43 protein-coding genes (1 of these 43 running past the window's edge) are annotated in these 57,671 nt (G+C 40.9%); 36 read left to right on the top strand and 7 right to left on the bottom strand.

All coding sequences use genetic code 11. The features are described 5' to 3' along the window. The 3 genes from ORQ98_RS19165 to etfB all read left to right on the top strand — a co-directional run. A protein-coding gene (locus ORQ98_RS19165; RefSeq protein WP_274690426.1) for a (Fe-S)-binding protein crosses the window boundary here: on the top strand, window positions 1-1,580 show its 3' portion. Its footprint begins 316 nt before the window's first position; only the last 1,580 of its 1,896 coding nucleotides appear in the window; its start codon lies beyond the left edge, outside the window; its stop codon occupies window positions 1,578-1,580. A gap of 217 nt (window positions 1,581-1,797) precedes the next feature. Then, entirely contained in the window at window positions 1,798-3,051 is a 1,254-nt protein-coding gene (gene etfA, locus ORQ98_RS19160; RefSeq protein ID WP_274690425.1) for an electron transfer flavoprotein subunit alpha, read from the top strand. Then, window positions 3,041-3,847 (top strand): electron transfer flavoprotein subunit beta, encoded by an 807-nt coding sequence (gene etfB / locus ORQ98_RS19155; protein ID WP_274690424.1) that lies wholly within the window; start codon window positions 3,041-3,043, stop codon window positions 3,845-3,847. Before etfA ends, etfB begins: the two co-directional genes overlap by 11 nt. On the opposite strand, the gene ORQ98_RS19150 is transcribed toward etfB, so the two are convergent. Next, on the bottom strand, window positions 3,848-5,134 hold the full coding sequence (locus tag ORQ98_RS19150; protein WP_274690423.1) for a hypothetical protein: 1,287 nt from the start codon (window positions 5,132-5,134) through the stop codon (window positions 3,848-3,850). An 887-nt stretch (window positions 5,135-6,021) separates the two neighbouring features. Here ORQ98_RS19150 and ORQ98_RS19145 point away from each other — a divergent pair. The 12 genes from ORQ98_RS19145 to ORQ98_RS19090 all read left to right on the top strand — a co-directional run bounded on the left by ORQ98_RS19145 (window position 6,022) and on the right by ORQ98_RS19090 (window position 23,428). Then, window positions 6,022-6,618 carry a GspH/FimT family pseudopilin gene (locus ORQ98_RS19145; RefSeq protein WP_274690422.1) on the top strand — a complete coding sequence of 199 codons (597 nt, stop codon included), beginning with the start codon at window positions 6,022-6,024 and terminating at the stop codon, window positions 6,616-6,618. Then, window positions 6,618-7,172, top strand: coding sequence for a type IV pilus modification protein PilV (pilV, locus tag ORQ98_RS19140; RefSeq protein WP_274690421.1), 555 nt, complete (start codon window positions 6,618-6,620; stop codon window positions 7,170-7,172). Before ORQ98_RS19145 ends, pilV begins: the two co-directional genes overlap by 1 nt. A gap of 12 nt (window positions 7,173-7,184) precedes the next feature. Then, window positions 7,185-8,024: a PilW family protein gene (locus ORQ98_RS19135; RefSeq protein ID WP_274690420.1), complete on the top strand. Its 840-nt coding sequence runs from the start codon at window positions 7,185-7,187 to the stop codon at window positions 8,022-8,024. 10 nt (window positions 8,025-8,034) lie between these two features. Then, window positions 8,035-8,562, top strand: coding sequence for a pilus assembly PilX family protein (locus ORQ98_RS19130; protein WP_274690419.1), 528 nt, complete (start codon window positions 8,035-8,037; stop codon window positions 8,560-8,562). Between the two features lie 17 nt (window positions 8,563-8,579). Beyond that, a complete protein-coding gene (locus ORQ98_RS19125) occupies window positions 8,580-13,529 on the top strand; it encodes a pilus assembly protein (RefSeq protein ID WP_274690418.1) in 4,950 nt (1,649 codons plus the stop codon). A gap of 12 nt (window positions 13,530-13,541) precedes the next feature. Continuing rightward, the gene (locus ORQ98_RS19120) at window positions 13,542-14,003 is read left to right on the top strand and encodes a type IV pilin protein (protein ID WP_274690417.1); all 462 of its coding nucleotides are present in this window, start codon (window positions 13,542-13,544) and stop codon (window positions 14,001-14,003) included. A gap of 538 nt (window positions 14,004-14,541) precedes the next feature. After that, window positions 14,542-14,946, top strand: a complete 405-nt coding sequence (locus ORQ98_RS19115) for a hypothetical protein (RefSeq protein ID WP_274690416.1) — start codon at window positions 14,542-14,544, stop codon at window positions 14,944-14,946. A 32-nt stretch (window positions 14,947-14,978) separates the two neighbouring features. Then, the gene (locus tag ORQ98_RS19110) at window positions 14,979-15,395 is read left to right on the top strand and encodes a hypothetical protein (protein WP_274690415.1); all 417 of its coding nucleotides are present in this window, start codon (window positions 14,979-14,981) and stop codon (window positions 15,393-15,395) included. Continuing rightward, window positions 15,395-15,727, top strand: coding sequence for a hypothetical protein (locus tag ORQ98_RS19105; RefSeq protein ID WP_274690414.1), 333 nt, complete (start codon window positions 15,395-15,397; stop codon window positions 15,725-15,727). The genes ORQ98_RS19110 and ORQ98_RS19105 overlap by 1 nt, the downstream gene beginning before the upstream one ends. Then, window positions 15,696-18,410: a calcium-binding protein gene (locus ORQ98_RS19100; RefSeq protein ID WP_274690413.1), complete on the top strand. Its 2,715-nt coding sequence runs from the start codon at window positions 15,696-15,698 to the stop codon at window positions 18,408-18,410. The genes ORQ98_RS19105 and ORQ98_RS19100 overlap by 32 nt, the downstream gene beginning before the upstream one ends. A gap of 98 nt (window positions 18,411-18,508) precedes the next feature. Beyond that, entirely contained in the window at window positions 18,509-22,849 is a 4,341-nt protein-coding gene (locus ORQ98_RS19095) for a calcium-binding protein (protein ID WP_274690412.1), read from the top strand. A gap of 141 nt (window positions 22,850-22,990) precedes the next feature. Beyond that, complete coding sequence (locus ORQ98_RS19090; protein ID WP_274690411.1) at window positions 22,991-23,428, top strand: type II toxin-antitoxin system VapC family toxin; 438 nt, start codon at window positions 22,991-22,993, stop codon at window positions 23,426-23,428. 51 nt (window positions 23,429-23,479) lie between these two features. Here ORQ98_RS19090 and ORQ98_RS19085 read toward each other — a convergent pair whose 3' ends face one another. The 3 genes from ORQ98_RS19085 to ORQ98_RS19075 form a co-directional block, all read right to left on the bottom strand. Next, window positions 23,480-23,812 carry a glutaredoxin family protein gene (locus tag ORQ98_RS19085; protein ID WP_274690410.1) on the bottom strand — a complete coding sequence of 111 codons (333 nt, stop codon included), beginning with the start codon at window positions 23,810-23,812 and terminating at the stop codon, window positions 23,480-23,482. 121 nt (window positions 23,813-23,933) lie between these two features. Then, window positions 23,934-24,569, bottom strand: a complete 636-nt coding sequence (locus tag ORQ98_RS19080) for a glutathione S-transferase family protein (RefSeq protein ID WP_274690409.1) — start codon at window positions 24,567-24,569, stop codon at window positions 23,934-23,936. 34 nt (window positions 24,570-24,603) lie between these two features. After that, the gene (locus ORQ98_RS19075) at window positions 24,604-24,936 is read right to left on the bottom strand and encodes an ArsR/SmtB family transcription factor (RefSeq protein WP_274690408.1); all 333 of its coding nucleotides are present in this window, start codon (window positions 24,934-24,936) and stop codon (window positions 24,604-24,606) included. 294 nt (window positions 24,937-25,230) lie between these two features. Here ORQ98_RS19075 and hmpA point away from each other — a divergent pair, with 294 nt between their 5' ends. The 3 genes from hmpA (at window position 25,231) to ORQ98_RS19060 (ending at window position 29,348) form a co-directional block, all read left to right on the top strand. After that, window positions 25,231-26,439: an NO-inducible flavohemoprotein gene (gene hmpA / locus ORQ98_RS19070; RefSeq protein ID WP_274690407.1), complete on the top strand. Its 1,209-nt coding sequence runs from the start codon at window positions 25,231-25,233 to the stop codon at window positions 26,437-26,439. A 174-nt stretch (window positions 26,440-26,613) separates the two neighbouring features. Further along, window positions 26,614-27,723, top strand: a complete 1,110-nt coding sequence (locus tag ORQ98_RS19065) for a hypothetical protein (RefSeq protein ID WP_274690406.1) — start codon at window positions 26,614-26,616, stop codon at window positions 27,721-27,723. 251 nt (window positions 27,724-27,974) lie between these two features. Then, entirely contained in the window at window positions 27,975-29,348 is a 1,374-nt protein-coding gene (locus ORQ98_RS19060; protein WP_274690405.1) for a multicopper oxidase family protein, read from the top strand. A 171-nt stretch (window positions 29,349-29,519) separates the two neighbouring features. Here ORQ98_RS19060 and ORQ98_RS19055 read toward each other — a convergent pair whose 3' ends face one another. Beyond that, window positions 29,520-31,496 (bottom strand): M4 family metallopeptidase, encoded by a 1,977-nt coding sequence (locus tag ORQ98_RS19055; protein ID WP_274690404.1) that lies wholly within the window; start codon window positions 31,494-31,496, stop codon window positions 29,520-29,522. Window positions 31,497-32,477: 981 nt separating this feature from the next. Here ORQ98_RS19055 and mnmG point away from each other — a divergent pair. The 16 genes from mnmG to ORQ98_RS18975 all read left to right on the top strand — a co-directional run bounded on the left by mnmG (window position 32,478) and on the right by ORQ98_RS18975 (window position 49,942). Then, entirely contained in the window at window positions 32,478-34,397 is a 1,920-nt protein-coding gene (gene mnmG / locus ORQ98_RS19050; RefSeq protein ID WP_274690403.1) for a tRNA uridine-5-carboxymethylaminomethyl(34) synthesis enzyme MnmG, read from the top strand. A 69-nt stretch (window positions 34,398-34,466) separates the two neighbouring features. Beyond that, window positions 34,467-35,072, top strand: a complete 606-nt coding sequence (gene rsmG, locus ORQ98_RS19045; RefSeq protein ID WP_274690402.1) for a 16S rRNA (guanine(527)-N(7))-methyltransferase RsmG — start codon at window positions 34,467-34,469, stop codon at window positions 35,070-35,072. A 35-nt stretch (window positions 35,073-35,107) separates the two neighbouring features. Further along, window positions 35,108-35,890, top strand: coding sequence for a ParA family protein (locus tag ORQ98_RS19040; RefSeq protein ID WP_274690401.1), 783 nt, complete (start codon window positions 35,108-35,110; stop codon window positions 35,888-35,890). A 78-nt stretch (window positions 35,891-35,968) separates the two neighbouring features. Then, window positions 35,969-36,850, top strand: coding sequence for a ParB/RepB/Spo0J family partition protein (locus ORQ98_RS19035; protein WP_274690400.1), 882 nt, complete (start codon window positions 35,969-35,971; stop codon window positions 36,848-36,850). Window positions 36,851-37,303: 453 nt separating this feature from the next. Then, entirely contained in the window at window positions 37,304-37,699 is a 396-nt protein-coding gene (locus tag ORQ98_RS19030) for a F0F1 ATP synthase subunit I (RefSeq protein WP_274690399.1), read from the top strand. A gap of 153 nt (window positions 37,700-37,852) precedes the next feature. Further along, complete coding sequence (gene atpB, locus ORQ98_RS19025) at window positions 37,853-38,713, top strand: F0F1 ATP synthase subunit A (RefSeq protein ID WP_274690398.1); 861 nt, start codon at window positions 37,853-37,855, stop codon at window positions 38,711-38,713. Window positions 38,714-38,777: 64 nt separating this feature from the next. Then, window positions 38,778-39,035 (top strand): F0F1 ATP synthase subunit C, encoded by a 258-nt coding sequence (gene atpE / locus ORQ98_RS19020; protein ID WP_274690397.1) that lies wholly within the window; start codon window positions 38,778-38,780, stop codon window positions 39,033-39,035. A 77-nt stretch (window positions 39,036-39,112) separates the two neighbouring features. Then, window positions 39,113-39,583 carry a F0F1 ATP synthase subunit B gene (locus ORQ98_RS19015; protein ID WP_274690396.1) on the top strand — a complete coding sequence of 157 codons (471 nt, stop codon included), beginning with the start codon at window positions 39,113-39,115 and terminating at the stop codon, window positions 39,581-39,583. A 17-nt stretch (window positions 39,584-39,600) separates the two neighbouring features. Next, window positions 39,601-40,134: a F0F1 ATP synthase subunit delta gene (locus ORQ98_RS19010; protein WP_274690395.1), complete on the top strand. Its 534-nt coding sequence runs from the start codon at window positions 39,601-39,603 to the stop codon at window positions 40,132-40,134. A gap of 17 nt (window positions 40,135-40,151) precedes the next feature. Next, entirely contained in the window at window positions 40,152-41,696 is a 1,545-nt protein-coding gene (atpA, locus tag ORQ98_RS19005) for a F0F1 ATP synthase subunit alpha (RefSeq protein ID WP_274690394.1), read from the top strand. 195 nt (window positions 41,697-41,891) lie between these two features. Further along, a complete protein-coding gene (atpG, locus tag ORQ98_RS19000; RefSeq protein WP_274690393.1) occupies window positions 41,892-42,752 on the top strand; it encodes a F0F1 ATP synthase subunit gamma in 861 nt (286 codons plus the stop codon). Between the two features lie 40 nt (window positions 42,753-42,792). Further along, a complete protein-coding gene (atpD, locus tag ORQ98_RS18995) occupies window positions 42,793-44,172 on the top strand; it encodes a F0F1 ATP synthase subunit beta (RefSeq protein ID WP_274690392.1) in 1,380 nt (459 codons plus the stop codon). Between the two features lie 165 nt (window positions 44,173-44,337). Further along, window positions 44,338-44,763 carry a F0F1 ATP synthase subunit epsilon gene (locus ORQ98_RS18990; RefSeq protein WP_274690391.1) on the top strand — a complete coding sequence of 142 codons (426 nt, stop codon included), beginning with the start codon at window positions 44,338-44,340 and terminating at the stop codon, window positions 44,761-44,763. 158 nt (window positions 44,764-44,921) lie between these two features. Further along, window positions 44,922-46,289 carry a bifunctional UDP-N-acetylglucosamine diphosphorylase/glucosamine-1-phosphate N-acetyltransferase GlmU gene (gene glmU, locus ORQ98_RS18985; RefSeq protein WP_274690390.1) on the top strand — a complete coding sequence of 456 codons (1,368 nt, stop codon included), beginning with the start codon at window positions 44,922-44,924 and terminating at the stop codon, window positions 46,287-46,289. Between the two features lie 312 nt (window positions 46,290-46,601). Continuing rightward, window positions 46,602-48,434, top strand: coding sequence for a glutamine--fructose-6-phosphate transaminase (isomerizing) (glmS, locus tag ORQ98_RS18980; protein WP_274690389.1), 1,833 nt, complete (start codon window positions 46,602-46,604; stop codon window positions 48,432-48,434). A gap of 590 nt (window positions 48,435-49,024) precedes the next feature. Beyond that, the gene (locus ORQ98_RS18975; protein WP_274690388.1) at window positions 49,025-49,942 is read left to right on the top strand and encodes a GAF domain-containing protein; all 918 of its coding nucleotides are present in this window, start codon (window positions 49,025-49,027) and stop codon (window positions 49,940-49,942) included. A gap of 56 nt (window positions 49,943-49,998) precedes the next feature. On the opposite strand, the gene ORQ98_RS18970 is transcribed toward ORQ98_RS18975, so the two are convergent. After that, on the bottom strand, window positions 49,999-50,703 hold the full coding sequence (locus ORQ98_RS18970) for a glutathione S-transferase family protein (protein WP_274690387.1): 705 nt from the start codon (window positions 50,701-50,703) through the stop codon (window positions 49,999-50,001). A 484-nt stretch (window positions 50,704-51,187) separates the two neighbouring features. Between ORQ98_RS18970 and ORQ98_RS18965 the strand changes: the two genes are divergently transcribed. Beyond that, entirely contained in the window at window positions 51,188-52,558 is a 1,371-nt protein-coding gene (locus tag ORQ98_RS18965; RefSeq protein WP_274690386.1) for a YjiH family protein, read from the top strand. Window positions 52,559-52,587: 29 nt separating this feature from the next. On the opposite strand, the gene ORQ98_RS18960 is transcribed toward ORQ98_RS18965, so the two are convergent. Beyond that, window positions 52,588-55,458, bottom strand: a complete 2,871-nt coding sequence (locus tag ORQ98_RS18960) for an AMP-binding protein (RefSeq protein ID WP_274690385.1) — start codon at window positions 55,456-55,458, stop codon at window positions 52,588-52,590. A 707-nt stretch (window positions 55,459-56,165) separates the two neighbouring features. Here ORQ98_RS18960 and ORQ98_RS18955 point away from each other — a divergent pair. Beyond that, window positions 56,166-57,623: a SpvB/TcaC N-terminal domain-containing protein gene (locus ORQ98_RS18955; protein ID WP_274690384.1), complete on the top strand. Its 1,458-nt coding sequence runs from the start codon at window positions 56,166-56,168 to the stop codon at window positions 57,621-57,623. The last annotated feature ends 48 nt before the right edge of the window (window positions 57,624-57,671 follow it).

Here is a 57,671-nt window from a genome sequence, read left to right as displayed (position 1 = left end):
TGCTGGTCGGCGCTTTTTTTGTTTATAAACGCCGCAAGAACCCTCCTGCCAGGCTTTCAAAAGGGCCTTGGATGCGCTTACCCAAAAGTCTGTTCACTTTTGCTATCACCTTTATTTTAATGTCACTGCCCGCTGCTGGAATTTTGCCAGAAAATTTTGGTGGCTGGCTGTTAGCCACTATTTTATTAGCGGGTGTAGTGTATGGGGTTGCTGAAATGTTTTTTGGCATGACCTGGGGTGGACCAATGAAGCACGCGTTTGCAGGCGCTTTACACCTAGCCTTTCACCGTCGTGCCGAACGGTTTGGTGGTGGTCGCTCCACAGCTTTAAAGCCAGTTCAGCTTGAAGAAAATAAATTAGGTGTCGAACAACCAGCAGATTTTAAATGGAATCAGCTATTGGGTTTTGATGCCTGCGTGCAATGTGGCCGTTGTGAAGCCATGTGTCCTGCTTTTGCTGCTGGCCAACCGCTTAACCCCAAAAAGTTGATTCAGGATATGGTGGTTGGTTTAGCGGGTGGCACTGATGCTAAATATGCGGGTAGTCCTTATCCTGGTATTGAGGTTGGAAAACATCAAGGGGCTCCGTTACAACCCATTGTTAATGGTTTGGTTGAAGCAGATACATTATGGTCCTGCACCACCTGTCGTGCTTGTGTAGAAGAGTGCCCAATGATGATTGAGCATGTAGATGCTATTGTGGATATGCGCCGCTTTTTAACATTAGAGCAAGGCCAAACCCCAGAAAAAGGCGTCGAAGTCATCGAAAACCTGATTGCCACTGATAACCCTAATGGCTTTGACCCAGGCCACCGAGTTAACTGGGCCACTGATCTTAACTTACCGTTAATGGCTGATGTACAGGAAGCTGATGTCTTATTCTGGATTGGCGATGGCGCCTATGATATGCGTACCCAACGCACCTTACGTGCCGTAGTTAAATTACTACGCGCCGCAAAAGTTGACTTCGCTATTTTAGGTAATGAAGAACGAGACAGTGGTGATGTCGCAAGACGGTTAGGTGATGAAGCAACATTCCAGGCTTTGGCCAAACATAATATTGCGACGCTAAAAAAATATCAGTTTAAGCAGATAGTAACGGCTGATCCACACTCTTATCACTGCTTGAAAAATGAATATAAAGATTTTGGAGCTGATTTCGAGGTTTATCATCACACCACATTTTTAGCAGAGCAAGCCAAGCAAGGTACCCTAAAACTCGGCGAACTCAATTTAGGCACCGTCACTTATCATGACCCCTGTTATTTGGGCCGCTATAACGGTGAATATGAAGCGCCACGGGAATTATTAAAAGCACTTGGCCTGGAAGTAACCGAAATGGAGCGCTCAGGTTTTCGTTCCCGTTGCTGTGGTGGTGGCGGTGCAGCACCAATTACGGATATCCCTGGAAAACAACGGATTCCCGATATGCGGATGGAAGATGTTAAAGCTACCAATGCCGACGTAGTTGCGGTGGCATGCCCGCAATGTGCATTAATGTTGGAAGGGGTGGTAGAACCTCGCCCAGAAGTGCGGGATATCGCTGAAATGCTGGCCGAAGCAGTGGAAACAATTCATTGATACATATGCACCCTTGCCCAAAGAGGCTGTTGCAATAAGGTATGACACAACCCAACCTCCCCCTTTGAAAAAGGGGGATTGAGGGGGATTTCATGAAGGCTACTCAAAATCCCCCCTGGCCCCCCTTTTTCAAAGGGGGGAAGTAGATTATGCGACAGTTTCAAAGGGAGAGGGAGCTAAAAGCAGTTATTGAAACACCCTTTAAAGGGGGTAATTTATGAGTAATATAATACGACGAGACCCGCGTATTGAACGCATTATTCGAAATCGCCTGCACCCAATGCATGCTAATTTTGCGACTGGACTAGTACGTGGCCCTACAGGATTAATTCGGAAAAACCCTCATCAGGTCGGCTTTATTGGTCCTAATGGAATAAAACGTATTGATCGCAGTGCCACTGGTGTTTCTGCCGCTCAATTTGCTAGCCGCAGTCAAACTAAAGGTGCAGAACAACAAGAAGTGCGTAAGCCATTTGTTGTTGAAGAGCCTGCATTTTATATTACCGTTGTTTTAGATTTAGTCGGTGGCCGCTTAACCAGTCATGATAAAGATATACTCGGCCAGGCCCATTTATTAGCTACCGAATCTGATGAAACTGCGTCTAATGAAAAAGGTGCTGTACTTGCTATTGCTTTTGGTGAGCTAAAAGACGACAGTCTGAAATTTGCAGGTATTGATCGCCTATTACATTTTGCTGACGAAGAATTCCAACTATTTAACCCCGAATTAAAATTAACAGCTTTAACCGCTGTTGAAGTTAGTTATCAACCTAAACATTGGTTATTGCCTGATAGCATTCATGGTGGAGGCGACTTAGGTCGGCGCTTAGCTGCTCGGTTAAATGAGCGCCCTGCTACTCAAGTTTGGAAATTTGAGCAAGATAAAATCACTTGTCGTGCAAGTGGTGGCACTCAAGATATCGAGCGATCAATTCCAAGAATTATGCTGCTGGCTGAAGAAGTCGCCTACCCAGTAATGGAAACTGAGCACCAGGCAACGCCTCTCGAATTACCAGAGATTCCAGCAGTACTTACACAAATGGAAGACCTGGGTCAACAAGCGGTAGACCCAAGTGAAATTCCATTAGGTGAAGCGGAGTTTATTCTTTCTGGTGGTAATGGAGTGACTGACTGGGAGCTATTCCATCAAGCCTCGACCACATTAGGTGCTACAGAAGGTGCAAGCCGTGTAGCTGTAGATAATGGTGATATGCCAAGGTTCCGTCAGGTAGGTGCTACTGGAACTTGGGTTAGCGCACGGGTTTATATTGCCGTGGGTATTTCTGGCGCTATTCAACACTTGCAGGGTATTGGTCAATGCGAAAAAGTGATTGCCATTAACCTAGATAAAGACTGCGATATGATTAAACGAGCTGATTTAAGTATTATTGCTGATAGCTCCGCAGTGCTTGAAGAATTAATTAAGCTGGTTGATGCCAGTAAGCAAGAGGCTACCGCCAATGCAGCCTAATACCCAACAAAAATCTAATAGTAGTCATATTGCTAAAATCACAACGTTGGTTTCCATTGGTTTGCACCCAAAATCACAGCGAGGCCGTAGAGCTGATCAGGATGCAAAAGCTCTGGAATTAGCGTTAAATTTAGCCCCAGAGCAGTTGGAAGTACTCCATGCGGGCAACCCTAAAGAGTCTGTATTGCGCCAGTACTTAGGGATGGGGGTAGATCAATTAACCGTATTGGATCAGCCCCATGAAGCAGATGCTATCCCAGCTCTGATTGACTATTTAACTGAAAATCATGCTGATATTATTTTCACTGGTATTAAAGCTGAGCAAGGTGAATCATCTGGTATGACGCCCTATCTCATTGCCGAACAGCTTAAATTACCCATAGTGCCCAATATTGCAGCGATAAAAAGTATCAATGGTCGTACAGCGGAGATACTACAAGCGCTACCTAGAGGACAACGCCGCTTAATTAAAGTACAAATGCCTTTTGTCGCCAGTATCGATACTGCTGCAGCTGCTCCTCGTCAAAGTGCTTTTGGAAAAGCTAAAAGGGGAGCCATCAATGACGTAGATGCCATCATTAACATTGATGAGGTCCGCGCCAGTTGGAATGCACAACCCGCTAAAAAGCGCCCCAAACGGTTAAAAGTCATGAAAGCCAAAACCGCTGCCGACCGTTTTAAAGCAGCCACTGCCAGTAGTAAAAACGAAGGTGGTAGTGTAATAGAAAACAAATCACCGGCCGAAGCAGCCAAAGCAATTTATGATTTATTAGTGGCAGAGAAGGTAGTTAAGTAATTATTTATTTTTAAGATCCAAATACATCTTATTCAACAAGTGATACTCCTGGGTCATTCTTTTAATTTTTTGAATGGCCTCTTCATAGGCTTCCTTATAATGTCCATCCATGGAAGTACCAGTTACCGCTGTTTGCTTTAATTTTTGTAATAAAGCATTTTTTTCATTCTTTAGCTGTTGAATTTCCTGCTCTTTTCTGCTCATATCCATGGAGTAACGCTCAAAAAGCTGAGCAAGCGCATCGTTGGCCGCTTGATCTTCTTCAACCTCTTCAACAGGAATACCTTTTTCTAGCTTGTTGTTTTTTTCTTCAAGCTTTTCAATTTCCTCTTTATAGTCCAAAATTTCACGCCTCAACTGCTTTATCAGCTTTTGAGATTGTTCCAACAGCTCTTCTAATTCCTTTTGATATATATCATCCTCGCCCTCTCCTAGTTTATCCTTTTTCAGTTTTCCAATCATAGCTTCATTTAATTTAATAATATGTTCTAGATTAGAGATTTGATCCTGATAGCTATTGATCTTTTGATTGGACTGTTGGATTGCCAGCTCTGCATAGGCATTTTCAAGCCCTTCTCCCTGCTCCACTGACTCAGTTTTAGCAGACTGTTCACTAGCTGCTGTAGGAATCTCTATTACTTCTGCTTCTGGCGCTATTGACTTGAAATAATGGATTATTTTTTGATTCAACCGCTCTTGATATTCGGCTTTTTCTAATCTGCCACGAATTGTTTCTAACTCATAATGAATCAAAGATTTACGCAAGCAAATTACATCAGTAATAGACAATTGATTCGCGTTAAAACACGCTAGCTGAACCTTATCAAACTGCTTTTCATATTCAATAAGCATTTCCAGCTGTTCTTTCAGATAGACTTCATAAGTAGGCGCCTTAATACTTAAGGCTTTTTGAAAACCTTTTTGTAACTTCTCAAATAAACTGTTATATCCCTTAGATGACTCCTTATCTCTATCTTCAGGTTCTTTATGTTTTAACGCAGCGGTTTCAATGGTTAATACCTGTTTTCTAAGTGAGTTAATCTGTCGCTTATTAATAGGGTCAATCAACCACTCCTGAGGTACCGTTTCACCACTTTCATCAAGCTCCTCTTGCATATCATCCAAAATTGCTTGTAATGAGCTAATGACTTTGCGGTTATCAAAAAGCTTTTTTTTGATAATGGAAATCCGGTGTTGTTTAATAAGCAACCAAACCAGAACGACTGCAAGTAAGCTTGCAAGAACAGCGTAATTGGCTAATACAACTAAAACAAGCCGATCTGTCATTAGTTACAACCTAAACCACTGTAACAGCTATAGAACCTTTCAAGGGCTATACGTTTAGTGTAGTGGGTTTTTAGGCTCTATCAGCCTCAAAGGGCAATGTATACCCTTCACGAATGATTTTTATGCTTTGTTGTGACTACCAAGGATGGTGGGAATGCAGTTTATGCAGGAGCAATTAACTGCCTTCACACCTCACCCCAATCACCTATTATTTATAGGCTCATGGGGCTTCACTGCTCGACGGCCACCCCTAAAAACCCTACGTTTTGGGTATATAAGCAGCTATTAAGAAATGAAATTACTAAACTACAAACTATATAAAGTAGCGATAAAACAAACACCTACTGTTTCCTGACCCCCAAGCTTCTCACCCTACAAGTACTAACATGCAAAGACGATCAAAAACCAGTCAATAACCCACTATTCGTCAAGCATTAATACGACGAGTGGAAATATTTCGAGACAAGTGGCACAAAGTGACAAATAAAAGAAAGTTATAATGCAGTCAGTTTATATAAACGCGTTGACTATTTAACATGCAACGTAATGTGTACATAACTGGTGCGTAACTTTTTTACTAAAGGCTTCATATTAAGTACTTTCTCCCCCTTAGGGGGCAAAGTTACTTCCCCCCTTTGAAAAAGGGGGGCTAGGGGGGATTTTATTTGATCATAAGTAGACGGTCAGCTTGTTTAAAGTACTTTGAATTGGCTGAATGAAATCCCCCTCAATCCCCCTTTTTCAAAGGGGGAGGTTAGATTGTGCCATTATTTCAATCCTCTTTCCCTCCGAGGTCACTAGCTACTACTTAGTGACCGGTAGCTTATAAAAGTGTTAACCGGGGCAGGAAAACGGTGGAAAAAGTTAGATAAGGGGTCGTTTAAAACGTGATCAAAAAAACAACAGGTTTTACCTTAATTGAGTTAATGGTAACCATTGCCGTGTTAGCCATTATCGCGGGTATTGGCATACCTTCAATGAGTAATTTCATTGACAACAACCGTATGAACTCAGCAAAGGACCGATTAGCCGCCGCTATTAGTCTTGCCCGCTCCGATGCCATCACCAACAACACCATAACCTTTATTTGTGGCTTGAAAACAGCAGACGCTAGTGAATGCAGCGACACAGGTGAATGGAAATTCGGCTGGATGGTATTTTCAGATAAGAATGGCAACAATAAATACGACAAAAAGACTGATAAAGATGAAGGAGAGCTCGTTAGAGTAGATCGGTTATCCGACAACAGCATTCAATACGCTATTCATCAAGAAGCAGCAGCAAAAACAGTCAAAGCCATTTATTATCGCCCTAATGGACTGGCTGGTGCAAAAATAGGAAGTGATAGTGCTTTATTAGCCAAGTCACTCACTATTTCCATTTGTAAAAGCAGTTTTAAAACCGCCCTGTCACTAGGCATGATCGGCTCTGCCATGACTAAAAAAGATCAAGCAAAAGATTGCGTCGAAGAGAAAAAGAACTAATGAATAAAAAACTAAAATTTTCCCAGCAAGGGGTTGGGATGATTGAAGTGCTAATCACACTGCTAGTGATGACCATTGGTTTATTAGGCATTGCCGGTTTAATGCTATACGGCATTAAAACCAGTCACTCTAATTATTTCCGCACCCAAGCGATGATGGCCACTCAAGACTTAATTGGTCGTATGCGAGCTAATACCCAAGGTGTTTGGGATGGTAATTATGAACTTAAAAAAACGACAACAGTTTCAGATAAAACAGATACATGTTCAGGAGAAGATAAAAGTTGCACCCCTGCTCAGTTAGCTAAATGGGATTTAGCTCAATGGTCAGGCTTGGTAGGTATGGCAAATGGACAAAGAGGCATTTCAACCATTGGCTTACCGAATGCCAGTGCCACTGTTGCAAAAGACGATAAAGACAAGGGTAGATATACGATTACTGTTACCTGGAAAGATATTCAGGCAAAAGAAGGTGGTGAGCCAGATAAATATGAAACAATCGTGGATTTTTGTCGAAATACTGTAAAAGACGATAAACATAACAGCTGCATTTAAGAGCATTAAATAATGAGATATACGTTTACCAAGCAACAGGGCTTTACCCTGATAGAGTTAATGATTGCATTAACTCTAGGATTGTTTTTAAGTGGTGCAGCACTAATGATGTATGTTGCTAATAAAAATACCTATGGCACCATCGTAGATAATAGTCACCTACAGGAAAATGCCCGTTATGCACAAAAATTTATTCAAGAAAGCATCATGCGAGCAGGCTGGAGAGTAATTACAGCTAGTGGAGAAATAGAAACTTTTACACCAGGTACAGCAGCAGATTTAAAAGACCCAGGTTGGAAAGTAGATCAATTTATTACGGCCATTAATAATCATAAAGGTGGTAGCGGTGAAGAACCTATAGAAGATAGTGATATTCTCTTTACTCGCTATTATGGCAGCTCAACTGATCAAACAATGCAAGACTGTTCAGGTACTGCACATGCAAATAGCCAAGTAGTAACTGAAATACTTTTTGTAAATAAAAAGTTTGAATTAAAGTGCCGTATTGTGGTTGATAATGCCATTGAAAAAACTATCACGTTAATCAGTGGCGTAGAAAATTTACAGCTGTTATTTGGCGCCGATACTGATAAAAGCCAAGACTACATTGCCAATAGTTATATGAACGCGGCCGATGTAACCAGTAAAAAACTATGGGAAAAAATTGTGTCTGTACGCATTGGCTTATTAGTTACATCGGGTATATTTAGCAGTAACGCTAATAATAAGGACAAAGAAGGTAAAAAAAATAAATACACGATTTTTGATCAAGCAAATATAGCTATAAGCGATTCAAAGCTTTATGGCCAAGTATTCAATAGTACTGTTTCTGTTCGCAACCCACTTCGATAAGACACCCAATATGAAAAAGCAAAACAAACAACAAGGGGTGGCGCTAGTATATTGTCTGATAATTATGCTAGTGCTAACCATTATAGGCGTAAGTATTACCAGTACCTTAACCAGCAGTACTAAATTAATTGCCAATCAACAAGATAATCAAATAGCATTAGAAGCAGCAGAAGTTGCCTTAATGGATGCAGAACAGTGGTTATTCAGTAAAGATAATCCAGAACACTCACCCATAGGAACTGAACAGACTGATGATTTAAAAGTATGGCTTAGAGATAATAAAAACACTCTTTGGAAAAAAGAAGAGTACTGGGAAAAAGCTAAAGAAATAACAAACTACACTACAATGAACGACGATCAAGGAAAGCCAAAATACATAATAGAATATTATGGTAATAACAGTAGTAGTAGTGCTGCGCCGGGTGATTCGAAATCTCGTGGTCAACCAAAAGTATTTTATCGAGTATCCGCTATGGGAAATGGCCCAGGAAAAAGTACCGCTTATTTACAAACGATTATCATGAAAAATGTAGAATAAGGTATTATGTTGTAGCTATGAGTAAAATTAATTTTAAAATAACGCTTATATCTTCTATTGTTTCTGCCTCTGTGCTTCAAACTTCATTAAGTTGGGGAGCAAGCTTAGATATAGCCAATAAACCATTATTTATTTCAGCATCCGAAGCGCCCCTTGTAATGATGGTAATGGGGCGTGACCACAAACTTTATTATGAAGCTTATAATGATGCCAGTGATCTAAATAACGATGGTAACTTAGATACTACCTATAAACCCAATGAAATGGACTACTTTGGTTATTTTAATTCCAGTCTTTGCTATGATTACAATCAAGATGAAGAAAGATTTGAACCTGTTGCTACAACTGTAACTAAAAATAGAAATGGAATAGAATACAAAAAAACTTGTGACAACAATAAATGGAGCGGTGATTTTTTAAATTATTTAACAACTTCCAGAATTGATGCCTTGCGAAAAGTGTTATATGGGGGGTACCGCTCAGTTGATGAATATGAACTTACAGTACTAAGAAGAAGCTACATACCACAAGACGCTCATAGTTGGGGTAAAGAGTATACCAGCGAAAACCATGATGGTTATCATATTAATGACTACTCCCCTTTACCAACTCCTCCTGCAAATACAAAGCACTTATTTGCCAATACTTCTTTGATTGATTATACAAGGTCTGCAAGACGTGACACTTTAAGGCTAACGCCTGTAGAGCCAGCGATTGGTGGAAGTGTCAGTTTACCTCTTTTACGTGTCGTGCCTAGTACTGATATTCGTATTTGGGAGTGGGTATCAAAAGAAAGGCCCGTGGCAGATACAGACACATCAGTTAAAGATCCAAATAAACCTTACTATAGAAATGGGAGATTAGCAGGTTACCATAATAAAACATTTGGACAGCAAGGTGGTACAGTTATAACTGGCCCAACTGCAAATAATATTTACGATTTTGCAGTACAAGTGAAGGTATGTGATAAGGCCTTCCCCTCTGAAGATTGTAAAATATATGCTGGAAATAGAAAGGATGAAGATGACAACTTAGTATCTGTTTATAAACCAGTGGGGGTATTACAGGAGTACGGCGAAAATGAAAAAATGCGTTTTGGTTTGTTTTCTGGCTCATATAATAAAAATACATCTGGTGGTGTATTAAGAAAAGCTATCCGGAATTTTAAAGATGAAGTGGACCTTAGTACAGGAATTTTTACAAATATAAATGGTATTGTTAGTACTATTGACAAGTTTAGAGTTTTTGGCTTAGGTGGGGCGAGAGATTATTACACAAAAGAAGATAATGGTTATCGTTGTAAAGAAGATAAAACCATCTATAGAAAAGATCATAATGGAAATTATATAAAAGATATAAATGGAAGAAAAATAATCGAAGAGTACAATTATTATGGAGACTTTTTTAATACTTATAATAATGAGCTACGGCCATTACAAGATGGTAAGTGTGTAGACTGGGGTAACCCAATTGCAGAAATGATGTATGAAGTTGTCCGCTATTTTTCAAACACAGGAAATCCTTCTCCAGCCTTTACCTTTAACAATAATGGAAGTATTGACGAAGCTTTAGGTTTAAATATTGCGCTATGGAATCAACCTTATAAAACTGCTGGTAATAGGGCTGGCTACAATGTGTGTGCTAAACCAGTACAGTTGGTGATTAGTGATATAAACCCATCCTACGATTCTGACCAAATTCCTAGTTCGATATTTAGCAATAATATTGTTACAGCAACCAACGATCTTATTGGGTTTAATGTTAATGCTTTAGCACAAGATATATGGGATAAGGAAAGAGAAAACTTACCTTCATCTAATGTTTTTATAGGACAATCAGCTTTAAGAAATGCTGCAGATGAAAGTACAGATCCACTTGATTTAACTATAGAAGAAGGTAACAAGAAGCCAGTCGTACATTATAATGGTGCCCCAACAGCCAAGCCTATCTCTTCTTTTGGTAATATTAGAGGACTAGCACCGGAAGACCCTAATAGACAAGGAAGTTACCTTTCAGCTGCAGTAGCACTCTATGGAAGAAGCAATAAAATCAGTTCTGGAAGGTATATGATTCAAGAAGGGGTTGATGGCCCCAATAACCTAGAAAACACAGGAGAGGAAATGCTAACTTATTCGGTAGCATTGGCTTCTCCTCTCCCCAAAATTAAAATACCAGTTGGCGGTAGTACGGTTACGTTAGTACCTTTTGCTAAAACAGCTAATGGCACCTTTGGGGAACACAAACCTACCAACCAAATTGTTGATTTCTATGTAGAAGAAATTAACAAAGATGATAATTCGGGTTCTTTCAGAATTAATTTTGAAGATGTGGAACAAGGTAATGACCATGACATGGATGCAATCGTGCGGTACGAATACCAAGTTTTGGGTGGTAATAGAGTAGAAATTACCTTGCGCTCAGAATATGCAGGTGGCGGTGCACAACAACATATTGGTTACGTAATTACTGGCACAACTAAAGATGGTATTTATTTAGAGGTAAGAGATAAAGACACCCCTTATAGGTCTGCGCAAAATGCTGGAGATTATGCTCTAAATACTCCACCAAGCAAATGGGCTGATGGAACCGTCACAGGTAAAAGGGCTTGGCATGAGTATTTGGATGGTAGTGGAACGGAAGGAAGTCAAAAACTACCTTATGAAACAAGCAGAATATTTACTGCAGGTGGAAATAATGGTAATGCAGTTCAGCTGGAAAACCCATTATGGTACGCTGCTAAATGGGGTGGCTTTATAGAAGAGCCAGAAGAAAAAAACAATATACTCGATCAACAAAGTGAGTGGGATAGTGATGGTGATAATACTCCAGATAGTTACTTCCTCGTCACTAATGCCAGTAAATTAAAAGATCAATTAAGAAAAGCCTTCCATAAAATATCACAAAGTACTGGCTCTGCCAGCGGGGTTTCTGCTAATAGTACCGCATTAAAATCAGATACTCTCGTTTACAGCGCTAAATTCGACTCAAAGAGCTGGACGGGTGAAATAACAGCCTCTAAGTTTAATGATACTAAAAATGGTTTTATTGAAGTGTGGAATGCATCTGAAAAAATTGATACACAATCATATGACTTAGGAAGAGAAATCCTCACCTTTAATCCATCATTTGGGTTAAAAGGTCGGGGAGCAGAATTTAGCTGGGATAGCATTAGTGCAGTCCAAAGAATCCTTTTAACTAATACAGCCCCTGATGCAGTTGCAGATAAAAATGAGTGGGCTAAAAATTTAATTGATTATATTAGAGGGCGTAAAAACTTACCTAACTTTCGTCGTAGAACCAGTGTATTAGGTGATATAGCCAACTCAACCCCCCAATACTCTGGAAAACCACCACAGTATTACCCTACTTACTGGGATAGTTCTACACCAGAAGGTAAACCTGGTAGTGAAACTTACAGTCAATTTACCCGTGACAAAAAAAATAGAACTCCTATTCTGGCAGTAGGCGCTAATGATGGTATGCTGCATATTTTAAAAGCAGATAGCTCAGCAAGCGGTGGTAAAGAGTTGCTGGCTTATGTGCCAAGCAAAGTTTATAAAAACCTACATAAATTAGCAGATAACCAATACACCAGTACCGACAGCCATACTTACTTTGTTAATGGTACCCCTACTATTGCTAGCGCCTTTTATGACAGTAAATGGCACACAATATTAGTAGGTACGTTAGGTGCTGGTGGCCAAGGGTTATTTGCTTTGGATATTACTGACCCCACTAGATTTAATGAAGCCAATGCCGGCAACATCGCTCTATGGGAATTTAACGATGATACTAATGAACAAAGTAGTGATTTAGGCTATACATTCAGTAATGTAGAAATTGGCCGATATAACAACGGGCATTGGGCAGCCGTTTTTGGTAATGGTTATAACAGCACTGAAAATGATGGCAATGTGGGGTCAGGTAATGCAGTACTGTATATTTTAGATATAAAAACAGGTGATGTATTAAAGAAAATAGATACTAATGTTGGGCCAGCTCAAGACCCTCAAGGGCTTTATCGCCCTAATGGGCTCTCTTCGCCAATAGGTGCAGATATTGATGGCGACTTTATTGTTGACTATGTATTTGCTGGTGACCTGTATGGTAATTTATGGGCGTTTGATGTTAGTTCTACTGATAAAAATAGCTGGTCTGTACTGGGTGGTGAGCCTATTTTTAAAGCCACTAGGAATGGCAATCTAAGCCCTATTACAGTGAAGCCAAATCTAACAAGAAGACCAAACACCAATAAAAAAAGTGATTTAATGATATTTTTTGGTACTGGTAAATATTTTGAAAAAGGCGATAAAAATATTGAAAATAACTCAACCCAAACTTTTTATGGTTTAAGATTTGATCCAACTGACCCAAAAATTATTCCCTCAAATAGAAGCACTTTATTACAACAGAAGATTATTTTCGAACGGAATAATTTAAGGTATCGAACTAACCATAAAATCTGTTGGGATAAACCCTGCGAAGGAAAAACAACTCCTGCAAAGGGTCATGACGGTTGGTATATGGATTTAGTCGATACTGGAGGGGGCCTATCAGATGATAATGAATTAGTAGCAGGTGCTAATACAGATAATCTAGGTGAAAGGGTAACAACGCAAGGAGTATTGTATGCTACCAGTGTCTATTTTAACACTATGCTACCTAGTGAATCTGTTTGTGGTATTGGCGGCTCTGGTTGGAAAATGGCCTTGAATCAGGAAAATGGCGGTTACATTAAAGATCAACCAGCTTATGACTATAATGGCGATGGTTCATTTGATGGAAAAGATGCTCTCAATGGTCATATGCCGGGAGGATCTAAGTTAGATGGTATTGGGTCATCACCAAATTTCATGGGAGGAAAAACAACAACAAGAAAATCTAATGACGATGAAGATATTGATGACGTTCCTCCTTTTATGGGACAAGAAGGCCGTAAAAGCTGGAAGCAATTAAAAACACAATAAGGTGTAGTATTAATGCAAAAACGCAGTCAAGGTTTTACCTTAGTTGAACTGATGATTGTGGTAGTAATAGTCGCTATTTTAGCGGCTATTGCTATCCCGTCTTATCAACAATATGTAATCAACAGCCGTCGAGCAGAAGCGCAAAGTGCATTAATGCAATTTGCTCAGGCAATGGAACGGCACTATGCTAAAAAATATTCTTATAAAGGATTAGCTGTAAGTGATGGGGATACTGGCGTGCCAGCAGATATTTTTCCAAGTCGAGCACCGTTGGAAGGCGCCACTAAGTACTATAATTTAACAATTTCTGCAGCAACTGAAAATACTTATACCCTTGGAGCTGTGCCAATAGCTGGTACAGCACAAGCTGGGAATGGAGCATTAACCATTACATCTTCTAGTGATACCTGTTGGTATAAAGACCAAGATAGCATACCCGACGATAAGAGTGGGTGTATACGCTGGAAAGGCTAACTACAACTTACAAATATAAAGAAGCCGCTTTTAGCGGCTTTTTTATTGCCTGTTTTATAGTCAGATATTACTTTTAGTTACATTCAATTACAAAATACAGCTTTACTTTTAAACAACATAAATACAACAAACACCGTCTATTTAAAATCAATCTATCCTAATATAAAATGGTCTTGTAAATGTTTTATATTTACAGGAAACATATTGATTAATTTTCAAACAAATTTAATTAGGTTAACTGAATATTATTTGTTCTATTTTAGAGCATGCTATCAATATACGATACTTTTAGTGCTATCTAGTAATACTTTTATAGTAGAGAGTAATCTCTTTTGTGAATATGTCAAAATCGCTGACTTGTTTATAAACTATATGCTGACAATAACTGCCCTCTATATGTAGCTAAAATCGTCTATCATATAGATAAATATAAGGAAAGCCACCTTGAAAGGGTTGCTATTTTAAAGTCTACTTTGAACTCATGAGTGCAATGAAACAAAAAGGTGAGCAAATTTCTTATAAATAGTAGAGGGCTTAAATGATGAGTTATATAGAGAAGGATTTAACTGCAGAGGATTGCTTAAAAATTCAGCAAACCATTATACAGTGGTGGAACTCTACAGAAATTGATTTTTGTAGCATATGTGGACCTGATAGCAACGATCCTGATGTTTATAAAACCCCTTGTGGTGCTTTAGAAGTTGAGGAAAGCTGGATAGAAGATGAAGAAAATAACTCTTGGTTGCTTCAACTTAATACTGGAATGATAGAGATTACGGTTTATATCTTTTACTTTGAAGGAAAAGTTTATCCAATTAAAAGTGAATATGGAAAGGCAACTGTTTATGAGCCATTATCATATGGCAATGATATTGAAAGAAGTAAGGTTGAGAAAGCGGTGTTTTTCGCTTCTCAGGCTTTAGGTTGGATGATTAAGTTTTAAAGATTATTTTATTAATGGCTTAGGGATTAAATATGAACTATATATTCGAAGATTTGACAGCAGATGATTGCTTGATGATACAACAAACTATTGTGGATTATTTGAATGAAACTGAGGAAAAAAATTTAACAGCTGATGGGGTTAATCCACGAATAACCTATCAATATAAAACTCCTTTTGGTGAAATAAATAAGGGAAATTATTGGATGGTTGATAGAACGAATAACTCTTGGTTTGTTCAAGTGAATTCAGGAATGCTAGAAATTACTACTTTTATATTATTCTTTAACGGAGTGATATATCCAATAAGAAGCCTTTATCTTGATGCAGGCACATTAGAGTCTCTCTCGTATATAAAAGATCCAGTTGAAAGAGAAGTAGTAGAGGAAATAGTTATCGACTGTGTCAGTGAACTGGGATATACGATGGATTTCAATGGAGATTGCTAATGAATTATACATTTGAAAAAGCTAAAGAAATAATTTCAACAAGAAGTATAGAAGTAAAAGCTGGTAAAGCTGATCCATTTTCTATAAATGAATTAATGGATATAGTCAAAAATACTTCTGGAGAAATTATAGATAAATCTGGTGTCGAAGGTAAACCTTATTTGCTTTATAGCGGGGGTATGCCTAATGGTGATAAGGCATTTAGTGTTATGTATGCACTAAAAGAATCTAATGAAGCATTAGTTCTTAGCCAAAGTCATGTTGGAGAATTAGCAAACGATCCAGTAATTAGTATGGCTATTGACCAAGCTGTTAAAAAAGAATTTTTTTAATGATCCAAATATAAAAAAGAAAGACTTAAATGAAAAACAACTGAATGATATGAAAGAAAGGAAGAAAATTGTTCGGTATGGTACAGATCTAACGAATACCAGAAAAATAAATAACAGCCTTTTTGACGTAGCATGTGCAAAATTTGTATCGGCTGCTGATGGGAACTTCACATTAGTATTTCCAGAATTACCAAAAGCTGAAAGTGTATTTTCTATTGCAGAATTACCTGCGTTACTAGAAAGTGGTAAGAATAGGGACTTCAAAGTAGACGGAGTCTCCATCAAAGAACTGATGCAATTAGCGGATTCTAATGGTGTAGAAGCAGTTAAAAAGGCAGTTACTGCAAACTCTATAGCTATATATGGCGCATCAGGACTATTTACTAATGTGACTGCGAGCAGTAATCATTATAGTCCCAATTATGATGACAAACATATCCAAAACTGGAAAGAAATAACTGAAAAAATAAACTCTGCAGAGAGCCATCTTATTATAAAAAATATCGATGGGGTAGATGTAGTTGTACCTGATGAAAAAATTTCTATATGGAACAAAGAGCAAATAAAGCATTATCAAGAATTTTTGGATAAAGCATCCCCTGATGTTAGAAAAATTATCGATGGACATTGGGAGTCACTTAAACAAGCTGGCTTTAAGTATGGCGGTAAGGTGCTTAAGGGCCTTGGCTTAGTGGGAGCATTAGCTATCACTGGGGTAGTAGCTGCGGATGTTGCTCACGCACTAGAGGCTGGAGATAACGAAAAAGCACGCCAAATAATGGAGCAGTTTGCTATCGAAACTGCTGGCTCTGAGGTTGGGTTTAAGATTGGCGCCCTGTTTGGTGGACTAGTGGCAGCTGTAGCAGGGCTTACTGCCCCTTGGGCTATTGCGGTTATAGGACTGTGTGGTTTAGTTGGCGGCTCATTAGGGGCCGAATATGCTGTTGAATTTCATGAGTGGTTAAATGATTTAAGTGATGAATATAAAGCTGATGTAGTGAAGAGGTATTCTGAACTGCTATTTGGCTCAGATTATTCGAAGGTTCCAGAGACTGATATAGCGTCATTAACGTTTGAAACTATAGGAAATAAAATCCAGTTAATAAAACCAGATACTAAGGAAGTAATAGCTAAAGCGATGAATAGTGAAGCTTGGCGATATGCTCTGGTCAAGTTAAATCCTTTTGTCGTAGAAGGAGCAGATTACACAAAACATAATGAAGATGGAGTTTTGGACTTATACGACCCAGAAACTGACTCTGGAAATCTGACAAGAGAATGGGTCAAAATTAGAGCCAGATTCTTGGTGATGAATAGCCTTTATATAAAGTCAGGCGATACAGATGGTGTTCTCGACTTTGCATTACTTGGTGGTTTCACCCATGTTGGTGGTGATTGGCATTTCGTTGACAATATGGGGGAAAAGAAATACGAACTAACGCTGGACGGTTTAGATGTAGGCCTAAAACCTACTCGTGAGTTTTATTTTGGTGGGCAGAATAATGACTCATATTCTGGAGGAGACGGAAATGATTACCTGTTTGGAAGTGCAGGTAATGACACGCTGACAGGTAGAAAAGGAAAAGACTATCTTGAAGGTGGAGAAGGTAATGACGAATTAGATGGCGGTGAAGATAGTGATAAGTTAGTTGGAGGAAAAGGTAATGACTCTCTAAAAGGCGGCAAAGGCAATGATATATTAGTTGGCGGTAAAGGCAACGATATCTATAGCTTTGAAGCAGAAAATGGCCACGACACCATCATTGACACAGAAGGCAATAACGAACTTCATATCAACGGTAAAGTAATCACCCAACTCACCGCCCTCAACGAAGAAAAATCTATCTACCAGGATGAGTATGAAAACACCTACTTAATGGATGGTGGTCTTGTTGTCGTCAAAGTAAAAGACGGCGGCACGATTACGATTAAGGATTTTGATAAGGAACGGTTTGGGATTGAGCTGAAGGACTATGAGCGGTTTGAGCCAGAACCTATCCCAGATGACCACAATGTAGTGGATAATTATGAGCGTAAAGTGGGTGAAGAGACTAAAACAGTTCATGATACCCTAGAAGAACGAGCAGATAGTGAGTTGAGTTGGTTAAATGATAAGCCGATGGTGTATAACGGTGATCTTTATAATAAATCCAGAATGGATCACGATGAGTATAAACACAGAGAACGACACACTCATTTAGTTGAAGCTAATTTTGGTTTTCAAGGAACAAATTTTAGTGATGAATTACGCAGTGATAATTTTTCTGAAAATTTACATGCTCATGAGGGAGATGACATCGTTTATGGTAATGGAGGTATGGATGGCATTACAGGCGGCCCTGGTAGTGACTATATTATTGGTGGGACAGAAAGTGATTATATCTGGGCTAGTAGTGCAACAAGTTTAAGTGGTGATAATCCTGGCGATGAAGTTACTGATACCAATTATATAGAAGGTAATCAAGGCCAAGATTATATTAATGGCGGCATCGGAAGCGATACAATTCTGGGGGGAGAAGGTAGAGACTTACTTTATGGTGCTGCAGGAAATGACATAATATTTGGTGGTGATGGGGATAACAGCTGGATTTTCGGAGACTCAGTATTTGAAATGACTTTTCCAGCTGAAACAAAAATCGAAATGAATCACATATTTATTTCTGGTATAGCTAGAAAATCATAAAGTGACATAGTCGATTCGCTCAATAAACAGGCTGTATCTGAGGGTAGAGGCATTCTATTTATGCCACATTATAGATTTCCAGCTATACCAAGCCATCCATGACTTATGATGATCTACTTGTAGGAGGAAAAGATGAGGATCATATTCTCGGTGAAATAGGTAGTGACACCATTATAGGCGGCGCAGGAGATGATCATCTTCTTGGAGACAGGCCATATACAAAAGAGTTTGCAAAAAAATATTTTCGAAAAGAAAAAGAGAGTGAGCTATGGCAATTAAATAAAAATTTGCACGGCAATGATATTTTAATGGGGAATGAAGGGAATGATCAGATTGTGGGTAATGGCGGCGATGACCGGCTTTATGGTGGCGAAGATGATGACCGTTTATTTGGTGATAATGCTAAATTTAAAGGTCAAAGTGAAGTCACTGGCGAATTATCAGGAAACGACTACCTAAATGGTGGTACAGGAAATGACTATTTATGGGGTGGCGGCGGTAATGATACGTTAGAAGGAGGTTTAGGAAAAGACTACCTTGATGGTGGTTTAGGTGATGATACCTATATTTACCACCGAAATGATGGCATGGACACCATCAAAGATTTAAAAGGTATCAATACCATTCAATTAAAAAGCTTATTACCCAGCGATGTTTCAATTCTTTATCACAGTGATGAGCAAGATCAAGAAGGCGATTACCTAGAAGTTGTACTAAATGAAAAAAATGATAATTTAGAAATTGAAGGGATATTTATCTATGCCTTTGAGAAAGGCACATTAAATTTAAAACCTGGAACAGAAAATATTCATATAGAATTTGCCGATGGTAGTCGTGTACCGCTGACAGAATTAGCAAAACAAATTCATAACGGTAGTGATGGTGATGACACAATAGCAGGTGATCATGCCAATAACAGTCTCACTGGTGGTAAAGGCAATGATCAGCTACACGGTAATGATGGGAATGACCAACTGGATGGTGAAGAAGGCAATGATGAGATCTATGGTGGTCTAGGTAAAGATTTGATTTCTGGTGGTGAGGGGAATGACCAACTATACGGTGGTGAAGGGAATGATAAGCTGCAGGGCGGAATGGGCAATGACCACTTGTTTGGTGGTGCTGGGGATGATGAGCTAAAAGGAGGGTATGGCAACAATATTCTAGATGGCGGTGCTGGCAATGATACTTTGTTCAGCTGGTTTAGTTCGATTTATCAGTTTGGCAAAAATGATGGCCAAGATGTCATTACAGGCGGTTTGGGGATTACCATCCAATTTAAAGAAGGGGTATTACCAGAAAATGTATCCTTTGCCATAAAAGGGGATGACTTAACTTTCTCATTAGCAGATAGTGATGATTCTATTACCATTAAAAACTTTACATCTAATGCTAAAAAATTGGAAAAAATAGAGTTTGCTGATGGAACCTCATGGTCACTTGATGATATTACCCCGCAATTATACCAGGCCACTGATGAAAAGGATTTAATTACTGGGACAGACCTTGATGAACAATTAAAAGGACTAGCGGGTAATGACACACTACTAGGCAAGGGCGGCAATGATACCTTAGAAGGAAACCAAGGAAATGATCACCTTTATGGTCATGAAGGCAATGATAAATTGTATGGCAATGAAGGCGATGACAAACTGTATGGTAAAGAAGGTGATGATGAGCTGTATGGTGGTGATGGCAATGACAAGCTGCACGATAATGAAGGGAATAATGAACTGTATGGCGGTGATGGTAATGATGAACTTTACGGTGGTAAAGGGGATGATCTATTAGAGGGTGGTGATGGTAATGACCGCTTAGAAGGCTACCAGGGAAATGATACTTATATTGTAGGTAGAAATAGTGGTCAAGATACGATTTATCTTGAGGATGAATATGGAAAGCGCGATACAAAAATACTTCGCTTTAAAGAGGGGATCAGCCAGGAAGATATTATTGTTGAGCGCGGCAAAAAAAATAATAAAAACAACAATAACCTGTTAGTGAAAATTAAAGATACAGACACGGTTGTGACTGTTATTGATTATTTTCAAGAGTGGAAAGTACACTCTTATCGCCACTGGAGTGATAACCGGCTGATTGTTGAAAATGAGTTTCGTGACAGTCGTTTTGACCGTATTGAATTTGCAGATGGCAGTCATTGGACTGTTGATGACGTATTTTCTAAGATTTCGCAAGCAACAGATGGTGATGATGTCATCACGGGTGAAGACACAGATGATATTATTAAAGGCTTAGCTGGTAATGATACCTTATCAGGCAAAGCAGGCAATGACACATTCGAGGGCGGACCTGGTAATGATACCATCGATGGTGGAACAGGCAAAAATACCTATATTTTTGGTAAAGGAGATGGTCAAGATATAATTACTTTTTCTGATCGAGGAAATGAGCCCTCTTTACAGACTATTCAGTTTAAAGAAGGTATTTCTGCTGATGATATTGAAATTTGGCAATCTGATAGTGCTGAAATCACTATTAAAATAAAAAATACAACAGATCAAATAGTTCTTAAAGGTGAATTAGACGATAAAAAGGCTATTGTCTTTACTGATGGCCAAAAATGGGACCATGAGGAAGTTCTAAAACAATTGAGAATCGGTTATGACCATGATCAACGTATTACTGGCTCCGATGAAGATGAAACGTTTGATGGCAAAGCCGGCAATGATATTTTAGATGGTCGAAAAGGCCGTAATATATTTTTATTTGGCCGAGGTGATGGGCAGGATGAAATTCACAGCCGTCACTTCGAGCAGGATGACGCCCATAATATTATTCGTTTTAAAGAGGGAATTACGCCAGATGATGTGATTGTAGAGCGACGTTATTCCGAAACGATGGGGTTGGTTGATATGGAATATTATGACCTCTTGTTAAAGTTAAAAGGTAGTGATGATCAACTACGTTTACAGAGCTTCTTTATGGGTGGAAACCGCATGCTTGATAAAGCTGAGTTTGCTGATGGCACTGAGTGGTCTTCTGATGAAATAAAGCAAATGGTTCTACAAGGCAGTCCTAATAATGATCATTTGGAAGGCTATTATGATAGTAATGACAAAATTAATGGATTTACTGGTCATGATAATCTAAAAGGATTTTCTGGTGACGATGTGTTAGATGGTGGTGCAGGTAATGACAGCCTTATTGGAGGTGAGGGTAGTGACACCTATATATTTGGCCGAGGATATGGGCGGGATATAATTAGTGCTAATTCCAGTGGTGATAGTGTTGAAACGCTGCAATTTAAAGAAGGTGTTGCAGAGAGTGATTTAGCATTTTGGCAACAAGAAAACGACCTCTTTATTGGCATTAAAAACACACAAGATCGAGTGCAAATTAACCGGTTTTTTGTAAACGATTCTAATAAAATCGATCTTATTAAGTTTGCCGATGGCTCTACCCTTAGCCTTGATGATGTAGACCAGTTTATAAAGCCTAGTGATAAAAATAATGTGTTGTATGGTGATCGTGGCAATAACGAAATTGATGGCTTAGGTGGTGATGATGAAATCTACGGCGGCGAAGGCTCTGACACCTTGAAAGGCGGTGACGGAAATGACACCTTACATGCAGCTGATTCCTATCACGACCGCGCACCAAACACTTTAATTGGAGGTAAAGGCAATGACACTTTATACGGCTCTTATGGTGAAGAAACCTATATTTATAATTTAGGTGATGGTCAAGACCGGATTATCGAAACCAGTCGTAACCAAGTGTTTGGTGGTTTACCAACCTCAGACGACAAATTGGTATTTGGCGAAGGGGTTAGTGCTACTGACCTGTCGTTTATTCGTGAAGGCTATGATTTAGCGGTTTACCATAAAAATGGCTCAGATCAAATTACCATCCAGGATTGGTTTGTGCGCTATGGTGGTAATGCTCCTGCTTACTTCACTATTAAAAGCTTTGAGTTTGCTGATGGCTCTACGTTGTCTGACAGCCAGGTAGAGTCACAATTGACGACAGAGCGTCCCAAGCCTACGCGTATATTAAGCAATTCACCTAAATCAGAAACCTTTACTGGCCAAACCGGCAATGACACCTACCAATTTACGGCAGGTGACGGCCAAGACACCATTAACAACACCACTCCTACCCCCGATACGGATAATGATGTACTTAAGTTGTCAGGTATTACCAAGGATAAACTCTGGTTTAAAAAAGAAGGTGATAATTTAGCCGTTGATGTACTGGGCTCTGATGACCAAATTACCATTAGTGATTGGTTTGCTGAGGAAAGTGCTCAACTGGATGCCATTGAAACCGAAAGCTTTGTATTAAGCCGTGCCAAAGTAGACAGTTTAGTGCAAGCGATGGCTGCGTTTAATGATTATGAAACCGCTGATGGCAATATGGTGGCAGAGGTACACACTAGCCTAACGCCAACATTAACAGCCGCTTGGCAGGCTAAGTAATCTTATAGAATGAAACAGGGTATAAAGTTAGTCTTTTTACCCTGTTTAGGGTTTGTATTACCCTATTAATTGGTATAAACAGGGTAATGTTGTCGCTTAATTACCCTATTTCCCTTTCAAAGTAGGAAGAGATATTGACCTGTGAAATATTTACTCGATACCTGCATAGTGTCTGAATACTTAAAGAAGAATCCTAATAAAAAGGTAATTGAATGGTTGGATGAGCAGGAAGAAAGTTATTTATTTATAAGTTGTTTAACAATTGCAGAGTTAAAAAAAGGGTTCTATAAACTTTGCGAAAAAGACCCTATTCAACTTGGCTCTAAAGCCGAAAAAATTGCTTTATGGCTGGAACGAATCGAAAAACGTTTTCAAAACCGGGTTCTACCTTTAAACAATGGTACCTTGCATAACTGGGCTAAGCTCAATGGTCAATCAGAAGCCAACAGTAAAAAGTTACCTGTTGTGGATAGTTTTCTTGTAGCAACCGCATTAACCCATAACTTGATTGCTGTTACATACAATGAAGCTGACTTTAAGCTTTATAGTAAACAACTAGAAATTTTAAAACCTAATTAAATATTAAACAGCCTACACAAAACTTATACTTAATATAGAAATTCTGTCGACTTATCCCTCCAATGCAGCCACCACCGCTTGTGGGTTATAACCACTGATGGTTTTGCCTTTAACCAAAAACACGGGGACTCCCTTGCCACCTAGTTGCTTATATTGATGGAGGCCTTCTGTGGACTTTTCAATATCGTACTCTGTGTAGGGTATATTGTACTTTTCTAAAAATGATCTGGCTTTTTTGCAGTAACCACACCAGCTAGTGGCATATAGCACGACATCTTCTTTATTGATGGCAGAAAAGTCGGGTGGTGGGTTTAGAAACAGGCTTATTTCTTGTCGGTTTTGAAACAAAATAATAATAGCGATGACTAACAGCCACTTTTTCATATCTTTTCTCAAGGCAGCTTTTTAGGGACGTGCACGTTCCTTAGCCAATATACAACAAAACCTGGGCTATGTTATATAGCTCAGGCCTAATTCAGTTGATTGTTGTACTTTTTATGTGATCTCAATTAAACATCTTTTCCAAGTAAGGCTGTGCTTCAGCTAGCACTTTTTGATAAGAAGGCCTTTCTGATACACGTTTATAATAAGCTTTTATGCCTTCAAACTGCTCAAATGGATAGATTTTTTGGGCATAAAATAAAGCAGGCACTGCAGAGCAATCAGCCATTGTAAAGTCATCACCTTTTGCAAAAGTGGTTTCGCTATATTGTTTGTTCATGTAGTGATACATAATATCTAATTGCTCTTTTGCTTTGGCTTGCTTTTCAGGGTCTTGCTTTTCGGCTGGCTTCATACTTTCAAAGAATAAAGTAGCAATATTGTCATTCAGATAATTATCTTGAACTCTATCGATAAACCTAACCTGCCTGGCTGTATCTTTGTCATCAGGAATAAGTTTGGTGCCAGTAGTAAAGTGAGTATCTAGGTATTCTATTATTATGGTTGATTCTGGAATCATATGATCATCATCACACATCAATAGGGGTATTTTCCCCAGTGGATATATTTCTTTGTATTCCTTTTTGCTTGTTTCATCCATTAAGTTGACTATATGGGGAGTAAATTCAACCTCTTTTTCATAAAAGGCCATCAGCACTTTTTGTGAATATGTTGATAGCGGATGATAGTATAGTTTCATTTTTATTATTCCTTTTCTTTCATTTTTTATGATTTTATTTTTGTAGCAAACTTAAATAGTCTTCCAAATGATCAAGCTGTTGATTCCAGAAACTTTCATAAAAACCTAACCATCGATGAGCTTCCTGCAAGGTTAATGGATTAAGTGTACAAATTTGCTCACGCCCCCTCTTTTTTCTGGTAATCAAGCCTGCTCGCTCAAGCACTCCTATATGTTTAGCTACCGCAGGAAAACTGATATCAAAAGGTGATGCCAAGTCTCTAATGCTATAACTCCCTTCACATAGCGTTTGCAATAGCTGGCGCCGGGTTTCATCAGCTAGCGCTTTGAATATGAGATCTAGTGATATAGGTTGAGGTGTTTGCATATTATCCAGTATAGATGTTGTGCTCAGATATTAAACCGGCTGGTTTAATATTTTATCACCAAGCTTGAAAGTTCTACTTATGTTTAGCGTTCAAACCATAAGGATAAATACCTATATTGACCTGCTTGCCTATGCATAAATATGGATATAACATACATATTATAAATATGCATACTAAAAGCATATTATAAAGCTAACTCTATCCTTGAGCGGCGAGGAATGTATCGCGCAACACAACAACCGTAATATCTTCATGTGCAGTCGTTCTGCACTCTTATAAATAAGGACTTACTGATGTTAGACCCAAACACCGTATCAACTGTACAAGCCACTGTTCCTTTATTAGAGCAAACAGGAACGACAATCACTGAGCATTTTTATAAAAGAATGTTTAAACACAACCCAGAGCTACTAAACATTTTTAATGAAAGTCACCAACACACTGGTGAACAGCCTAAAGCTCTGTTTAATGCTGTACTAGCTTATGCAAAGTTTATCGATAAGCCAGAAGTACTCACTGGAGCCATTGAGCATATTGCCCAAAAACATACCGGCTTTTTAATTCAGCCCGAGCATTACTCTATTGTCGGCAATCATTTATTAGCCACATTAAAGGAGTTAGCACCCGATGTAGTAACCGATGACGTTCTTGATGCATGGACTAAAGCTTATCAAGCATTAGCTGGTATATTTATAGAGCGTGAATCAGCGATTTATAGTGAGTATCAGCAAGCAGAGGGTGGCTGGAAAGGCCCTCGTAAATTTACTGTGTTAGAAAAAAGCGTTGAGAGTGAGTTAATCACTTCCTTTAAATTTGCTCCTGTAGATGGTAAACCCGTAAAAAGCTTCAAACCAGGACAATACTTAAGTTTAGTTACTAATCCAAACTCATCTGCACACCAAGAAATACGACAATACTCTCTATCTGACAAACCCAACGGCAAAACTTATCGCATTAGCGTGCGCCGAGAAGATAGAGGAGTAAAACCAGGTATTGTTTCTAACTACCTGCATGATCAAATCAATGTAGGTGACACTTTGAAAATATTGCCTCCTGCTGGAGACTTTTATTTACAAGCCAAACAGGAAACCCCTGTAGTATTAATCTCAGCCGGCGTTGGCTTAACCCCGATGGTAAGCATGTTAAATACCTTGGTTGCCAACAACCACCAGGCACCAATTTATTATTTGCATGCCTGTGAGCATAGTAAACTGCATGCTTTCAATTCTTTTATCAAGCAGGTTGAGGCTGAAAATAATAATGTTCAATCTATTATCTGGTATCGACAGCCCACCCCAACAGACCAGCAAGGAATAGATTATCAGTTTGAAGGAACCATGCAGATTGATGACATTAAGCAGCAAGTTTTGCTGCCAAACGCACAATATTACTTATGTGGTCCGTTTGGTTTTATGCAAACAATTAATCAGCAGCTGTTAAGTGCTGGCGTTGACCCAAGTCAGGTTCACTATGAGGTGTTTGGGCCTCAACAATCCTTATAGCGATATACTTCATTGTGAGTGGTGTTGGATGAACATCCAACACTGCTATAAAATTCATAAAAAAACCGACTTAAACCTGATATCTATAAAAAGCGCCTCCTGTTATATAGCTATCATAAGTAGCTAAAACTGCTACCCCAACTGTAAATAGCTATGTAGTACCAGGTTGTATCAATGATAAGCTCAATAAAAACCCACTCATTACCACCTTCTAACTCTGAGTCAATTACTCAAAGTAGAAGATCTTCTAACGCTAGCTTTAGCAAAATTAGCTTGCACTCTTTCAAACACCTGTTTAAATCAAATAGTTTTTCTGATAACAAATCGTTAGCAGAAACCGTTATCAACAGGCTAAATCGCAAACAGCTGTGGCAAGAAAAAGTCATTAATATACAACAAGTTAATTTATCAGAAATTGCTGTTAATGCCGCACTTGCTGGATTTACCTATGGTGAGCCAATTACCCATATCAGCGATGTTGAAACTAAAGTAAACAGTTTATCCCAACATCAGCTGTGTCGGTTAGAGGATTTCCGTTCTGCATTTTTTAACGAGTCATTATTGGCTAGCCTGAAGTTTACAGCGGAAGGAATAGGATTTGATAAACATACAGGACTCCTTACAGCATTATTTTACGACCCTACCAAGAACCAGTTTAAACTGGTATTCGGTGGCACTCACTCAGGCAAAGGTTTTGTTAAACCTAAACATTATCGTTCTTTATCCGCTCACCAGCTAACAACCGACTTAAAAAACCTTGTTGGTAGTTCAGTACCAAAGCTTTATCTACAGGCCTCTGCAATTGTTAATATCATCAAAACAGTGACAAAAGAAATCGCCATAAAGAATAAAGCACCTGAAAGTCCCTTATTATTGCTAGGGCATTCGTTAGGTGGTGCGATGGCCCAATATGCAGCAATTAAACATGGGTTAAAGGCTATTGGCTATAGTACAGCAGCGCTTGGCCACGCAGCTTTACTGGACTTGGCTAAAACTAACCGGCTTTGGGATACTGACTGGATTAAACAACACATTGAGCATTATTTTATTACAGGCGACCCCGTATGTGACCCAGTGTTATGGAAAACTGGCGGCAGTTTTCGTGCAAGGTTTTCTTTAACCAACCTTGGTACTCGCCATATAATTTCACCACAATCAAAGAGTTACAGCTCTTACCTGGCCAGACACAGCTATGCAGAAAAACATATTTTACTATTTATTGATAAATTTTTATCTAAAAATATTGGCGTAAATACACAACCTATACTAACTTGTAATGAGTAACGTAAAACGTTACCTCTTATCCTTTTCAGTGCTTGTAGCCGTATTGGCTAGACTACTGACGCCGTAGCCCTAACGTATTATCTAAAGCAGTATTTGCTGAATAGCAGGCTTTAATAACAATTACGTATTATAAATTGTTAGAAGCAGTAGTATTTACCCTACACCCAAGTTTATATTCAAAGGTGAGGGTATTATTTTACTTTCTGCTTCAGTGCTGGTTAAATGCCTGACAGCTTTTTAGGAGATGTAAAATGGCAATTTCCCGGCGTCAGTTTTTGTTATCCTCTGCTGGCATTTTGGCTGCCAGTCAACTTCCTCGTCTTGTGTTAGCCGCAAAAGAACCTGATTTTGATTATGTATTAACTGCTGAGCCTGGTTCTGCAGAGCTTATCCCTGGCATTAATACGTCAATTTGGGGCTTTAACGGTGGTTATCCTGCACCTGTATTACGTGCTAAACAAGGTCAACGCATCCGAATAAAATTTATAAACAAGCTAAAAGAGCCAACAACAATACATTGGCATGGGATTAGAATTGATATTGCAATGGATGGCGTACCCTTTTTATCTCAGCCTCCTATTATGCCTGGCGAGACTTTTATCTATGATTTTGTTTGCCCTGATGCTGGCACTTTTTGGTACCACCCCCATATGAATAGTACTCAGCAGCTTGGCAGAGGTTTGGTGGGTGCGTTAATTGTTGAAGAAGCAGAACCTGTGATATTCGATGCAGATATTCCCCTTTGTTTAAAGAACTGGCATATAGATGAAAAAGGCGAGTTTACCCAGTTATCCATTCCTCGTTATGCCGCCAGAATGGGAACCCCTGGCCGCTATGAAACAGTTAATGGTCAACATAAGCCGACTATTGAAATACCTGCTGGCGGGCTAATACGATTACGCTTTTTAAATGTTGATAACACCCTTATTTATAAAATTGCGCTAAAGGACTTTCCAGCCAAAATTATTGCTGTAGATGGCAATGCTCTTGAAGAACCTGTTCCCTTAACTCCTCATGAAATAGGAGCAGGCATGCGCCTAGATATAGCATTTATCGCGCCTGACAAAATAGGAGAAATCATTGAAGTACAAAACGGTAAGGGCCGGCTTTTCTTTGACTTGTTAACACTAAAAACGGTTGAGGCTAAATTACCAAAACGAAATCAAACTCCATCACTGCCAGTTAACCCTATTCCAACACCTGATTTGAAAAATGCAGAAACCATAAACTTTTTATTTGAGTGGTCTGGTGCTATGACCCCAGCAGATAAAAAAGGTAAAGCCAAACATGAGTTTTGGACTATTAACCGCCGTGCTTGGAAAGGTATGAGTAAAGATAATTTACCTGCGCCACTAGCAGAGTTAAAACTTGGTAAAACTTATATTTTCGACATGAAAAATGTCACCCCACATAAACATCCTATTCATATGCATGGTCATACATTTACTGTTATATGGTCAAATAAAAAGAAAATTAAACCCTACCATACCGATACAGTTTTAATGGAAAAAAACGAAAGAGTAAAAATTGCTTTTGTTGCAGATAACCCTGGTAGATGGATGTTTCACTGCCATGTAATTGAGCATATGAAAACAGGGTTAATGGGGTATGTTTCTGTCACTTGATATTCCCTCTCACAGAGGGAGAGGGAATCCAACCTCCCCCTTTGGAAAAGGGGATTGAGGGGGATTTTCACAAGCAAATAAAGCGAAGATGGATCAAAATACTACAGTCACTTTAAATCCCCCCTAGCCCCCCTTTATCAAAGGGGGGAAGGAGCCAGGGCAAAGGTTATACTATTTCCACTTCCATTTCTGTCCTTTCCTACTCTCATCCTTCAACCAAATACCTACCCAATCCTTGTGTTTTTGATAAAAGTGCTGAATAACTGCAAAGTTATAAGCTACGTTTTGTAAACGACCATTGCTGAGGGTCCAACGTTGCTCAATGTCATTAGCATTACAACTTCCAATAACTGCTCGGTTTTTACCACTCCACCATTTCTCCACTTGTAAACATTTATTTGGCTCATTGGCTGGGTGTAATAAGCCTTTGGAATCCAGTTTCCATTGCTGGGTTTTACCATTACTGCTACAGCTTTTAGCTTTCACATGCATACCTGTTAAATCTAAACAAGCCTGCATATCGTTCATCATCGGCTTAAAGTCACCTTGTGGTGGCTCAGGGTCTGGATTGGGGTTCGGATTTGGGTTAGGGTTTGGGTTGGGGTTTGGATTATCACCATCACCTGGTTTATCACCGCCATCAGGTACATTACAGCGACTGCCTAGCCCTACTACTTTAAACGCGGCTTTAACATCACCAACACTCCAGCCTTTGTCTTTAGCTGCTTTCATTACCCCACAAGAGCCGTCTTCAAATTGAGTGTTTTGTTTCCAGTACATTTTGTTGGCAATAACCATCACTTCAAAAGCTGATTTAACCCCCCAACCACTGGTGTTTGCTAAGTTATAAAAAGCTCGGTTATAAACACCACTTGAGAAGTGAACATCCATTCCCTGGCGATAGCTTTCTGCATGATCAATTGAGCGCCCATCCTGGCTTGGCTTTTCAAAATAACGAAGTGCTTTCATGCTTTTGGTAATAGTTGCACCTACCAACCAGTCTACCTTTTTAAACATATGATACTCAGCAGCTTCGCCCGCCATATCAGAGAAGGCCTCGTTCATACCGCCCGACTGACCTCGGTATACTAAACCTGAGTTATGCTGGGTAAAACCATGGCTTACTTCATGGGCTGATACATCTAATGAAGTAAGTGGGTAAAACGTTCTGCTTCCATCACCAAAAGACATCGCGCGGCCATCCCAAATTGCATTGTCGTAATTTCGACGGTAGTGGGCACGCATCTTTAATTTATGTGGCAGTGGTTTCATGTCAAACCACTCTTTATACATTTTGAAAACCATCATTCCAAAATAATGGGCATCATTTAATGGCGAGTAAGCTCCATTAATTTCTTTGTGAGTATTTTCTGGACAACTAAACTTATGTACCTGACCACCCGAACTTTGGTGTTTCATGTCGATGGTTTCAACATTTTCGGTACTCATTCGGCATTGATCATCAACGGGGAGCATGCCATGGTCTTTACCATACATGTATTTTCCCATTTTTTTATTTCCACCTGGGCCAGTGGCTTCTCTGGTATTTAACCCTTCCCAACTATCAACCACTTCACCGGTATGAGCATCAATTAAATAAAAAGGGCGAGTAGGTTCTGGATCATGGGTAAAATACGAAACCTCATAGATTAGCCGAGGTTTTTCTGGATTTTCAGCATATATATAAAGTTGTTTATCGTTATGTTCAATTCTCGCTGATTTAAAACCAGCATGCCCTTGTTGTTGCTTTGCAATTTCCAAAGCCTGATCAGCAGAAATACTGGGTTCAACAACTAAGTTATCCTGTTCAAGACCTCTTAATAAATGGCCGCTAAAATCTCCTGCTACACCCTGTTTATCAACACCAGCAACAAAGGTATATCCCCAAACGGGTACACCTTTGTACTGCTGCTGATAACGAGTTTTTTTAATGCCACTATCAAATTTCATCATAGCGGTAGGCTTAGCATCTTTAGCTGATTCCAATTCTAAAATTTCGTGTACAGGCGCAATACTGCGTATAGCACGCGTTAATTCGTGCTCTTCAAGATTAATTCTTTCTGCCGCTAACGCTGTCATCGAAACTAGAGTGCTGGCACTGAGCACACCAGCATACGCAATTTGTTTTAAAACATGCTGACTTTTCATAATAAGCCTCATCAAAGTAAATTTATTAGGCTTGTCGAGTGTGCTAATAGCGAGGTTGATATTTTTATTATTTCAAACAAACACTATCAAATATTGCTAAAATAACAGCTCAACAATTAGCTTTTCTCTTCAATATTTTTTATAGAAACAAATCTAAACTTAGTGAAATACATAATTAGATAATAAACATTCCAGCTAAACTATAACCTTTTCCCTATCAGTAAATTTTACATTACATACAAGGCATTAACTGGCGATGAATCTGAAAGCTATGATGCAGGAATAAAATTAATTAACTTAGAAAAGAGTCACATGTTATTCTTTACAACCCATCGGTAGTGTTTTTTTTGACCCATTTAAACAACAAACCTTATATTTCTACTCAACCGATTTGACTAGTAATATTATTCTATAGTGGCTATTAAATATTAATCATAATCAAATCCATTAAAGTATTTTTATTCAATAATTAAGTTACTGAAAGATAACTAAAAATAAATGTAATTATTAACAAACATACTTTGCATTATTTTAAATTACTTATGCTGTAATCATGTTAATTTATATTGATTTTGGAGTGAGACATCTTTTTTGGCTCCCTCTCTCCTACCTTGAAAGTGTCGCAAACCAGTTCCCCCCTTTTTCAAAGAGGGAGGCTAAATAGTGCAATAGCCTGTACCTCCAAAAATAACTGTCCATATAGTCAACTTTAACCGTAACTTTTGTGGATAAGGTGTGATTAGCTGTGGATATCAAGTTAATTTCGTGATAAAAGCCTCAATAATTACTGATTTCCTGTGGATAACTTTAATCCATCAGAACAGTTCTTATTTGCAGTCATTACTGTGAATACCTATAGCAATCTTTAAATTTGACTATAAAATAGCCAGCCATACTTACAGTTACAGACCTAGTACAGCATAAGAAAGCTTTTCTATATACTAGGCGACCATTTAACAGGCTCTTGGGTGAGGTATTACGGTGGACTATCCGACTCGCTATGACGTTATTGTCATTGGTGGCGGCCATGCAGGCACAGAGGCAGCTCTGGCAGCGGCACGCACCGGGGTTAAAACGCTGTTATTAACCCATAACATTGAAACATTAGGACAAATGTCCTGTAACCCAGCGATTGGCGGTATTGGTAAAAGCCACTTGGTGAAAGAGATCGATGCGCTGGGCGGTGCTATGGCATTAGCGACGGATAAGGCCGGGATTCAGTTTCGCATTCTAAACTCTCGGAAAGGCCCTGCGGTTCGTGCAACCCGCGCCCAAGCAGACCGCGCCTTATATAAAGCCGCTATCCGTCGAGTATTAGAAAATCAGCCTAACTTAGACATTTTCCAACAAGCCGCTGATGATTTAATAGTTGAAGGCGAACAGGTCAAAGGGGTTATTACCCAGATGGGCCTGAAGTTTTTCTCTAATAATGTGGTACTAACCACTGGCACCTTTTTGGGCGGACAAATCCACATTGGTTTACAAAACTATTCGGGGGGTCGAGCAGGAGATCCTCCTTCTATTGCGTTAGCCAATCGCTTGCGTGAATTACCATTCCGTGTGGATCGACTAAAAACAGGTACACCTCCTCGAATTGATGCCAAATCAGTCGACTTCTCTGCTATGACACCTCAGCCTGGAGACACCCCTACACCAGTGATGTCTTACCTGGGTTCTGTTAATGATCATCCAGAGCAAATCTGCTGCTACATTACGCACACCAATGAGCAAACTCATGAGGTTATTCGTGGCGGTATGGATCGCTCACCCATGTATACAGGGGTGATTGAAGGAGTCGGGCCACGTTACTGTCCATCTATAGAAGATAAAATTGTCCGTTTTGCAGATAAAAACTCACACCAGGTTTTTGTTGAGCCAGAAGGGTTAACCACCAACGAGCTTTATCCCAATGGTATTTCCACCAGCCTGCCGTTTGATGTGCAGCTAGAGTTAGTACGCTCAATTAAAGGCTTTGAAAATGCCCATATCACTCGTCCAGGTTATGCCATTGAATATGACTTTTTTGACCCAAGAGACTTAAAGCCTTCTTTAGAAACCAAGTTTGTCCAAGGCTTATATTTTGCTGGTCAAATCAATGGTACCACTGGTTACGAAGAAGCCGGTGCACAAGGCTTGCTTGCAGGCTTAAACGCAGCATTAAAAGCACAAGAAAAAGAAGCTTGGAGTCCTCGCCGGGATGAAGCTTATATAGGTGTACTGGTTGATGATTTAATTAACAACGGCACTCAAGAACCCTACCGGATGTTTACTAGCCGTGCGGAATATCGCCTGATATTAAGAGAAGACAATGCTGATTTGAGGCTAACTGAAAAAGGCCGTGAGCTTGGTTTGATTAATGATCAACGCTGGGCAGTATTCTGCCGTAAAAAAGAAGCCATTGAGCAAGAAACCCAACGATTAAAAACCAGCTGGATTCAGCCCAATACTCCAGCAGGTGAAGAGGCCAATAAAATTCTAGAAAGGCCTATTACTCGGGAATATAACCTGTTAGAGCTGTTACGCCGCCCTGACATAAGCTATCAGGCTGTGGCTAATCTGGTAGGCGAACCTGTGACTGACAACCCTCAAGTAGCTGAGCAAGTAGAAATCCAAACCAAATACCAAGGCTATATTGATCGTCAAACTGAAGAAATCGCTCGGTTAAGACGTCATGAAAATACCTTGCTGCCTCAAGACTTGGACTATCAGCAAATTGCAGGCCTTTCTAATGAGATCAAGCAAAAGCTATCGGATGCCAGGCCAGACACTTTAGGCAGAGCATCAAGAATTCCTGGGGTAACACCTGCGGCAGTATCGCTATTAATTGTTCATCTAAAAAAACGCTCTATTGCTACAGAAAAAATCGTTGCAGACAAAACTAAAACTGACTTAAGCGCCTAAGCTGTGAATTCACACTCTACACAAAACTCTCAAGAGCTTGCCAAAGCTATTAGTACTGGAGCCTCAACTATGGGGCTCTCTCTTACCGAGTCTCAACTTGAGCGGTTAACGGCTTATTTGTTATTACTAAACAAGTGGAATAAAGCCTACAACCTAACAGCAGTTAGAGATATCCAGCAAATGATTCCACGTCACTTGTTGGATAGCTTAAGTGTTGTGCCTTATATCGAAGGCAGCCATATATTAGATGTAGGCACCGGCCCTGGCCTACCTGGTATTCCACTAGCTATTTGTTTTCCCGACAAGCAATTTACTTTGCTGGATAGCAATGGCAAAAAAACGCGCTTTTTAGTCCAAGCAAAATCCGCTTTGCAGTTAGATAATATTCAAGTCGTTCAAAAACGCGTAGAACAATTTCAGGTTGATAATCCCTTTGATATTATTGTCTCCCGAGCTTTTAGTGCTCTACAAGATATGGTGAAATGGACTCAACACCTGCTTGCACCCAAGGGATATTTTTATGCCATGAAAGGCGTCTATCCAAAAGAGGAGATTCAGCAAGCAGAAGCATTCTCTACAAAGTTGGTAAAATCGATACCACTTGAAGTAGCAAACTGTGAGGGTGAACGTCACTTGGTAATATTACAAAATAATAATGTTAACAGCGCTTCTTAAAGTGACACAAAACAAGTAACACTAAGGAAACTATCGTGGCCAAAATACTTGCGGTAACTAACCAAAAAGGGGGGGTGGGAAAGACCACAACCTGCGTTAATCTCGCTGCGTCGTTAGTCGCAACTAAACGGCAAGTGTTGGTAGTTGACCTTGACCCCCAAGGCAATGCCACGATGGGCAGTGGCGTTGATAAAAATGCTCTGGAAAACTCCATCTATGATGTCTTAGTGGGTGCAGTAGATGCAACCGCTGCACTAGTCCCTACTGATCCTGCGGGTTTTGACTTACTGCCTGCTAACGCCGACCTTACTGCTGCTGAAGTTGAGTTATTAGAAATCCCGCAAAAAGAACTACGACTTAAAAAAGCCCTTACCGAGGTTGGATCAATCTACGACTTTATTTTGATCGACTGCCCCCCATCATTAAATATGCTCACTGTGAATGCGATGGCAGCCGCTGATGGCGTTGTTATCCCAATGCAGTGTGAATACTACGCATTAGAGGGGTTATCAGCATTGTTAGACACAATCAGTCGGATTGTGTCTGTGCTTAACCCAAAACTAAAAATCGAAGGCTTGTTACGTACCATGTACGACGCTCGTAACAGCCTGACTAACGAAGTATCAGCTCAGCTGGTTGAGCACTTTGGTGACGCCGTTTATCGCACCATCATTCCTCGTAATGTTCGCCTGGCAGAAGCTCCCAGTTACGGCTTGCCTGTATTAAAATACGACAAGCATTCCAAAGGGGCTCTAGCCTACCTGGCTTTAGCAGGTGAACTTATCCGTAAACAAGAGTTAGTTGCCGCTACTGCCTAATTATTAATCTATGGTGTTAACTGGCGTCAGTTTACGGCATAATCAAACCAGTATTTTTATTCAGGATTAGCAAAACCAATGGCAACCAAAAAAAGAGGGTTAGGCAGAGGCCTTGATGCTTTATTAGGTAGTGCAACAGCGACAACTGTTGTAGAAAGCAGTGATGAACAAAACATCCCGTTAGACAAGCAACTAGAAGAGCTGCCTGTTGAGTGGGTTCAACGTGGACGCTACCAACCCCGCCGTGATATGCACCCTGAAGCACTAGAGGAATTAGCCAGTTCTATAAAAGCCCAAGGGGTAATGCAACCCATTGTGGTACGACCTATTGGTCAAAATAAATACGAAATAATCGCCGGTGAAAGACGCTGGCGCGCAACGCAACTTGCAGGTTTAGAAAAAATTCCTGCTGTTATTCGCGAAGTGCCCGATGAAGCAGCCATTGCTATGGCGCTCATTGAAAATATTCAGCGTGAAGATTTAAATCCAATTGAAGAAGCCATGGCGCTTCATAGACTACAGCAGGAGTTTGGTTTAACTCAGCAGCAAGTAGCTGATGCAGTAGGCAAATCACGTGCTACCATTACAAACTTATTGCGCTTAATGACCCTGGCTGATGATGTCAAAACCATGCTTGAACATGGTGATCTAGAAATGGGTCATGCCAGAGCTATTTTAACCCTAACTAAAACACAACAATTAGTAGCTGCCAAAACCATCGTGGCAAAAGGGCTTTCTGTAAGACAAACTGAAGCACTTGTTCGCCGAATACAAGCTGAAGCTGAAACAACCAAACCTGAACAAAAAATTGACCCAGATATCAAGCAGCTTGAAGAGGAGCTTGGTGAAAAGTTAGGCACTGAAGTATTAGTTCAGCATTCAGCTAAAGGGAAAGGCAAGTTAGTAATAAAATACAACAACTTAGACGAACTAGACGGCGTCTTGGCGCATATTAAATAATTGCTAATATTTATAGCCTGACTACAAATGATTAATTAGTAGTCTATTTTAGATCAATAGCAATTCCTAACATGACAGATGGAAACGCTATTTGTTTAATACCAAGCACACGAATACATTGATGTAGTGTTGATCATATAGGCTATTCGAAATATACTTCTGGCCCCAAATTTTGGCTGAAGTTTATATAAAGCTATTTGGCTATCAATTATCCAACTGTCGGACTTTTATGAGTAGCTAAACCTGAGAATAAGCTACAAAAAAGTTTAAGTTGAATACGACAGTGCGGATAACAAAGGTGTTTTACACCTATTGGCTAATTAATATCCAAATAGTTTTGTTACCCAATTGGTTTTTTACGATTTTGTGGTAGACAGCTTGTAAAGTTGATCGTTTCTTTAAGGTCGTAAGGGGGGACCTTTTGGTAAGGTTAGTAAGGCGAGTAGTTAAACAATGGGGTTAGCTAAAGTAGTTATGGGGGCACCTCATTTACGTAAACCACCAATCTACCGAGTTATTATTGCACAATTCATTGTGACGGTATGTGTAGCATGTGTCTTATTGTTACATAGTGTGGTTACAGCCTACTCGGCATTTTTGGGTGGACTCATTTGTCTGATTCCCAATGCTTATCTTGCCAAAAAAGCCTTTCAATACTCTGGTGCACGAGCAGCTAAACAGATTGCTCACTCCTTTTATAAAGGAGAGGCCGTTAAGCTTGGCTTAACAGCTTTGTTGTTTGCACTGGTGTTTGGTTTTGTTGAGCCTCTCAATGTTTTCGCCTTATTCGGAACCTTTATTTTAGTGCAAACAGTCAACTGGTTTACTGCCCTCTTATTAAAGCTTTAAGCAAGAGGGTGACTAAGGCTTTCTAGAATCAGTTGTTGAAGCTTTAAGTTAAGCACAAATTAAGGCTTTGAGAAAAAAGAGCCAATAAGGTTTTAAAAGAAAGAATTTTAACGTTTTTTGACCGTTTTCTTAGAATTGTCACGAGAGCGTATTATGGCGAGTGAAAATCAAACAGCAACAGAATATATCCAGCATCACCTGCAAAACCTCACCTTTGGCAGACTGCCTGAAGGTTATGAGCGTTATGATGGCACTGTGCTGGCCGACTCAACCTGGACCTTAGCCCATGGTGCTGCCGAAGCAAAAGCTATGGGGTTTTGGGCCTTTCATCTTGACACCTTAGGCTGGGCCGTTGCCTTGGGTTGCTTATTCTTATTCCTGTTTCGAAGAGCAGCAAAAAAAGCCACCAGTGGTGTACCTGGTGCACTACAAAACTTTGTTGAGTTAATGGTCGACTTCGTTGACACCAGCGTTAAAGATACATTCCATGGCCGCAACGCATTAATTGCTCCACTGGCACTCACCATTTTCATTTGGGTGTTCTTAATGAACCTGATGGACCTAGTGCCCGTTGACTGGATTCCACTACTTGCAAGCGCCATTGGTATTGAGTACATGAAGGTAGTACCTACTACCGATCCAAACGCCACTATTGCAATGGCACTCGGTGTATTCTTCCTGATTATTTACTACAGCATCAAGGTTAAGGGGGTTGGCGGCTTTGTCGGTGAGCTTACCCTTCAGCCATTTGGCAAGTGGATGATCCCATTTAACTTGCTGCTAGAAGGAGTTGGTTTAATCGCCAAGCCAATATCACTGGCGTTACGTCTATTCGGTAACCTTTATGCTGGTGAGCTGATCTTTATCTTGATCGCCCTAATTCCTGTTTGGTGGGCTCAGTGGTTCTTGTCTGTTCCATGGGCAATCTTCCATATTTTGGTAATTACGTTACAGGCTTTCATCTTCATGATGTTAACCATCGTTTACCTAAGCATGGCCCACGAAGATCACTAAACAAGATTGTAGTTATTAACTTTTTTATCATTAACTTTGTTTACGACAACTGTCGGGAGGAAATATGGAAACTGTAGTTGGTATGACAGCAATTGCCGTAGGTCTGTTGATCGGTCTGGGTGCATTAGGTACTGCGATCGGCTTCGGTATATTGGGCGGTAAATTCTTAGAAGGCGCTGCTCGTCAGCCAGAAATGGTACCAATGCTTCAGGTGAAAATGTTCATCGTTGCAGGTCTGTTAGACGCGGTGACCATGATCGGTGTAGGTATTGCATTATTCTTCACCTTCGCTAACCCATTTGTCGCATTAGTACAAGGGTAATTATTGTGCTTAAACGACTAATGCCAGTCGTTGTAAAGCATTAGTTTTCCTTAACACTAAAAGCGAGAGGTGTTGGCATGAATCTCAATGCAACCCTTATAGGGCAATCACTAGCATTTGCGATCTTCGTGATCTTTTGCATGAAGTACGTGTGGCCACCCGTTACACAAGCTTTGCGCGATCGTCAAAAGAAAATTGCGGATGGATTAGAAGCTGCTGATCGCGCTAAACGTGATCTGGAGTTGGCTCAAGAAAAAGCCAGCAAGCAACTGCGTGAGGCCAAAGAGCAAGCTGCTGAGATCATCGAGCAAGCCAACAAGCGGGCAAATCAAATTGTTGAAGAAGCGAAAGACCAGGCTCGGTCAGAAGGCGAACGACTTAAAGTCGCCGCCCAGGCTGAGATTGATCAAGAGCTTAACCGAGCAAAAGAAGCATTGCGTAGCCAAGTGGCAAGCATTGCTGTTGCTGGTGCTGAGAAAATCCTGGCGCAACAAATTGACAAGAAAGCCCAGAGCAAACTCGTTGATCAGCTAGCCGCTGAGCTGTAACCAAGGGGGTTATCCATATGGAACTGACCACCTTAGCCCGGCCTTATGCTAAAGCTGCGTTTGAATATGCACTTGCGCATAAAGCATTAGCCAAATGGTCAGAAATGTTGGCTATCGCATCCGCTGTATCACAAGCTGAAAAAATTCAGCAAGTACTTGGCTCTCCTGGGTTGACCACAACCCAGCAAGCCGATGCCTTTGTTGAAGTCTGTGATAAAGAGCTGGATGAACAAGGCGCAAATTTCATTCGTGCTTTAGCTTCGAATAAACGTTTAACTTTGCTGCCACTCATTGCAGGACTTTTTGAGCTATTAAAAGCAGAGCAAGAAAAGTCTATTGACGTCACCATTACTTCAGCGATGAAGTTAACGAGTACACAGCAAGAGAAATTGGCAAAAGCACTCAGCAAGCGTTTAGGTCGCGATGTAAATGTCGTGAACGAGGTTGATGAAAGTTTAATCGGTGGCTTGGTCATCAAGGCAGGTGACCTGGTTATTGATGGCTCAATAAGCGCCAAACTTCATCGACTGGCCGACGCGATGAAATCCTGAGTTTAAAGGGGCAAAGCATGCAGCAACTAAATCCATCAGAAATCAGCGATATTATAAAACAGCGCATCGACAAGCTCGATGTTAGCTCTGATGCCCGTAATGAGGGCACAATCGTCAGCGTATCCGATGGTATCGTTCGGATTCACGGATTAGCTGACGTAATGTACGGCGAAATGATTGAGTTCCCAGGCAGCGTTTATGGCATGGCCTTAAACCTGGAAAGAGACTCAGTTGGTGCCGTTGTTTTAGGTGATTATCAAGATTTGGCCGAAGGCCAAACCGCTAAATGTACTGGTCGTATCTTAGAAGTACCGGTTGGTAACCCGCTGTTGGGCCGTGTGGTAGACGCACTGGGTAACCCAATTGATGGTAAGGGACCACTGGATACTGAGTTAACTTCACCAGTCGAAAAAGTAGCGCCAGGTGTTATCAGCCGTCAATCAGTAGACCAGCCAGTACAAACTGGTTTGAAAGCGATTGACTCGATGGTGCCTATCGGTCGTGGTCAGCGTGAGCTGATTATCGGTGACCGCCAGATTGGTAAGTCTGCCGTAGCGATTGATACCATCATCAACCAAAAAGGCACAGGCATTAAGTGTATCTACGTTGCCATCGGCCAGAAGCAATCTTCTATTGCTAACGTTGTTCGCAAACTAGAAGAGCATGGTGCCATGGATCACACCATTATTGTTGCCGCTGGTGCAGCCGACCCTGCAGCAATGCAGTTCCTGGCTCCATTTGCTGGCTGCTCAATGGGTGAATACTTCCGTGATAACGGTGAAGATGCACTGATTGTTTATGATGACTTGACCAAGCAAGCTTGGGCTTATCGTCAAATTTCATTATTGCTTCGTCGCCCACCTGGACGTGAAGCGTATCCTGGTGACGTTTTCTACTTGCACTCTCGCTTGCTTGAGCGTGCCGCTAGGGTAAATGCTGAATACGTAGAAAAATTCACTGACGGAAAAGTGAAAGGTAAAACAGGCTCATTGACTGCTTTACCAATCATTGAAACACAGGCCGGTGACGTATCTGCATTCGTTCCTACTAATGTAATTTCGATTACTGATGGTCAGATCTTCCTGGAAACAAGCTTGTTTAACTCAGGTATCCGACCAGCAATTAACGCAGGTCTGTCCGTATCTCGGGTAGGTGGTGCAGCGCAAACGAAAGTCATCAAGAAACTTGGTGGTGGTATTCGTCTAGCGCTAGCCCAATACCGTGAATTGGCAGCATTCTCTCAGTTTGCTTCTGACTTGGATGAAGCAACTCGTAAGCAATTGGAGCACGGTCAGCGTGTTACTGAGTTAATGAAGCAAAAGCAATACTCACCAATGAGTGTTGCCGAGATGGCGGTCAGTCTGTATGCAGCAGACAAAGGTTACCTCGAAGACGTTGAGCTGAAGAAAGTCGGTGACTTTGAAGCCGCATTGATTTCTTACATGAACAGCGAACAAGCTGATCTAATGAAAGAAATCAATGAGACTGGCGGCTACAGCGATGAAATCGAGAAAGGCCTGAAGGAAGGGATTGAGAAGTTTAAAGCAACTCAAACCTGGTAAGCCTTGTTAATCTAGGATAATCACAGCGAATGGGCTTTAGAGGCGGCCGTCAAGTGATGAATCTTAGGAGCTTATTAAAATAAGTGACTGGGATGAAGAATGAAGACAACAAACCATAACGTTCATTCGCGAAGATTAACTTACTGCTGCAAAGCTGACATGTTTACTGTGTCACTAACCTGAAATAGGTGCTACATGGCAGTCGGAAAAGAGATTCGCACACAGATTGCGAGTATCAAAAACACGCAAAAAATTACCAGCGCCATGGAAATGGTGGCCGCTAGTAAGATGCGTAAAGCCCAGGACCGGATGCAACACAGCCGCCCTTATGCTTTGCGGATTCGTGAAGTTGTTGGCCATATCGCCAACTCGACACCAGAGTATCGCCATGCCTACATGACCGACCGTGAAGTAAAGCGAGTAGGGTTTATTGTAGTTTCCACTGATCGTGGCCTTTGCGGTGGCTTGAATATCAACTTATTCAAGAAAACCGTCAATGAGATGAAAGCATGGGATGACAAAGGTGTAGAAGTCGATCTGTGTTTAGTAGGAAGTAAAGCAGGCGCGTTTTTCCGCCATTTTGGTGGAAATATCGAAGCGTTAATAAACGGTCTGGGCGATACGCCATCGCCATCCGACTTAGTCGGTGGTGTAAAAGTCATGCTTGATGCATATGACGAAGGCAAAATCGACCGGTTATTCCTGGTATACAATCAGTTCGTCAATACCATGACGCAAAAGCCGCATACCGAGCAGCTCTTACCTTTAAAGCCAATTGAAGATAAGGCCTTAAAGCATCATTGGGATTATATCTATGAGCCCGATGCTAAAGAGTTACTGGATGGGTTATTGGTTCGTTATATCGAATCACAAGTTTATCAAGCAGTCGTAGAAAACAATGCCTGTGAGCAAGCTGCTCGAATGGTTGCCATGAAGAGTGCAACTGATAACGCAGGTGAACTGATTGGTGAACTGCAACTGGTGTATAACAAAGCCCGCCAAGCGGCAATTACCCAGGAAATTTCAGAGATCGTGGGCGGCGCTGCCGCTGTTTAACGGTTAAACAGGTTCATTAAGATTGGTAGAGGAACCAGCTATGAGTAGCGGACGTATCGTACAAATTATCGGCGCCGTTATCGACGTGGAATTCCCTCGCGACTCTGTACCTAAAGTGTATGATGCTCTTAATGTTGAGGGCAAAGAAACCACACTTGAGGTGCAACAACAGCTAGGTGATGGCGTTGTACGTTCTATTGCAATGGGTTCAACTGAAGGGTTGAGCCGCGGCTTAAATGTGAATAACACTGGTGCACCAATTGCTGTGCCAGTAGGTAAAGAAACCTTAGGTCGGATCATGGACGTCTTGGGTAACCCCATTGACGAAGCCGGTCCAATCGGTGAGAAAGAGCGCTCTGCTATTCACCGTGAAGCACCTAAGTTTGCTGACCAAGCGGCAACGAATGAGTTGCTAGAAACCGGTATTAAAGTAATCGACTTGGTTTGCCCATTCGCTAAGGGTGGTAAAGTTGGTCTGTTCGGTGGTGCGGGTGTAGGTAAAACCGTAAACATGATGGAGCTTATTCGTAACATTGCGATTGAGCACAGTGGTTACTCTGTATTCGCTGGAGTAGGTGAGCGGACACGGGAAGGTAACGATTTCTATCATGAGATGAAAGAGTCCAACGTACTCGACAAAGTATCACTGGTATATGGCCAGATGAACGAGCCACCAGGAAACCGTTTACGGGTTGCCCTGACTGGTTTGACCATGGCGGAGAAATTCCGTGATGAAGGTCGTGACGTACTCTTGTTCGTTGACAACATCTATCGTTACACCTTGGCAGGTACTGAGGTATCAGCACTGCTAGGTCGTATGCCTTCTGCGGTAGGTTATCAGCCTACACTGGCTGAAGAGATGGGTGTACTTCAGGAGCGGATCACATCAACCAAGACAGGTTCTATCACGTCTATTCAGGCGGTATACGTACCTGCAGATGACTTGACTGACCCATCTCCTGCAACAACTTTCGCTCACTTGGATGCAACGGTTGTATTGTCACGTCAAATTGCTGAGCTAGGTATCTATCCTGCAATTGACCCACTGGACTCTACTTCACGCCAGCTTGACCCATTAGTAATAGGTCAAGAGCATTATGAAGTGGCCCGTGGTGTTCAGGCAGTATTACAGCGCTATAAAGAGCTGAAAGACATTATCGCTATCCTGGGTATGGATGAGCTGTCTGAAGAAGACAAGCTAACTGTATCTCGTGCTCGTAAAATTCAGCGGTTCTTATCACAGCCATTCTTCGTGGCAGAAGTATTTACCGGTTCACCAGGTAAATATGTACCACTGAAAGAAACTATTCGTGGCTTCAAGGGCATCCTGAATGGCGAATATGACGACCTGCCAGAGCAAGCGTTCTATATGGTTGGTTCAATTGATGAAGCAGCAGAAAAAGCTAAATCAATGAAATAAAACAACAGCGGTAAGGTTACTCTTTAGCAACAAACTATTTTTAGTTTAGTAACAAGTTAAAAGCAGCCTTACCGTTGCTACGTCATTCAGAGAGAGGGTAAAAAAGGACACACACTACATGTTGTACTTTGATAACACTCCCTCAAGCCAGCGAGGCAAACAACAATGGCAATTACAGTGCATTGCGATATAGTCAGCGCCGAAACCGAAGTTTTTTCTGGCTTAGTGGAAATGGTGATTGCCCCTGGGCAACTAGGTGATTTAGGTATTGCACCTGGCCATGCACCTCTGCTGACAAACCTTAAGCCTGGCCCTATCCGGGTAATTAAGCAAAGTGGTGAAGAAGAAATATACTACCTGTCTGGTGGGTATTTAGAAGTACAGCCAAGCGAGATTAAAGTATTAGCAGACTATGCTATACGCGCAACGGATGTAGACGAAGCCTCTGCTTTGAAAGCCAAAAAAGAAGCTGAGCAGCTGATGGCTGATAAGAGCAGTGAATTTGACTACTCTCGCGCAAAATCTCAACTTGCAGAGGCTGCGGCACAACTTCGCACATTGGAACAAATTCGAAAGAAATTGGGCCACTAGAGAATATTTCAATACCGAAAAAGGGTAGCATATTGCTGCCCTTTTTTTGTTTTATACCCTTCGCGAATATTTTTTACGCATTAGTTATAGTCAAAGTGAAAAAACTATTCTCGAAGAGTATATATACTTAATAACTGTCGGATTTGGATATAAAGACCATGAAGGTAGATACAGTTATTCTGGCTGCTGGCCAAGGTACCCGCATGAAGTCAAACCTGCCCAAGGTGCTTCATGAAATTGCCAAAAAACCTATGCTGGCCCATGTTATTGAAGCCGCACAACAGGCAGTGACAGAGAGCCAAACTCATGTGGTCATTGGCCATGGTAGTGACCAAGTCAAATCAACGTTGGGTAACTACCCAGTCAGCTGGGTATTACAAGAGCAGCAACTCGGCACTGGTCATGCAGTTCATCAAGCCATAGAGCACGTCTCAAGTTCAGATCTAGTGCTGATTTTATACGGCGATGTGCCGCTATTGAAAAAAGAGACAATACAGCAGCTCATTAATGCAGCTCAACAAACAGGGTTCGCCTTATTAACAGTCACACTTGCAGATGCAACCGGCTATGGTCGTATTGTACGTAGCAGTGAAGAAAAAATTACAGCTATTGTTGAACATAAAGATGCCACCCCCGAGCAGTTATCTATAAACGAAATTAACACCGGTATCATGGCTGTTAATTCCGAAAAACTACAACAGTGGTTACCTAAACTATCTAATAACAATGCACAGGGTGAATATTATTTGACTGATATTGTTGCCATGGCTGTTACAGATGGCATGACCATTACTGCTGTACATCCCACTTGCGAGCAAGAAGTGGAAGGGGTCAATAATAAAGTACAACTCGCCAAGTTAGAACGCTGGCATCAGCAACAACTAGCAGAAGGGCTGATGGTAGCAGGCGCAACCTTAAGAGACCCTAGCCGTGTTGATATTCGCGGTGAAGTAACTGTTGGCAAAGATGTCATCATTGACGTTAATGCTGTCTTTGAAGGTAGCGTAACACTTGGTGATAATGTCACCATCGAACCCAACTGTATTCTAAAAGACTGTCAGGTTGGCTCAAATACCATTATTAAAGCCAACTCTATCATCGAAGAATCTGTTGTACACGACAACTGCGATATCGGCCCTTTTGCTCGTCTTAGACCAGGAACAGAGTTAGCAGAAAAAGCCAAAGTCGGTAACTTTGTAGAAACCAAAAAAACCAAAATTGGTACCGGCAGTAAAGTGAATCACCTCAGCTATGTGGGTGATGCAGAAGTTGGGGCTGGCGTTAATATTGGTGCAGGCACGATCACCTGCAATTATGATGGTGCCAACAAATTTCAAACCACGATTGAAGACAATGTATTTATTGGCTCCAATACCTCACTGGTAGCACCAGTCACTGTCAGCCAAGGTGCAACGACTGGCGCAGGGTCAACCATTACCAAAAATGTGCCAGCCAATGAGTTAGCAATCGGTAGAGCCCGCCAGACAAACTTAGGGGGATGGCAACGGCCCACCAAAAAATCTTAGTCTTCGTGAATTACTTTGAAAGGGGAAGCTGGTTTGTACCTCAGTTCTAATCCCCCCTTTGGAAAAGGGGGGCTAGGGGGGATTTAAATTGGACTGAATAGGTAAGTAGGCTGTTGAAGGTGGCTTGAGTAGATCTTCATGAAATCCCCCTCGATCCCCCTTTTTAAAAGGGGGAGGCTAGAGTTCTAATAATGCCTTTTGCAACAGACTAGCGAAGTAGAAAAAACTTACTTCATGTATTTTCACAACTGACTATATAGTAAACAGTTTATTTTATTGGTAGGAAAGAGTTTAAATTAAAGGAACTCAACTATGTGTGGAATTGTTGGTGCAGTAGCGCAACGTGATGTAGCAGATATATTAGTGGAAGGCCTACGCCGTTTGGAATACCGTGGTTATGATTCTGCTGGCGTTGCAATAATTGATAATGAAAGCCAACTAAAACGAATTCGGCGGTTAGGCAAAGTAGCCGAGCTGGCTGATGCTTTAAGTTTGGAGCCTTTAACTGGCGGCACCGGTATTGCCCATACTCGCTGGGCAACCCATGGCGAGCCGAGTGAGCGTAACGCCCATCCCCACTTTTCAGGTGATGATATTGCTGTTGTCCACAATGGTATTATTGAAAACCATGAAATTTTAAGAAACTACCTGGTACAAAGTGGTTACGAGTTTACCTCTGATACAGATACTGAGGTCATTGCTCACCTGATTCATCATGAGATGAAATCCAATGGTAATTTATTAGATGCCGTCAAAAGAGCTGTTCATCAATTGGACGGCGCCTATGGGATGATGGTTGTTGATCGTCGTGACCCAAGCAGAGCAATTGCTGCTCGCTCTGGTAGCCCTTTAGTGGTTGGTTTAGGTATTGGTGAAAACTTTATCGCTTCTGACCAACTGGCTTTATTACCCGTTACTCGTCGTTTTATGTTTTTGGAAGAAGGCGATGTGGTAGAAATTTCTCGCCAATCCGTTCAAGTGTATAACGCCAAAGGTGATAAAGTAGAGCGGGAAATTTCTGAAAGCTCAGTTGAACATGATGCTGGTGATAAAGGGAAATACCGCCATTTCATGTTAAAAGAAATTCATGAACAGCCTGATGCCATCAATAATACGCTTGAAGGGCGGTTAAACGAAAAACAAATCATCGAAGAAAGTTTTGGTCCTAACGCCAAAGAGCTATTTAATAAAACAGAAGCCGTACAAATTATTGCTTGTGGAACCAGCTATCACGCAGGCATGGTAGCCCGCTACTGGTTTGAAGAAATTGCCGGTATTCAGTGTAATGTAGAAATTGCATCAGAATTTCGCTATCGCAAATCCTTTGTGCCTAAAAACTGCTTATTTGTCACTATTTCTCAGTCAGGCGAAACAGCCGATACATTAGCAGCACTGCGTCTAGCCAAAGAGACTGGTTATATGGCCTCACTGAGTATTTGTAATGTTCCTGGCTCTTCACTAGTTAGAGAATCCGACCTGTCCTTCATGACTAGAGCCGGTGCTGAAATTGGTGTTGCCTCAACTAAAGCATTTACCACTCAATTAATCGCACTATTAATGTTAGTCACTTCTATAGCTAAACAAAAAGGCTTAGCAAAAGAGCAAGAAGCCAAAATAGTTAAAGCCTTAAAAGAAGTCCCTAATAAAATTAACCATGTTTTACAACTCAGTGATGACATCGAGCACTTGGCTGAAGAATTCAGCGAAAAACACCACAGTTTATTTTTAGGCCGCGGCAACCAATACCCCATTGCTATGGAAGGGGCTCTAAAATTAAAAGAAATATCCTACATCCATGCAGAAGCCTACGCAGCAGGTGAATTAAAACACGGTCCATTAGCATTAATCGACACTGACATGCCCGTGGTAGTGGTAGCACCTAATAACGAATTATTGGAAAAATTAAAATCCAATATGGAAGAAGTCCGCGCCCGCGGTGGACTACTTTACGTCTTTGCCGACACCCACACCAAGCTATCAAATTCTGAAGGCGTAAAAGTGATGCACCTGGAAGACGTACCAGAAGTCATCGCCCCCATCATCTACACAGTACCTTTACAGCTACTGTCTTATTATGTAGCGATAATTAAAGGAACAGATGTGGATCAGCCTAGGAATTTGGCGAAATCAGTGACTGTCGAGTAAATCTCTTACCTGCCCATGACTTTATTAAATACATTTTTTATATAGCATGGGCAAAATAAAAACACGCAAGTTCATTGCCTGTTTATTTTTCACGACTGAATGTATACCCGTCGCGAATCATTTTTAGGTTTTGTTATCGTCGTTCCTCACTCCAATCACCTACTCCAATAGGCTCATGAGGCTTCGTCACTTGATGGCCTTACCTAAAAACCCTTCTCATTGGGTATAGTTACTATCAAAAAAATAGTTAATCTAAAAACAAGTATTTATATTGCAATATAATCGTCTTCTTACAAAAACAATAAGCTTGTAAGACAAGCTAAATGTATACTCAGAAAAGATACATGCCTCGCACATTCACATCCTGCTACTCAAGATAAAAGGTGAACTTAAAAGCGATTGATAAGCAAAGCAGCATAGTCATAATACAAATCAATCTAAATATTTGCTGAAGCAAAGGAAAATATGCCTCATACTGTTAAGGGCACCTCTAATAATCAATACATGTACAACTACAGCAATGGAACTGTATTCTTTTTTGCAATGGAAAGCCTATTCATTATATAAAAACTTATTAGGCTGAGGATACAATGGAAGCACCAGCATACCCGGCTGATGAAAATGTGCGCTTAGCGACTCTTAATTCTTTGAATCTATTGAATACAGGACCTGAAGAGCGTTTTGATCGATATACCAGACTAGCTAAGCAAATATTTGGTGTACCGATTGTTTTAATTTCTCTTGTTGACCGTCACCGTCAGTGGTTTAAATCCAATATTGGCTTGCCTGTCAGCGAAACTGATAGAAGTATATCATTTTGTGGACACACAATTCTTAGCTCTAAGCCATTGGTTATTCCTGATACAACGTCTGATCACCGTTTTAAAGATAACCCCCTGGTGACAGCAGAACCGTTTATTCGATTTTATGCTGGATACCCTCTAGAAGTTCCTAATGGCTGTCGTTTAGGGACTTTATGTCTCATTGACAACCATCCACGCATTTTTAACCACAACCATATCAACGACCTAAAAACCATTGCTCAACTAGTACAAGATGAAATAGGATCCTACCAAGATGCTACACTGAATGAGATAACAAAAATATCCAATAACAAAGGAGTCCAGATATTAATACAGTTGCTAATGGACCTGCATTATCAACCAGAGCTAGAGGTGACTATATTCTTTTTTCAACTTGAGCCAAGTCCAACAAAAAATACAACTACATGTAACCACTATCCAATTTTAGAATTTTCCCGTTTATTATTAGAAGCTTGTAGCACGGCTTGTGTGGCTGGCCATATTAAAGAGTTCACTTTCATGGCTCTCTTTACTGGGGAGCAAGATATAACCAGTTTGTCATCGCTTTCTCACCTAAGCTTTTTAACTCAACAATATAATCTGAAAAACCCTATCATGAAAGTTCGTTACACTTATACTACAAACTATGATGTTTTGGCAAACTTACCTTCTCTTATTCAATTATTTAACAATTATGAGTATTAAATTTAATTTATTACCAATAAGCCATCCGGGTTTTCCGGATAGCTTATGTATTGCAATCAATTTTTATAAAACTCATCCTGTATCCGTTTACAGTAACTGACCAGATTTTCAAAGCGACGTGCTATTTTATTAAAATCATTATCAACATCAACTAAAATACATTCAGCTAAAAAGGCATAAGTACTAGCATCTAGCGAGCAAGGTTTATCACCTAACAAATATGCTTTTTCGCCTAGCATTACTGATAAACTTTTCAGGGAGTGAGAGAAAATTTGTTTTATTTCCTCATTTGAATGCCGCCCTAATCCTTGCTTATCTAACGATTTTTTTACACCATTACGAAGAACTAATGGCAATACTTGTTTAAGAGGAAATGGCATTGAACTAAAAAATTCTTTCTTAAGAATCGGCCACGTATCCTCACACATCCAGCGAGAGTAAACTATACACCAGTAAAAGTTTTCATCTAACGATTTTGACACCAAATGTGCTATTGCCTTTTGTTCATCTGATAACCATTGATCTAGTGTTGACTGATATTTTTTTTCTAAATATTCAATAATAAAATAAGAATCGCCAATAGCTTTTCCATCATCTTCAATAAAAGGAAGCTTACCTTTAGGTGCTTTTTTCAAGTTTGCTATACCTGATGCTTCCTCAAATTTAATACCCGACATTCTCAAATAGGTATTAACTTTCAAAACAAACGGGCTGGGATCTACTATTCCAAACCCACTTCCAAAACCATATAGCTTCACCACTTGCCAAGTCCCCCTACATTTTCCATAAAACATTCATTAATGATTAAACTATAGGCCACTGCTACTGACAGCAGTATGTCAGTAGCTTTTTATTTTAGTCAGTAAGCTGTCACAACCAGAACCATCGATGAACAATCATGGCTTCTAACCACCCCCTCCAGATTGATTACTACAAACCATTCTGTTTAGCAGAGCAAATTGATTACAACATCCAGTCAAATGTTCAATATTCAACCAAAAAAGACTGAAGGACATAAATACAGCCTTGTAGATTTGCAAAATCAAAACCTCTAGAATGCGCTTGCCAGAAAACACTAATGGTATAGATGCTTCATTTGCCCTGGGTAAAGTCAGTGTCTAAAAAGGAGGTCGCTTTTCAGAAAGTATGGGTTAAGTGTGTAATCTGGAAAGCTTTACAATATGTGTGAAAGGTAAGTACCAATTACTATCAGTATAGCTGAGAAAATATATAAGAGAATTGTGCATGCAAGAGCAAGTGTTATCAAGAAATGAGTTATTTAACTTAAGAAATATATTAGTTTTTGTTATCCCTTCTTTGTTAGGAATTTTGTTGTTTATGACACCTGTGGCTTACCAGGATGGCCTTACTATTCCTGTTGCTATTCTAGCAAAAAGTATAAAAACAGCGCTTGGTGATAATGCTACTTTATTGATTACTTGTTTGGTGGCTCTATCCGCAATTATCAGTCTTATCACCAAAATATTAAAACCTACTCTAATTACCCGTAATCCTTTTTTAAATGCATTATTTAATGAGTCCTGGTTTTGGCTCGCCATGCGTTTCTTGGGCGCTGTTTTTATTATTCTTGTTTTCTTAAAAACAGGCTCCGATATACTGTATAGTGACGCCACAGGTGGGTTGGTATTAAATGACTTACTGCCAACACTATTATCTGTCTTTATATTTGCAGGGCTATTACTACCATTATTAGTCAATTTTGGGCTGCTTGAATTATTAGGTACCTTGTTGACTGTGATAATGAAGCCTCTTTTCAAGTTACCAGGTCGTTCAGCAATTGACTGTATGACTTCATGGTTGGGCGATGGCACAGTCGGTATCTTATTAACCAATCAACAGTATGAAAACCGTCATTATACTCAGCGGGAAGCTACCGTTATTGCCACAACGTTTTCTGCTGTTTCGATTTCTTTTAGTTTAATTGTTATTGCTCAAGTTAAATTAGAGCATTTGTTTCTACACTTTTACTTAACGGTGTGTTTGGCTGGCTTCGTGGCAGCGGTTATCGTACCTCGTCTCCCCCCATTAAGCTGGAAAAAAGATCACTACATTGACGGTAGTGAAAAGAACAAAAATGAAGCAATTGTACCTGAAGGACACACCTTGATTTCTTGGGGATTTGAACAGGCTTTACACAAAGCTAATTCTATTACCAGCTTCAAGAAAGTATTCATGGATGGCTTCAATAATGTTATTAGCTTAGTGTTTGGCTTGTTACCCGTAATAATGGCTGTAGGCACATTAGCGTTGGTTGTTGCCGAACATACGCCAGTATTCGAATGGTTAGGAAAACCGTTTCTGCCTTATTTAGAGCTACTACAAATACCTGAAGCGGTGGCAGCCTCTAAAACAATAGTGGTTGGTTTTGCTGATATGTTTATTCCATCAATACTTGCCGCTTCCATTGAAAACGAAATGACTCGGTTTGTTATTGCAGCAATGTCTGTCACTCAATTGATTTATCTGTCTGAAGTGGGTGCGTTGTTATTAGCCAGTCGTATCCCTGTCTCTTTATGGGAGTTATTTATCGTGTTCTTGTTAAGAACTCTGGTAACACTACCTGTTATTGCAGGGGTGGCTCACCTTATTTTCTAAGCTTAAGCCTGGACCTCAGGCCCAACTTGTTATGGTTTTGAGCTGTCACTTGGCACTGATGGCATCAAAACCTGTTCCTTAGCCAAATCTGGCTCACCGCACTGTTCTAGCATAACTGCCCGTACTGCGTCACGCAGCCTCACACTCGCAGCGAAATCATTTCCATCTGGCATCACTGGCTCCCCAATATAAACAGTGATGCTACCTTGATGTGGAAACCATTGACCATCACGTAAAATAGAGCGTGTACCCCGTATCGTAATAGGTACAACTGGCAGACCTTCTTGGGCAGCAACATGAAAAGCACCCAAATGAAAAGCAAGCAAGCCTGGCATTCTAGTCAATGTACCTTCTGGGAAAGATATGATTCGCTCTCCCGCTTGCGCTGCCTGGCACTGCCGTTTGGTATCTTCCACACCCCCAGCTGCTTCAGTTCGATGCGCGAATAACGCTCCCAGCCGACGGAGAAATGGGCCAGCGAGAGCCTGTTTGGATAACTCCGATTTAGCGACAAAGGTAATCTCACCAGCAATGGCAGCAGAAATTACCAGCGAATCCAGATAGCTAGAATGGTTAGCAACCAGAATCACTTTTTCCTTAGGGACTATTACATTTCCTGCCAACTTAAGTGGTGTACCTACCAAATGGAAAAACAACCACGCCGCTCCATGCACTGCACTGTGTCTCCAGCGTCGCCTGGGCAAGATAATGACAAGCCCCCATAACGAAGCGGCGATCAAGCCAAGCATAAACCACCAATAGCCCGCATAGAGTGCCGCACCCACACGCTGCCAACTACGTCTAACTCGGCTTCCCATACCCGCTGCAGCTAAGGCAAAAAGCTGAAGCCACAGCTGTTTTGGCTTAGTGCTTAACGCCCCAGCTTCATACAGCTCCTTCGTAGCAGCGCGACGAATCTTACCGCTTGATGTTTTTGGTATCGTGCGAGGAGGGACAAACTCGATCACATCCAATGGCACATCGAGGGATGCAACACAGACCTCTCTGATTGCTTTATGCAACTCAGCAAGTGCTGCCGTATCTGTAAGTTTCGTTTCAACGACCAATACCAGTTGCTCTGTACCTGCATTCAGGTCAGCACTAGACACCGCAGCGACACAGCCTTTACGTACACCTTGCAGCTGGCCAACGGTTTCTTCAATTTCGTGGGGATAGATATTACGGCCGGCCTTGATGATAATGTCTTTGATCCGGCCAGTCACATAGACATCGCCCTGTACCATATAAGCCAAATCACCACTTTCCAGCCAGCCATTAGTTAAGAGTGCTGCAGTTTTCTCCTTATTTCTGAAGTATCCTGCTGTTGCTGAAGGACCTTTAAACTGCAGTCGCCCCTGTTTTCGCTCTGGCAGCTCGCGGCCTGAGTCATCCACAATGCGTATCTGATGCCCAGCTAAAGGCCGTCCACAGGCAGCAAAGCTGAGGGCACTTGGATCATCTGCACCTGCTAATACAGCAGCACCACGACGGGTAAGCGCAGTTCGGTTGATACGCTCCACAATTGGTGCTCGTCCTAAAGGCGGAAATGCTAATCCCACTGAGTTTTCAGCAAGCCCATAGACTGGCATCATCACTTCTGGCCGGAACCCGTAGGGTGCAAAACACTTGCTGAAACGGTCGATAGTGGCAACGCTAACAGGCTCCGCGCCATTAAGCATAATCCGCAGAGAGCTGAGATCCTGCCCCTTCATATCCTCTTTCCGCACACTTTTACAGCACAGCTCAAAGGCAAAATTCGGCGCTACTGACAAAGTGCCACGATGACGAGATATAGCATGCAGCCAGCGTGATGGTTCCGCTAAAAAGGCCAGAGGAGGCATGATCACAGCGAGTGCTCCCAAATACAACGAGCCTAACCAAGCCCCTATCAACCCCATATCGTGATAAAGCGGCAACCAGCTCACAAACACATCTGTCGAGTTAGCTTCTAGCGCCTCACCCATAGCACGGATATTAGCCAGTAGATTGGCATGAGTTAGTACAACACCTTTTGGGTCACCCGTGCTACCAGATGTATATTGGATCAGTGCAATAGCTTCAGTAGCTACGAGCATCGGCGCATCCAAGGAGCCATTTTCGGTCAGTCCGTCAACCGTTTTAATATGCCGAAGACTCGTCACCAAACCAAACAGCAATGCCCCCACCCGATAGAGTTCATCACTTACAATAAGGATGGCTGCCTCAGCATTTGCCAAAATGCTGGCCTGACGGCGCAAATGATCTTCAACCTGAGACTGTCTGAAAGGGGGATAAAGAGGCACTGGCACACCGCCTGCGTATAGAATGCCAAAGAATACCTCGAAAAAGTCAGGTTTTGTTGCCAGCATAATTGCAACCCTGGCCCCTGGCTCCAAGCCATGCTCTATCAAGCCTTTCGCAATCTTAAGTGCAGCTGTGTGAAGTGCACCATAGCTCAAGCTTTGTTCTAGGGCTTCACTTTGCCAAACCTTCAGGTGGGGGCGCTCTGGGTGGGTTGTTGCATGAAAGTTGAGAACATCAATAAGTGTTGTTGCAGTGATAGGTTCCTTAACTTCCGGCAGGCTAATAGGTATTTCATCTCTGGTCCATCCACTACCTGCCGGCTTAGCCACCTGAAGTGCATCCAGCAAATCCTGTAGGGAGTTTGCACTGCTAAGCAGCTCATCTGGCAGGTGCACCTTAAAAGCCCGGTCAAGCCGCAGTATCAACTCTGCTCGCCCCAAACTATCGAGGCCCAAATCTCGGTCCAGGTCGCAGTCTAATGTGACATGATGCAAACGCCCTAAATGGGGGTGCAGCTCTTCTGCTAAACCACCAGCAATCCGAAGCAATGCTGGTGCTAAATTATCATCCGTATCGTCATGCAAATCATGTCTGTCGGGTTCAAGTTCACCAGTCATTCTGAAAGTTTAACTGCTCCGTTAATACAGCGCGAACGCTTATTCCACTAGGGGTAAGACCAGTTGCTAAAAAAACTCCCTGTTTTTATTCCAGAAAACACCTTCTGAAAATAACCACTCATAATACGAGGGGTTAATGATTGCAGCCCTAAGCTACGAAAATAGATTTAATGAAAATTAATCGTCTTTTTAATTTAATAGTAACCCACCTTAAGTTATTCGACTGGTTATACTTACAGCCTAAATAAGCTTATTAGTATACGTATATTTTCTTGTTTAAGAACCAATGCGGCTTTAATAAATAGTTAAGGGTGATGCTTGTTTATTTCAATACCAATATTTAAATACAAGAAATGTATTAATGAAAAAATTCGCTTACCCACTATAGTTATGTCAGAACAAGTTACCCATGACATTTTTATGGCAGGTTTTTCTACGTCTCTACAAATAATCAGCATCTAAAAAAGCCTTTAAGATTTTATTAGCCTAAAAATAATTAATTATTTTCCACAAGCAATAGAACGATTTTATTCACTTCAAGCTTGTTCACTACAGATTAAATTGAACATTATTTGTTCACAATTACTGAGTGAAGTTTTTCACCTGTTGCGCACGTACCAATTGGCATTATAATAGCCGACTATTTTTTAGACGACTGTTTAACAAAAAAACACCAGCAGTACAACACTAGCTGTTTAGGGGAGTAAATGAAGCAGTTTACACGATTATTGGCTGCAGCTGGGGTGGCTGCCTCCTCGCTTGTCGGGGCCAATACCAATAATACCATCGTTGGCACCTTGCCCGGCGATGTCACTGTCACCAAAAGCGGGGCCGCGAATTACCGCATTCCTATCGAAGTACCACCCGGCATTAATGGCTTACAGCCAAATTTAGCCTTGGTATACGACAGTCAAAAACGTAATGGGCTATTAGGTGTTGGCTGGAAATTAACAGGCATTTCTTCCATTACCCGCTGCCCCACAACTTTAGCTCAAGACGGTTTTATTGATGGGGTGGATTTTGATGATAACGATAAATTTTGTTTAAACGGGGATCGACTGGTTGCTGTTAATGGTGGCACTTATGGTGCTTCTGGTACCGAATATCGCACCGAATACGCCAGTTACCGTAAAATTGTGTCTTATGGATCAGCTGGTAATGGCCCTACTTATTTTAAAGTCTGGTATAAAGACGGCCGGATTGCCGAATTTGGGAATACCGAGGATTCCTTAGTAGAAGCCCAAGGCAAAAATGATGCCTTAAGCTGGGCGATTAATAAAGTCGAAGACCGGTTTGGTAATACCATTAATTTTAATTATTCAGAAAATAATGCAACGGGGGAGCATTATCCCGCTTCAGTGGTTTATGCGGGGACAACCCTTGAATTTAATTTTGAGGAGCGGCCTGATTCGATTTATGGGTATGTTGCTGGCTCAAAATATCAAACAACTAAGCGCTTAAAAAAAGCAACTATCCATTATTTAGACAAAAGTAGTCATTATAATGTGGATTATCAGCATACCGCTAAACCTGAGAAAAGTCTGATTAAGTCTGTGCAGCATTGTGCTGACCAATGTCTACCAGCAACAAGAGTTCAGTGGCAAAAAAACAACGCAGAGGATAGTACTTTTACACCCAAAAAGCTCCTGCTAAAAGACTTTGGGCAACATGCCACTTGGCAAGCTAAAGAGCATGTTCGACGGTTGGTAGATGTTAATGGCGATGGGCTGACTGATATCGTGGGGATCGGCCATCCTGGTGTCTATGTCTCTTATGGCGATGGAAAAAGCTTTTCACCAAAAAAACACTTACTAGCAGATTTTGGGCAACATGCTACTTGGCGTGCTCAAGACCATATTCGGCAATTGGTAGATGTTAATGGCGATGGGCTGACTGATATCGTGGGGATCGGCCATCCTGGTGTCTATGTCTCTTATGGCGATGGAAAAAGCTTTTCACCAAAAAAACACTTACTAGCAGATTTTGGGCAACATGCTACTTGGCGTGCTCAAGACCATGTTCGGCAATTAGTAGATGTTAATGGCGATGGGCTGACTGATATCGTGGGGATCGGCGACCCTGGTGTCTATGTCTCTTATGGCGATGGAAAAAGCTTTTCACCAAAAAAACACTTACTACTCGGTTCCGAAGTTTTTTTAGATTGACATAACTGCTAATTTATTCATGCAGCCGCTCTGTATTTTAATGACTCA

Source organism: Spartinivicinus poritis, from assembly GCF_028858535.1.
In the GTDB taxonomy this organism is placed as follows: domain Bacteria; phylum Pseudomonadota; class Gammaproteobacteria; order Pseudomonadales; family Zooshikellaceae; genus Spartinivicinus; species Spartinivicinus poritis.
This window is presented reverse-complemented; position numbering and strand designations above follow the sequence as displayed.

Coding starts and splice junctions, on each gene's coding strand:
- etfA (WP_274690425.1), top strand. CDS start 1,798: ATGAGTAATATAATACGACGAGACCCGCGTATTGAACGCATTATTCGA.
- etfB (WP_274690424.1), top strand. CDS start 3,041: ATGCAGCCTAATACCCAACAAAAATCTAATAGTAGTCATATTGCTAAA.
- ORQ98_RS19150 (WP_274690423.1), bottom strand. CDS start 5,134: ATGACAGATCGGCTTGTTTTAGTTGTATTAGCCAATTACGCTGTTCTT.
- pilV (WP_274690421.1), top strand. CDS start 6,618: ATGAATAAAAAACTAAAATTTTCCCAGCAAGGGGTTGGGATGATTGAA.
- ORQ98_RS19135 (WP_274690420.1), top strand. CDS start 7,185: ATGAGATATACGTTTACCAAGCAACAGGGCTTTACCCTGATAGAGTTA.
- ORQ98_RS19130 (WP_274690419.1), top strand. CDS start 8,035: ATGAAAAAGCAAAACAAACAACAAGGGGTGGCGCTAGTATATTGTCTG.
- ORQ98_RS19125 (WP_274690418.1), top strand. CDS start 8,580: ATGAGTAAAATTAATTTTAAAATAACGCTTATATCTTCTATTGTTTCT.
- ORQ98_RS19120 (WP_274690417.1), top strand. CDS start 13,542: ATGCAAAAACGCAGTCAAGGTTTTACCTTAGTTGAACTGATGATTGTG.
- ORQ98_RS19115 (WP_274690416.1), top strand. CDS start 14,542: ATGATGAGTTATATAGAGAAGGATTTAACTGCAGAGGATTGCTTAAAA.
- ORQ98_RS19110 (WP_274690415.1), top strand. CDS start 14,979: ATGAACTATATATTCGAAGATTTGACAGCAGATGATTGCTTGATGATA.
- ORQ98_RS19105 (WP_274690414.1), top strand. CDS start 15,395: ATGAATTATACATTTGAAAAAGCTAAAGAAATAATTTCAACAAGAAGT.
- ORQ98_RS19095 (WP_274690412.1), top strand. CDS start 18,509: ATGACTTATGATGATCTACTTGTAGGAGGAAAAGATGAGGATCATATT.
- ORQ98_RS19085 (WP_274690410.1), bottom strand. CDS start 23,812: ATGAAAAAGTGGCTGTTAGTCATCGCTATTATTATTTTGTTTCAAAAC.
- ORQ98_RS19080 (WP_274690409.1), bottom strand. CDS start 24,569: ATGAAACTATACTATCATCCGCTATCAACATATTCACAAAAAGTGCTG.
- ORQ98_RS19075 (WP_274690408.1), bottom strand. CDS start 24,936: ATGCAAACACCTCAACCTATATCACTAGATCTCATATTCAAAGCGCTA.
- hmpA (WP_274690407.1), top strand. CDS start 25,231: ATGTTAGACCCAAACACCGTATCAACTGTACAAGCCACTGTTCCTTTA.
- ORQ98_RS19065 (WP_274690406.1), top strand. CDS start 26,614: ATGATAAGCTCAATAAAAACCCACTCATTACCACCTTCTAACTCTGAG.
- ORQ98_RS19060 (WP_274690405.1), top strand. CDS start 27,975: ATGGCAATTTCCCGGCGTCAGTTTTTGTTATCCTCTGCTGGCATTTTG.
- ORQ98_RS19055 (WP_274690404.1), bottom strand. CDS start 31,496: ATGAAAAGTCAGCATGTTTTAAAACAAATTGCGTATGCTGGTGTGCTC.
- rsmG (WP_274690402.1), top strand. CDS start 34,467: ATGGGGCTCTCTCTTACCGAGTCTCAACTTGAGCGGTTAACGGCTTAT.
- ORQ98_RS19035 (WP_274690400.1), top strand. CDS start 35,969: ATGGCAACCAAAAAAAGAGGGTTAGGCAGAGGCCTTGATGCTTTATTA.
- ORQ98_RS19030 (WP_274690399.1), top strand. CDS start 37,304: ATGGGGTTAGCTAAAGTAGTTATGGGGGCACCTCATTTACGTAAACCA.
- atpB (WP_274690398.1), top strand. CDS start 37,853: ATGGCGAGTGAAAATCAAACAGCAACAGAATATATCCAGCATCACCTG.
- atpE (WP_274690397.1), top strand. CDS start 38,778: ATGGAAACTGTAGTTGGTATGACAGCAATTGCCGTAGGTCTGTTGATC.
- ORQ98_RS19015 (WP_274690396.1), top strand. CDS start 39,113: ATGAATCTCAATGCAACCCTTATAGGGCAATCACTAGCATTTGCGATC.
- ORQ98_RS19010 (WP_274690395.1), top strand. CDS start 39,601: ATGGAACTGACCACCTTAGCCCGGCCTTATGCTAAAGCTGCGTTTGAA.
- atpA (WP_274690394.1), top strand. CDS start 40,152: ATGCAGCAACTAAATCCATCAGAAATCAGCGATATTATAAAACAGCGC.
- atpG (WP_274690393.1), top strand. CDS start 41,892: ATGGCAGTCGGAAAAGAGATTCGCACACAGATTGCGAGTATCAAAAAC.
- atpD (WP_274690392.1), top strand. CDS start 42,793: ATGAGTAGCGGACGTATCGTACAAATTATCGGCGCCGTTATCGACGTG.
- ORQ98_RS18990 (WP_274690391.1), top strand. CDS start 44,338: ATGGCAATTACAGTGCATTGCGATATAGTCAGCGCCGAAACCGAAGTT.
- glmU (WP_274690390.1), top strand. CDS start 44,922: ATGAAGGTAGATACAGTTATTCTGGCTGCTGGCCAAGGTACCCGCATG.
- glmS (WP_274690389.1), top strand. CDS start 46,602: ATGTGTGGAATTGTTGGTGCAGTAGCGCAACGTGATGTAGCAGATATA.
- ORQ98_RS18975 (WP_274690388.1), top strand. CDS start 49,025: ATGGAAGCACCAGCATACCCGGCTGATGAAAATGTGCGCTTAGCGACT.
- ORQ98_RS18965 (WP_274690386.1), top strand. CDS start 51,188: ATGCAAGAGCAAGTGTTATCAAGAAATGAGTTATTTAACTTAAGAAAT.
- ORQ98_RS18960 (WP_274690385.1), bottom strand. CDS start 55,458: ATGACTGGTGAACTTGAACCCGACAGACATGATTTGCATGACGATACG.
- ORQ98_RS18955 (WP_274690384.1), top strand. CDS start 56,166: ATGAAGCAGTTTACACGATTATTGGCTGCAGCTGGGGTGGCTGCCTCC.